This is a genomic window from uncultured Arthrobacter sp. (genome assembly GCF_947495145.1).
Lineage (GTDB): Bacteria > Actinomycetota > Actinomycetes > Actinomycetales > Micrococcaceae > Arthrobacter_D.
In genome coordinates, this window is the sequence record NZ_CANLXP010000028.1 from 1 (window position 1) to 41,328 (window position 41,328).

General features: G+C 62.6%; 44 protein-coding genes. 31 read left to right on the forward strand and 13 right to left on the reverse strand.

The window, feature by feature from the left end; genetic code table 11:
* The first annotated feature begins 66 nt into the window (after positions 1–66).
* From Q0877_RS15575 to Q0877_RS15600, 6 genes are all read left to right on the forward strand, one after another.
* Positions 67–765, forward strand: a complete 699-nt coding sequence (locus Q0877_RS15575) for a Mu transposase domain-containing protein (RefSeq protein WP_299169491.1) — start codon at positions 67–69, stop codon at positions 763–765.
* The gene (gene istB / locus Q0877_RS15580; RefSeq protein WP_299169493.1) at positions 755–1,543 is read left to right on the forward strand and encodes an IS21-like element helper ATPase IstB; all 789 of its coding nucleotides are present in this window, start codon (positions 755–757) and stop codon (positions 1,541–1,543) included. The genes Q0877_RS15575 and istB overlap by 11 nt, the downstream gene beginning before the upstream one ends.
* A gap of 625 nt (positions 1,544–2,168) precedes the next feature.
* Positions 2,169–2,651, forward strand: coding sequence for a GNAT family N-acetyltransferase (locus tag Q0877_RS15585; RefSeq protein ID WP_299169494.1), 483 nt, complete (start codon positions 2,169–2,171; stop codon positions 2,649–2,651).
* Positions 2,648–2,779 carry a hypothetical protein gene (locus Q0877_RS15590; protein WP_299169495.1) on the forward strand — a complete coding sequence of 44 codons (132 nt, stop codon included), beginning with the start codon at positions 2,648–2,650 and terminating at the stop codon, positions 2,777–2,779. Before Q0877_RS15585 ends, Q0877_RS15590 begins: the two co-directional genes overlap by 4 nt.
* Before the next feature lie 104 nt (positions 2,780–2,883).
* Positions 2,884–3,348, forward strand: a complete 465-nt coding sequence (locus Q0877_RS15595; RefSeq protein ID WP_299169498.1) for a hypothetical protein — start codon at positions 2,884–2,886, stop codon at positions 3,346–3,348.
* A gap of 26 nt (positions 3,349–3,374) precedes the next feature.
* Entirely contained in the window at positions 3,375–3,785 is a 411-nt protein-coding gene (locus tag Q0877_RS15600) for a hypothetical protein (protein WP_299169500.1), read from the forward strand.
* 6 nt (positions 3,786–3,791) lie between these two features.
* Here Q0877_RS15600 and Q0877_RS15605 read toward each other — a convergent pair whose 3' ends face one another.
* The gene (locus Q0877_RS15605) at positions 3,792–4,289 is read right to left on the reverse strand and encodes a hypothetical protein (RefSeq protein ID WP_299169503.1); all 498 of its coding nucleotides are present in this window, start codon (positions 4,287–4,289) and stop codon (positions 3,792–3,794) included.
* Between the two features lie 108 nt (positions 4,290–4,397).
* On the opposite strand from Q0877_RS15605, the gene Q0877_RS15610 reads away from it, so the two are divergent.
* Positions 4,398–4,727 (forward strand): hypothetical protein, encoded by a 330-nt coding sequence (locus Q0877_RS15610; RefSeq protein ID WP_299169506.1) that lies wholly within the window; start codon positions 4,398–4,400, stop codon positions 4,725–4,727.
* Positions 4,728–4,789: 62 nt separating this feature from the next.
* On the opposite strand, the gene Q0877_RS15615 is transcribed toward Q0877_RS15610, so the two are convergent.
* A complete protein-coding gene (locus Q0877_RS15615) occupies positions 4,790–5,392 on the reverse strand; it encodes a DUF6318 family protein (protein ID WP_299169509.1) in 603 nt (200 codons plus the stop codon).
* A gap of 183 nt (positions 5,393–5,575) precedes the next feature.
* Between Q0877_RS15615 and Q0877_RS15620 the strand changes: the two genes are divergently transcribed.
* Together Q0877_RS15620 and Q0877_RS15625 are read left to right on the forward strand one after the other, a co-directional pair.
* Positions 5,576–6,877 carry a M20/M25/M40 family metallo-hydrolase gene (locus Q0877_RS15620; protein WP_299169512.1) on the forward strand — a complete coding sequence of 434 codons (1,302 nt, stop codon included), beginning with the start codon at positions 5,576–5,578 and terminating at the stop codon, positions 6,875–6,877.
* The gene (locus Q0877_RS15625) at positions 6,877–8,037 is read left to right on the forward strand and encodes an acyl-CoA dehydrogenase family protein (protein WP_299169515.1); all 1,161 of its coding nucleotides are present in this window, start codon (positions 6,877–6,879) and stop codon (positions 8,035–8,037) included. The genes Q0877_RS15620 and Q0877_RS15625 overlap by 1 nt, the downstream gene beginning before the upstream one ends.
* Positions 8,038–8,045: 8 nt before the next feature.
* Here the strand turns inward: Q0877_RS15625 and Q0877_RS15630 are convergent, their stop codons facing one another.
* Positions 8,046–8,279, reverse strand: coding sequence for a DUF5703 family protein (locus Q0877_RS15630; protein WP_299169518.1), 234 nt, complete (start codon positions 8,277–8,279; stop codon positions 8,046–8,048).
* Between the two features lie 41 nt (positions 8,280–8,320).
* On the opposite strand from Q0877_RS15630, the gene Q0877_RS15635 reads away from it, so the two are divergent.
* A complete protein-coding gene (locus Q0877_RS15635) occupies positions 8,321–8,569 on the forward strand; it encodes a hypothetical protein (protein ID WP_299169520.1) in 249 nt (82 codons plus the stop codon).
* Between the two features lie 50 nt (positions 8,570–8,619).
* Here Q0877_RS15635 and Q0877_RS15640 read toward each other — a convergent pair whose 3' ends face one another.
* Positions 8,620–9,555 carry an aldo/keto reductase gene (locus Q0877_RS15640; RefSeq protein ID WP_299169522.1) on the reverse strand — a complete coding sequence of 312 codons (936 nt, stop codon included), beginning with the start codon at positions 9,553–9,555 and terminating at the stop codon, positions 8,620–8,622.
* A 105-nt stretch (positions 9,556–9,660) separates the two neighbouring features.
* Here Q0877_RS15640 and Q0877_RS15645 point away from each other — a divergent pair, with 105 nt between their 5' ends.
* Both Q0877_RS15645 and mshC read left to right on the forward strand, forming a co-directional pair.
* Positions 9,661–10,485, forward strand: a complete 825-nt coding sequence (locus Q0877_RS15645) for an undecaprenyl-diphosphate phosphatase (protein WP_299169525.1) — start codon at positions 9,661–9,663, stop codon at positions 10,483–10,485.
* 51 nt (positions 10,486–10,536) lie between these two features.
* Positions 10,537–11,820 carry a cysteine--1-D-myo-inosityl 2-amino-2-deoxy-alpha-D-glucopyranoside ligase gene (gene mshC, locus Q0877_RS15650; RefSeq protein WP_299169527.1) on the forward strand — a complete coding sequence of 428 codons (1,284 nt, stop codon included), beginning with the start codon at positions 10,537–10,539 and terminating at the stop codon, positions 11,818–11,820.
* Here the strand turns inward: mshC and Q0877_RS15655 are convergent.
* A complete protein-coding gene (locus tag Q0877_RS15655) occupies positions 11,817–12,659 on the reverse strand; it encodes a proteasome assembly chaperone family protein (RefSeq protein ID WP_299169594.1) in 843 nt (280 codons plus the stop codon). The genes mshC and Q0877_RS15655 overlap by 4 nt on opposite strands.
* Positions 12,660–12,837: 178 nt before the next feature.
* Here Q0877_RS15655 and Q0877_RS15660 point away from each other — a divergent pair, with 178 nt between their 5' ends.
* From Q0877_RS15660 to Q0877_RS15745, 18 genes are all read left to right on the forward strand, one after another.
* A complete protein-coding gene (locus Q0877_RS15660; protein ID WP_299169529.1) occupies positions 12,838–13,608 on the forward strand; it encodes an HAD family phosphatase in 771 nt (256 codons plus the stop codon).
* Positions 13,609–13,625: 17 nt separating this feature from the next.
* Positions 13,626–14,759, forward strand: coding sequence for a site-2 protease family protein (locus Q0877_RS15665; RefSeq protein WP_299169532.1), 1,134 nt, complete (start codon positions 13,626–13,628; stop codon positions 14,757–14,759).
* 55 nt (positions 14,760–14,814) lie between these two features.
* Positions 14,815–15,912, forward strand: coding sequence for a tRNA (adenine-N1)-methyltransferase (locus Q0877_RS15670; protein WP_299169534.1), 1,098 nt, complete (start codon positions 14,815–14,817; stop codon positions 15,910–15,912).
* A 147-nt stretch (positions 15,913–16,059) separates the two neighbouring features.
* On the forward strand, positions 16,060–17,787 hold the full coding sequence (gene arc, locus Q0877_RS15675; protein WP_299169595.1) for a proteasome ATPase: 1,728 nt from the start codon (positions 16,060–16,062) through the stop codon (positions 17,785–17,787).
* A gap of 62 nt (positions 17,788–17,849) precedes the next feature.
* A complete protein-coding gene (gene dop, locus Q0877_RS15680) occupies positions 17,850–19,433 on the forward strand; it encodes a depupylase/deamidase Dop (RefSeq protein WP_299169596.1) in 1,584 nt (527 codons plus the stop codon).
* Positions 19,434–19,471: 38 nt separating this feature from the next.
* Positions 19,472–19,681 carry a ubiquitin-like protein Pup gene (locus Q0877_RS15685; protein WP_299169535.1) on the forward strand — a complete coding sequence of 70 codons (210 nt, stop codon included), beginning with the start codon at positions 19,472–19,474 and terminating at the stop codon, positions 19,679–19,681.
* Positions 19,682–19,684: 3 nt separating this feature from the next.
* Positions 19,685–20,506, forward strand: a complete 822-nt coding sequence (prcB, locus tag Q0877_RS15690; protein ID WP_299169538.1) for a proteasome subunit beta — start codon at positions 19,685–19,687, stop codon at positions 20,504–20,506.
* A 2-nt stretch (positions 20,507–20,508) separates the two neighbouring features.
* A complete protein-coding gene (gene prcA / locus Q0877_RS15695) occupies positions 20,509–21,240 on the forward strand; it encodes a proteasome subunit alpha (RefSeq protein WP_299169540.1) in 732 nt (243 codons plus the stop codon).
* Positions 21,240–22,601, forward strand: coding sequence for a Pup--protein ligase (gene pafA / locus Q0877_RS15700; protein WP_299169543.1), 1,362 nt, complete (start codon positions 21,240–21,242; stop codon positions 22,599–22,601). The genes prcA and pafA overlap by 1 nt, the downstream gene beginning before the upstream one ends.
* A 129-nt stretch (positions 22,602–22,730) precedes the next feature.
* Positions 22,731–23,684: an FKBP-type peptidyl-prolyl cis-trans isomerase gene (locus Q0877_RS15705; RefSeq protein ID WP_299169545.1), complete on the forward strand. Its 954-nt coding sequence runs from the start codon at positions 22,731–22,733 to the stop codon at positions 23,682–23,684.
* Between the two features lie 10 nt (positions 23,685–23,694).
* Positions 23,695–24,090, forward strand: a complete 396-nt coding sequence (locus tag Q0877_RS15710; RefSeq protein WP_299169547.1) for an FKBP-type peptidyl-prolyl cis-trans isomerase — start codon at positions 23,695–23,697, stop codon at positions 24,088–24,090.
* A 92-nt stretch (positions 24,091–24,182) separates the two neighbouring features.
* Positions 24,183–26,159, forward strand: a complete 1,977-nt coding sequence (locus tag Q0877_RS15715) for a YafY family protein (protein ID WP_299169551.1) — start codon at positions 24,183–24,185, stop codon at positions 26,157–26,159.
* Between the two features lie 9 nt (positions 26,160–26,168).
* The gene (locus tag Q0877_RS15720; protein ID WP_299169556.1) at positions 26,169–26,501 is read left to right on the forward strand and encodes a hypothetical protein; all 333 of its coding nucleotides are present in this window, start codon (positions 26,169–26,171) and stop codon (positions 26,499–26,501) included.
* A gap of 38 nt (positions 26,502–26,539) precedes the next feature.
* Positions 26,540–26,830, forward strand: a complete 291-nt coding sequence (tatA, locus tag Q0877_RS15725) for a Sec-independent protein translocase subunit TatA (protein ID WP_299169558.1) — start codon at positions 26,540–26,542, stop codon at positions 26,828–26,830.
* A gap of 5 nt (positions 26,831–26,835) precedes the next feature.
* Positions 26,836–27,663 (forward strand): twin-arginine translocase subunit TatC, encoded by an 828-nt coding sequence (gene tatC, locus Q0877_RS15730; RefSeq protein ID WP_299169560.1) that lies wholly within the window; start codon positions 26,836–26,838, stop codon positions 27,661–27,663.
* 49 nt (positions 27,664–27,712) lie between these two features.
* Positions 27,713–30,529, forward strand: a complete 2,817-nt coding sequence (locus Q0877_RS15735; protein ID WP_299169563.1) for an RNA helicase — start codon at positions 27,713–27,715, stop codon at positions 30,527–30,529.
* 35 nt (positions 30,530–30,564) lie between these two features.
* On the forward strand, positions 30,565–32,199 hold the full coding sequence (locus tag Q0877_RS15740; RefSeq protein WP_299169565.1) for an amidohydrolase: 1,635 nt from the start codon (positions 30,565–30,567) through the stop codon (positions 32,197–32,199).
* Positions 32,200–32,614: 415 nt separating this feature from the next.
* Positions 32,615–33,349, forward strand: coding sequence for a polyprenol monophosphomannose synthase (locus tag Q0877_RS15745; RefSeq protein WP_299169568.1), 735 nt, complete (start codon positions 32,615–32,617; stop codon positions 33,347–33,349).
* A 137-nt stretch (positions 33,350–33,486) separates the two neighbouring features.
* Here the strand turns inward: Q0877_RS15745 and Q0877_RS15750 are convergent, their stop codons facing one another.
* The 4 genes from Q0877_RS15750 to Q0877_RS15765 all read right to left on the reverse strand — a co-directional run bounded on the left by Q0877_RS15750 (position 33,487) and on the right by Q0877_RS15765 (position 36,511).
* Positions 33,487–33,834 (reverse strand): RNA polymerase-binding protein RbpA, encoded by a 348-nt coding sequence (locus Q0877_RS15750; RefSeq protein WP_026543576.1) that lies wholly within the window; start codon positions 33,832–33,834, stop codon positions 33,487–33,489.
* Between the two features lie 223 nt (positions 33,835–34,057).
* On the reverse strand, positions 34,058–35,002 hold the full coding sequence (locus tag Q0877_RS15755) for an SPFH domain-containing protein (RefSeq protein ID WP_299169573.1): 945 nt from the start codon (positions 35,000–35,002) through the stop codon (positions 34,058–34,060).
* 37 nt (positions 35,003–35,039) lie between these two features.
* Positions 35,040–35,519 carry an NfeD family protein gene (locus Q0877_RS15760; RefSeq protein ID WP_299169576.1) on the reverse strand — a complete coding sequence of 160 codons (480 nt, stop codon included), beginning with the start codon at positions 35,517–35,519 and terminating at the stop codon, positions 35,040–35,042.
* Positions 35,520–35,626: 107 nt separating this feature from the next.
* Positions 35,627–36,511: a methyltransferase domain-containing protein gene (locus Q0877_RS15765; protein ID WP_299169579.1), complete on the reverse strand. Its 885-nt coding sequence runs from the start codon at positions 36,509–36,511 to the stop codon at positions 35,627–35,629.
* A gap of 64 nt (positions 36,512–36,575) precedes the next feature.
* Here Q0877_RS15765 and Q0877_RS15770 point away from each other — a divergent pair, with 64 nt between their 5' ends.
* Positions 36,576–38,591 carry a S9 family peptidase gene (locus Q0877_RS15770; RefSeq protein ID WP_299169582.1) on the forward strand — a complete coding sequence of 672 codons (2,016 nt, stop codon included), beginning with the start codon at positions 36,576–36,578 and terminating at the stop codon, positions 38,589–38,591.
* Between the two features lie 25 nt (positions 38,592–38,616).
* Here Q0877_RS15770 and Q0877_RS15775 read toward each other — a convergent pair whose 3' ends face one another.
* From Q0877_RS15775 to Q0877_RS15790, 4 genes are all read right to left on the reverse strand, one after another.
* Positions 38,617–39,246, reverse strand: a complete 630-nt coding sequence (locus Q0877_RS15775) for a peptide deformylase (protein WP_299169584.1) — start codon at positions 39,244–39,246, stop codon at positions 38,617–38,619.
* 9 nt (positions 39,247–39,255) lie between these two features.
* On the reverse strand, positions 39,256–40,431 hold the full coding sequence (locus tag Q0877_RS15780) for an MFS transporter (protein WP_299169586.1): 1,176 nt from the start codon (positions 40,429–40,431) through the stop codon (positions 39,256–39,258).
* 177 nt (positions 40,432–40,608) lie between these two features.
* Positions 40,609–41,028: a VOC family protein gene (locus tag Q0877_RS15785; protein ID WP_299169589.1), complete on the reverse strand. Its 420-nt coding sequence runs from the start codon at positions 41,026–41,028 to the stop codon at positions 40,609–40,611.
* A 41-nt stretch (positions 41,029–41,069) separates the two neighbouring features.
* Positions 41,070–41,328, reverse strand: a 259-nt coding sequence (locus Q0877_RS15790) for a hypothetical protein (protein WP_299169592.1), incomplete at its 5' end; no start/stop codon positions are given.

Below are 41,328 nucleotides of genomic sequence, written 5' to 3' on the forward strand. Positions count from 1 at the left end.
GCCGGCGTCAACGCCGGCCTACTAACTACGATTTCCAACTAAAAATCTCTCCACCAAACCCGGGGCTTGACAATGCTCCGGGTCCTTGAACGTCCCCGGTTGCATCCGGTTCCGGCGACACCGGTGACGGCGAGTTTCGGCCAGACCCGGCAGGTCCCGCCGAACATGCCCATGATCACCTTTCAGCAGTCGCGCTACTCCGTCCCGCACACCCTGATGGGTCAGATGGTCTGGGTGCGCGGCACCGAGACGGAGGTGATCATCGTCCACGTCGGGGACGCCGGCCCGGTCGAGGTCGCCCGGCACAAGCTCACTCGCCCGGGGACCCCGGCGATCATTGACGCCCACTTCCCGCCGGCCCCTGCCGGCGCCCTGGACCGGGTGATCCGCCCGACCAACAAGGCCGAGGAAGAGTTCCTGGCCCTCGGCGCCGGTGCCGCGCTCTGGCTCAAGGAAGCTGCCGCCGCCGGAACCCAAAAGATCAGACACAAAATGGAACGTGCCGTCACCCTCGCCAAGGTCCTCGGCGACGACGAGGTCGACAAGGGCCTGGGAGCGGCCGCGGTGCACCAGCGCTTCACCCACGAGGACCTGCTCTCCATCGTCAACACCGGCGGTGGGACATGCCAGAACACCAGCACCACCCACACCGTCACCAACCAGGGCCAATGGCTGAGCCAAGGCACCAGCGGCTGGGCCAACTTCGGCACCACCCCCGCCACCACCAGTGATGAAGACTTTGAAGGAGTCATCGATGAGCACTAACACCATGACTGCGCCCCTGACCGACACGGCGGTAGAGAACGTGATCACGCTGATGCGCACGACCCGGATGCCGCACGCCCGCGCCGTAGTCGCCGACGTCCTGGCGACCGCGAAAGCCCAACGCTGGGACCCCACCGAAGTCGTCCGCGTCTTGCTCGAAGCCGAAGCCACGGGCAGGAACGCCTCGATGCTGGCCACCCGGCGCAAACGCGCCGGCTTTCCCACAGGGAAGACCTTCGACGTCTGGGACGAAGCGCTCTCCACCCTCCCGGCGGCCACGACCTCGTTCCTGCGCACCCTGGAATGGGTGCGGCGGCGTGAAAACCTGATCGCGTGCGGGCCCTCCGGCACCGGCAAGACCCTGCTCCTGGAAGCACTCGGCCAGCAGGCCATCGATCAGGGCATGTCCGTGTCCTGGCTCAGCATGGAAGACCTCGGCGCCCTCGTGCGCCGGCACCGCATCGATGACAGCGTCAACAAAGCCATCACCCGCGCCACCAACGTGGATCTAATTTGTATTGACGACATAGGCCTGCTGCCGGTCTCCGCCGACGCCGCCGAGGGCTTCTATCGGGTCGTGGAAGCCTCCTACGAGAAACGCTCCCTGGCGATCAGCTCAAACATCCACCCCTCAGGGTTCGATGAGCTCATGCCCAAAACCATCGCCACCGCGACCGTGGACCGGCTCCTCCACCACGCCCACCTCTGCCAAACCAGCGGCGAGTCCGTCCGGCTCATGCAAGCCCAAAATGGGAAAGGAACCCGCCCCATGAGCTAGCCCCAACCCCCCAGTCAGGCGCCTGCCCACCCAGCACGCCCCGGGCGCCTGACCCTGTCCAAAAATACTTGCCGCGACCGGTCAATCACCTGCCGCCAGCGGGCAAACCAACATGCCGCCAATGGTCATTTATAAGTTGCCGTTGACAACTGCGCCATCCGCTACCCTGATGCACATCCGGGGTCGCTACGCGACAGGTGGAACCCCGGCGTCGCCCGATATCGGGACGGGTTGCTTCTCTTCCAGCCGCAGAACTTCCAGGGAGACCCCAACCAGACGCCCATGGGTGAGCCCCGCGATCTGCGAATCGTGAACGTGAAGGGCCTCGTTGAGCCCGACGGAAAACGACCCGTAGAGCTTCGCCGGGGCTGGACAGTACTTGAGCTGGAGGCGGAAGGCGGCACAATGCATTTCGCGGCTGGAGAACCTGGGCGGAGTCTCTTGCAGGACAGGGCGCCCAGCTAGGCTCGCGCACTCGTCGATTCCGCCGATTGGTTGCGCGCTACTTCTGCCAGCAGCGTCTATCGCCTCGGTGCACTTCACCCTGCATCGCGACTCACTCAAAACTTGTTGCACACCGCCAGCACCTCTTGGGAGACACGCCCTAGGCCGGTAGCTTGGGCTGATGAACGAGAGGGAAGTCCGTCGTGCCGAAGCAGAAGACGCTCTGGGAATAGCCAAGGTGCATGTTCAGGCTTGGCAGGAAGCGTACGCGCATCTAGCACCACCTGAAGCTTTGGCCGCCCTGAACATCGAACGGAGGGCGCAACGCTGGGGCGACATCATCCGGGAGGGCAGGACAGCCGTCTGGGTGGCGCTGTATGGCGGTGAGATCGTCGGCTGGATGTCCGTTGGCCATGGGCGCGATGACGGTCCGCGACCAACTGAACTTGAGGGGCTGTATGTCCTCGCGAGCCACCATGGAACGGGAATAGGGCAACGGTTGATGGAAGCCGGTATTGGCACGGAGCCTGCCTATCTATGGATAGCTGCCGACAATCCCCGCGCACGAGCCTTCTACGAACGCAACAGCTTCGTTCCGGACGGCGAATCGGGTACGCACGAAATCGTTGGAACGCCGGTCGAGATAGTTCGCCTGGTTCGTTGAGTTTCTCCCGGGAGCAGCACCGGCGACTGACCACCGAGCAGAAGGAATGCCTGGTCGACGCCATCGACGCTGACCTTCAGGAAAACTACCAAGAAGTCGCATCCGTCGACCGTTGGTGGCGGGACTAGGCCACAATTGTGCAACGAGCCAACCTTCCAACGCTGTTGGGGGTGACATAGCGGCGTCGACGCGTGCAGGGTGGTAGGACACGTCGTTCAGATGGGGGGCTTCAATGACGAAAAACTCGCAGCTTGACGGGAGAGACAGCTCCGCTGTCTCCAACCGCTGGATACGTTTTCTAGGAACAGTCATTGCGATCGGTGTGTTTACCGCGGTCGCGGTCCATCTGGTGTGGCGAAATTTTGGTCGTGATGACTTCGCTCGCACCCCAGAGCTTGGCAGTCTGTTCCTTTACTGGTGGGCGTTCGGAGCGATCATTGGCGTCATTGCTTTCATCTTCGCGTTGAAATCGACAAGACCGACACCGTTGTTGGACTTCATCGGCGTATTCGCGCTCGCATCAACCATTGGTGTTGCTTTCGCCGCCAGTGACTTCTCCGCAGAGCGTCTCGGTCCCGCCACGCTCACAGTTCCGCTGCTGTTTCCTTTGGCACAGTTCCTCGTCTTGAGGCTCACGAAGCGGGCCGCCGAACCAGCGGCGTGGAATCTCAACACACCATCCGGAGGTAAGCGATGAGGGCTACACCATCTTCACTGGCGATAATGCTTCTACTGCCAGCGGCGCTGATGACCGGTTGCTCCCCGGATCAGGAAGCCGAAAGCCTGCCTGCCTTCGACTCGATCGAAGAAGCATTTGACGCCGTTGACGCAGTGCTCAGGTGTGAGGACAATCCCGTGGGAGACCCAATCGTTCCCATGGGCGATGGCGTTCCCCTCACCACCGAGCAAAGGCTCTGCGCGGAGCACGTTCAAGTTGACCTCTACCCGGATGAGGAATCGCTCCAGCAGGGCTTTGAGCTCTGGTCCGACTCAGGCCAAGGCGAAATTCAGCTTGTCCGCGGACGTAACTGGCTGGTGGTTGACGTCACCGACGTCGCAACCGGTGAGCCGAGCACCTGGGACATCGACGGCCTCGCCGCAGACCTTGGCGGCGAGTACACGGTGGCTGGCTGAAGACGCTCAGCCCTTCGGCTGGGCGTTGTCGCGCCTTGTAACGGTCAACATCAGGGTGATGAGGGCGAGCAGGCTGATGCCGTAGAGGATCCTGCTCCACGGGGCATGATCTCCGCCCGATGTTGCAAACGCGTCAGCGATACTCATTCCCGGATTGAAGGATGCGAAAAAGTAGGTGGGCGTGCCGAGTACGAGGATGACAAGAAACCAGCGGGCAATGGTCCAGGGGCGATCCGGGACCTTCAAAACGCCGTAGATGCCAACGGCGAGAGCCAGGGAGAACCCTATCGCTGCCCACACATAGACGTGGGCTTCCGCTAATGGTTCGTTTGCCGCCAACATGGCCGCCTTGATCTCATCAAGCGTCATTCCGGGAACAGCGGCCATCGGATTCCAGACGAGTATCTGCATCGCACCAGCCCATGCATAGGCAGCCGTGACGAGTACGCCGACGAGCACGATCGGCATCACACGGCGCTGCTGTCGATCCAGTAAATCCCCCATGGGAGCATCGTACGCGCGTCGGTTAGCCACACGCCTGCAGCGAACGGGCGTTGTCCGTGCTTATCTGGCAGGATCGTGGTAGCGGACGTCGAGGGGGAGGGTTTCCGAATGACTGAAGAGTGGTACAAGCAATTCGATCAGCGAATGTTTTCTTCAATCTCGAACTCGTGGCGCAAGCACAACCAGGCAGCCGGAAAGCGGCAGCGGCTCGTCGGATCCATTGCCGCCCTGATCGGCGTGTGTCTACTCATCCCGGGTGTCAGCCTGTACGTCGAGGTGGCGTACAAGGACGGCGACGGTGGGCTTGGCACCGCAATTCTCTTTATCGCCGCCGCTGTCGCCCTGCTGATCGCAGGCATGGTGCTCTCCTGCATGGGCTTCCTCAATGGAAGGAAAGCCGGGCGAAGGACCAGGACCTATGAGGACCTCGTCCCCTGAGACAAAAGCACCCGCTCCCTCGCTGACTCGGGGAACGGGTGCTTTTATACAGCGGACAGTTCCTACTCGGCGGCAGGCAGCTCGGCGTCCGGCGTTTCCTCGAGGTAAGTCGCCTTCCAGGCACCGTCGGAGTACACCACGGTGGCCGAGTAGATGGAGCCGGCCGGGTCGAACGGGCGCGTCTCTTCCGCCTCGCCTGCCTCGTTGAAGGCGGTGTAGGCATCCGGGTTGACCGGAATCATCGCATTAACCTCCACGCCCTCTGCGACCTCATCGGCTTCAGTCGTGATCAGGATCTGCTTCACCTTGGGCTGGCCGCCCAGGATCCAGCCGCCGTCGTCGTACCTGGCTTTGATAGCTTCCGCATCGGCGACCGCTGCCTCCGCGCCGTCCAGCGAAGCGAGCAACGGCTCTACATCGCCGGTCTGCTGAGCATAGGACTTCAGCTGAAAGACGTGGTGCAGGAACGCCTTGGCGCCTTCGGCGGTGGGTTCGCTCATCAGATCGTTGACCGCCGGCTCAGCGACGTTCTGTGCCGGTGCGGTCGAGCTTGCAGGAGTGGGCGCCGCATTGGACGGCGTGGCAGCGGACTCGGTGGACTCGCCGCAGCCGGTGAGGACAGCGAGGGCGACGGCGGCGGTGGCCGCAATCTTGATGGTCTTCATGGTCTCCCCAGGAAAGATGTTTGGTTGCGCCTGATTGGCGTCGACGCCCACCAGAATAGCTGTGGCCTGAGGCAACAAGCGCTGAACCGGGGGCTAACGTGCTGGAGATCACAGGAATCGCTGAGGATCGATGGGCGCATCGGTAGGCTGGTCTCACCACCCACTACCCGATGGAGGTCTGCCATGGGCGTCGCCCCCGAAGATGAAGTCGTACGGATCTGCCGCGAACTCATCCAGATTGATACCTCGAACTTCGGAGACAACGAAGGGCCAGGGGAGCGCAAAGCCGCCGAATATACGGCGGGCCTGATTGAAGAAGCCGGCCTGGAAGCGCAACTGTTCGAATCGGCTCCCGGACGGGCATCGGTGATCACCCGCATGTCCGGCAGCGAATCCAACCTTCCTGCTCTGGTGGTTCACGGCCACCTCGATGTCGTTCCTGCACAAAAGGAGGACTGGAGCGTCGATCCGTTCAGCGCCGAGGAACGCGACGGATTGATCTGGGGCAGGGGAGCGGTGGACATGAAGGACATGGACGCCATGATCCTTTCCGTCCTTCGGTCCATGCAGCGCGAGGGTACACAGCCGAAACGCGACCTCATCTTCGCCTTTTTCGCCGATGAGGAGGCCGGTGGAAACTACGGCGCTTCGTGGCTGGTCGACAACAAGCCCGAGTTGTTCGACGGCGCCACCGAAGCTATCTCGGAGGTCGGCGGCTTCTCGGCAACAATCGGCGGCCAGCGCACCTATCTCCTGCAGACGGCGGAGAAAGGTATTTCGTGGCTCCGTCTGGTGGCGCACGGGCGTGCCGGCCACGGTTCGCAAATCAATACCGATAACGCGGTCACCCAACTCGCCCGAGCTGTGGCGCGCATCGGCGGGCATCGGTGGCCAATCGAGCTGACCCCCACCACGCGCCAGTTCCTTGAAGGAGTCACCGAACTCACGGGAGTTGAATTCGACGCCGACAATCCCGACATCCTCCTGAAGGAACTTGGCACGGTTGCCCGGTTCGTTGGTGCAACGCTGCAAAACACTTCCAACCCGACAGTGGTGAAGGGCGGTTATAAGCACAACGTCATTCCGGGCAGTGCCGAGGCGCTTATCGATGTTCGCACTCTGCCCGGGCAGGAGGAGGAGGTTTTCGCCACCATCAAGTCCCTTGCGGGAGAGTCTGTGGACGTGAGCTACGCGCATAAGGATGTTTCCCTGGAAGTTCCGTTCGCCGGCAATCTGGTGGATCAGATGGTGGACTCCCTGCTGGCCGAAGATCCCGGTGCCAAGGTGCTTCCATACACACTCTCCGGGGGCACCGACAACAAGTCCCTCAGCCGTCTGGGTATCACCGGCTTCGGCTTTGCTCCGCTGCGTTTGCCGGACGATCTGGACTTCACCGGAATGTTCCATGGGGTGGATGAGCGCGTGCCGACGGACTCCCTTCGATTCGGTGCCCGTGTGCTCAACCGGTTGCTGACAAACAGCTGATGAGCTCCCTGCCCGAAGAGATTCTTCCTGTCGACCTCCTTGAACGGTTTCGCACACGCGCTGCCGACTACGACGCCCGCAACGTGTTCTGCCAGGAGGACTTCGACGAGCTGGCTTCGCGCGGCTACTTGCGTCTTTTTTGTTCAGAGCACGACGACGGCTCGGCTGTTGGCATGGCAGAAGCTGTTGCGTGCCAGCGCAGGTTGGCAACGGCCGCCCCTGCCACAGCCCTTGCCGTGAACATGCACCTTGTCTGGACCGCGGTGGCCAGGCTGGTCGAGAGGCTCGGCGACGACTCGCTCGGGTTTATCCTCGACGAGGCTGCCGCCGGTGAGGTGTTCGCTTTCGGGCTATCCGAGCCGGGCAACGATGCAGTGCTGTTCGATTCGAGGACAATCGCCGCGCGCCGAACGGATGGAGGCTACGCCTTTACCGGCACCAAGATCTTCACCAGCCTGTCGCCCGTATGGACGCGTCTTGGGATTTTCGGCAAGAGCGTGGATGAGGAGGGCGAAGAGCTGGTTCACGGTTTCGTCACACGTGGCTCGGCCGGCACGGAGATTCTGGAAGACTGGAACACGGTCGGCATGCGGGCAACTCAGTCGCACACAACCCGGTTGAACGGCGTCGTTGTTCCAGCGGAAAGAATTTTCCGGCATCTGCCCGTGGGTCCAAACAGGGACCCTCTTGTCTTCGCCATTTTCGCTGCGTTTGAGATGCTGATCAGCGCCGTCTACACCGGGATCGCGGACCGTGCGCTCGAGCTTGCGGTGCTCGCGGCGCATCAGCGGCCTCCGGGGATGGACGGGATACCCGCTGAATCCCGGCCGGCTGTGCGTTCAGCCGTGGCGGATGCTGCGCTGGGCTGGGACGCACTGGATTCCCACATCCGGCTGCTCGCCGCCGACCTCGATTCCGGCGTTGACCACGGGGACCGGTGGTTTGCCAGGCTGGTAGGAGCGAAAACCCATGCCACCGGGACTGCCCGCAAACTGGTGGACGCAGCTGTCCTCCTGTCCGGCGGAAGAGGATACTCCAACGACAGCGAAATCAGCCGTCTCTCGAGGGACGTGACTGCCGGTGCGTTTCACCCGTCAAACCTTGAGTCAGCACGCCGGACAGTTGCAACAGCCTGGCTCGGTCCGGATCCGCAGGTATGAGGCTTTGATCAAACTGTTCGCTGCACTCGAAGCACCTTGCGTCTGAGCCAGAACCGCCGGTTGCCTCCTATATAGATGCAGCTGCGCTCCAGTTCCCACTTGCCGTACTCGGCATGCTCGGTGAGGAGCTGACGTGCAGAAGAGAGTGGTTCACCGGCACTGACGGTCAGTACGAGATACTCGTACTGACGGCCATAGTCCCGTTTCCGAATGGCGGTTGAGTTCAGAAATTGTTCGCGCATTTCCCTCCAATTTGCTTCACTTTACCGATAACGTCTAGACCATGAGCATCGATCCGCGTGTCGCATTGCAATCGCTGGTTTCCGCACTGGAAGAACATCTCGCCGCTGCAGCATCACGCAGGGGAGACGATGATCCGGCGGTTGAAGCGGCCTACCTTTCGATCGCTGATTCCTTCGAAGCCTACGAGGAATCGCTGTATGACGCCTACGGAGAAGTGACTCCCCTGGTCATTTACGAAGATGACGAGGACGAAGCGGAAGAAGGGCAGGAAGCAGCCAGCGGTTCCTGACCTTTGAGTCGCCGGCCTTCCCTGTACTCGTGATCCAGCCGGTTACAGCGTCAGTGCGGGGTCGATACCTCATCCAGTACCTCGGATATCTGGGCGGGCAGCGGTGCCAACGAGCACCCCAACAGTTCCTTCAGCTGTGCGCCTGTTCGCGCTCCCAGCACGGCGGAAGCTACCGTCGGCCGCTGAAGCAGCCAGCGAAGCGCCACTTCGGCGGGTGTTAGCTCAAGACCCCGGGCTGCAGTGGAGACAGCCTCGGTGATGCGCGCCGCGCGGCCGGACAGGTACGGCTCCAGGTACTTCGCCCATTCATCAGATGCCGCACGTGAGTCGGCCGGCAGTTGTGAGCGGTATTTTCCGGTCAGTGCGCCGCGTCCAAGCGGTGCCCACGCGAGCGTGCCAACCCCAAGCGCCTTCGACGCCGGCAGCACTTCATCTTCGATCCGGCGGCTCAGCAGGGAATACTCTGTCTCATGAACGGACACCGGAAATCCGGCCGTCGCGCACAGCCGGGCGACTTCCCAGCCTGTGTAGTTGGTCACACCGACATAGCGGGCGCGCCCCGAACGGTAAGCGCACTCCAGCGCCGCCAGCGTCTCGTCAACGGGAACAATGCTGTCGGTCGACGGCGCCATCCAGAAATCGACGCTGTCCGTTCCAAGGCGGGCGAGCGAAGCATCGAGCGAATCGAGCAATCCCTTCCGCGAGGCGTCCAGGCAGCCCGCCGACCAGTGCCTCGGAATTCCGCCGGATACCGCCAGAACGACCTCAGAGCGCGCGACCACGTCGCCCAACAGCGATCCGAGCAAGGCCTCTGCCTGTCCGTCAGAGAACCGGGCGGCCGTGCTGACCAGTGTTCCTCCGGCCTCCACGAACAAGCGCAGCTGCTCACGTGCGGCTTCCTCATCGACGTCCATGCCCCAGGTCATCGTCCCCAGGCCGAGCACCGATACAAGCTGTCCGCTACCGCCCACATTTCGCCACTGCATATGCCTAATCGTACTGGCCGGGAACCGGCGCCGAACGTCAGCGAGCGCTGTGGCGTAAGGAGTCGCTAAAGGTCCGGCAGGTATTGGTGACGTAGGGTCTTATCTGTGAATTGGATCGAAGCGGCCGTCCTGGGCCTCGTTCAGGGCCTTACCGAATTCCTGCCAATCTCATCGAGTGCACACCTGCGGATCGTCGGGGAGCTTCTCCCGAGAGCCCAGGACCCGGGGGCAGCCTTCACCGCGATCACCCAACTTGGTACGGAAACCGCAGTGGTTGTCTATTTCTGGAAAGACATCCTGCGGATTATCCGGGCGTGGTTCGGTTCGCTCACCCGCAAGGTCCCGCGAGACGATCCGGATGCACGGATGGGATGGCTGGTGATCATCGGCAGCTTGCCCATCGTCATTCTCGGGTTGCTCTTCCAGGAACAAATCGAGAGCACGTTCCGCAGCATGTGGCTGGTGGCCACCATGTTGGTGGTTTTCGGCGTCATTCTCGCGATCGCCGATGCCGTTGGACGCCAGCGCCTGACCCTCGACCGGCTGACGTACAAGCATGGCATTCTGTACGGCCTGGCACAGGCGCTGGCCCTCATTCCGGGCGTCTCCCGCTCCGGTGGAACCATCACCGCCGGCCTGCTCATGGGTTACACCCGCGAGGCAGCCGCCCGCTACTCCTTCCTGCTGGCCATCCCCGCAGTCTTCGGCAGCGGACTGTATCAGCTCTACAAGAGCGCGGGAACGCCTGGCCCATACGGCGCCGTCGAAACCCTGCTGGCAACCGTCATTGCCTTCGCGGTCGGCTACCTCATCATCGGTTGGTTCCTGAAGTTTGTCTCCACCCGCAGCTATGGCGTTTTTGTCTGGTACCGCATCGCCCTCGGACTGGTGATCTTCCTGCTCCTCGGCTTCGGCGTCATCTCCGCGTAGCAGCGCCCGTCCCGCCGAAACGCCCCCCATCCAACCCCGTAAGGTAGAACAGTGATTTCCTGGAATTCTCGGACTGTTCCGGGCCTGCCCGGCAGCCCTCCGCCACTTCGTCTTTGGGACAGCGCTTCTGAACGCGTCATGGAATTGCCCGCTGAACCACGGCAGGGGCTGTATGTCTGCGGTATCACCCCGTATGACGCCACCCACATGGGCCACGCGGCCACCTACGTGGCGTTCGACCTGCTGAACCGGCTCTGGCGGGACGCGGGTTCCACAGTGGACTACGTCCAGAACGTAACCGATATCGATGACCCACTTCTGGAGCGCGCCAGCGCCACCAACGTCGACTGGATGGACCTCGCCCGGTCGCAGACGGATCTCTTCCGCACCGACATGGAAGCGTTGAATGTCCTGGCCCCCGCACACTACGTGGGAGCAGTTGAATCAATCGCAGCAATCGTTCCGGTAATCGAGGATCTGTTGAAGCGGAATCTCGCCTATCACGTGCCGGGATCTGCTGCCGATCCGGATGGAGACGTGTACTTCTCGGTCGACCGGGCGTCAGACCTTACAAGGGCCTCGGGTGCGGATCAGTGGAAGCCCGGATTTATCTCGCACCTGGGTGAGGATGAGATGGCTCCCATCTTTGCTGAACGCGGCGGAGATCCTGCCCGTCCCGGAAAACACAATCCCCTGGACCCACTGCTATGGCGCGTCGCCCGGCAGGGAGAGCCTTCGTGGGACGGAGCCTCTCTCGGCGCCGGACGGCCCGGGTGGCACATCGAGTGCTCGGTTATCGCGCTTCAGTACCTTCCCGCACCGTTTGCGGTTCAGGGTGGGGGATCGGACCTGACCTTCCCGCACCACGAAATGAGCTCGGGACATGCCCAGGCGATTTCGGGAGTGCCGCTTGCCCGCCACTACGCGCATGCAGGCATGGTGGGACTCGACGGCGAGAAAATGAGCAAGTCGAGGGGAAATCTGGTGCTTGTGTCGGCGCTGCGCGAAGCAGGCACCGACCCGGCGGCCATCCGCCTTGCTATCCTCGCCAACCACTACCGCTCTGACTGGTCATGGACCTCGCAGGGATTGGAGGCCGCGCACTCCCGGCTGGATGCGTGGCGTGCTGCACTCGCCACGGCGACGGTGGAATCCGTCGAGAATCTACTGGTATCAATGCGCGAGGCGCTCGCCGATGACCTCGACGCTCCGGCGGCCCTGCTCGCGGTGGACCGCTGGTGTACCGAGACGGCCCACCGGACGGGAACCGACGACGGAGCTCAACTCGCCGCCGACGCCTTCGATGCCCTGCTGGGTATCCGGCTGAAGGATTAGTCTTTCCGACGTTTCTTGAGGTAGCGCTCGAACTCACGGGCGATGGATTCGCCGCTCGCCTCGGGAAGATCGGCTGTGTCTTTCGCTTCCTCAAGCTGGCGTACGTACGCCGCAACCTCCGGATCCTCCGTGGACAATTCATCCACGCCGCGCTCCCACGCTTCGGCTTCCTCTGACAATGCATGCGTATCCAGGCCAACGTGCAGTAGCTCTTCAAGCCGGTTCAGCAGGGCAAGCTGCGCCTTGGGCGACGGCGATTGGCCGACGTAGTGGGGAACAGCTGCCCACATGGACAGCGTCGGGATGTCGGCGAGCTGGCCCACCTCCGCCAGTACCCCCACTATCCCGATCGGCCCCTCGTAGCTGGAGGATTCAACATTGAGCGACTCACGAATCAGGTCGTCGTCGGAGGAAACAGTGACCGGAATGGGACGGGTGTGCGGTACGTCCGCGAGCAGCGCTCCGACAAGCACAAGACAATCCACCTCCAGTTCCTTCGCCATCCCCACAAGCTCTGCGGTGTACGCACGCCACTTATAGGAGGGTTCAACTCCGTGGACGAGGATCACATCAAGATTGCTCCCCGGAACCGAGGCCCTGCTGATTCGGGTTGTCGGCCACTTAATGCGACGGTGGCCGGAACTGTTGCGCTTGATAACAGGCCGGGTGAACTGGAAGTCGTAGAACTCATCGGCATCAATAGTCGAAATTCTCTCTCCGCCCCACTGCTTGCCGAGAACCTTAAGGGCATCGCTCGCAGCTTCGCCCGCGTCGTTCCATCCCTCGAACGCCGCGAGCATGACCGTCACCCTGCGCCCGGCGTCCCCTGCCGAAAATATCCCGGGAAGGCCGTCAGGAACGCCCTGAGTCTGGTTTTCTTCGAACGTACTCACCGTTTCACCCTAAACCTCCGCCGCTGCGGTGTCAGGCGCACCAATCCCGCTTCGCGCTAAGCGGACCCGACGGGCGCCTGCACGAGACGCCGTCTAAGTGGTTTAGGGCCCGTAGACTTGGGGCATGGTCACCCCTCTCAGCTATACCGCTGTGCCCTCGGAATATGGATATCATCCCGAACCCGACGCGTCTCCGGAACCCGCTCTTCAGGCGGTGTTGTGGGACATGGACGGCACCATCGTGGATACCGAGCCATACTGGATCGAGGCAGAGTACCGGCTGGTAGCCGCGCACGGCGGTTCCTGGTCGGAAGAACAGGCGGAGGGTCTTGTAGGCCAGGCGCTTACGTTCTCAGCCGGCGTACTGCAGGCAGCCGGAGTGGAACTCAGCGTGCGCGAAATTATCGATACCCTCACGGAACAGGTGACCGCGAGAGTGCGGGAGTCAGTGCCGTGGCGGCCCGGTGCGCGCGAACTCCTGCTCGCCCTTCGTGAGCGGGGAATTCCCTGCGCGATGGTCACGATGTCGGAGCAGCAGCTAGCTCTCGAAGTGGCACGCCATCTGCCGGACGGAACCTTCGAGCTACTCGTCACAGGCGATCGCGTAGCCAAGGGAAAGCCTCATCCGGAGGCTTACGAGACGGCTTTCGATGAGCTGTCGAAAACCCGCCCGCTGCGCAAGGAATGCGTCGTCGCTATAGAAGATTCCCTACCCGGCGTGACCTCTGCGAGAGCGTCGGGCGTTGTGACCTTGGGAGTCCCCCACTTTGTTGCCCTGCCTCCTGATTCCTCAGACCACCAGTGGCCCAGCCTCGCCGATCGCAGTGTGCAGGATCTGGAGAACCTGGTCCAATCACACGCCGGTCACCCGGAAGACGGCAGGGTAACTGCGTGAACAGGTCCCGCGGGCCCGTGACCACCCGGCAAGACGGCATACCGCTGGGGCGTATCCTCGGCATCCCCGTCGTTCTGGCGTGGTCCTGGTTCATCATCGCGGCTTTTGTCGTCATTGTCTTTGGACCACAGGTCGCTGACCTGTACCCCGCCCTCGGCCTGGGCGCATACGGTATCGCCCTCGCCTATGCCGTACTACTCGCGGCCTCTGTCCTTATACACGAACTCGCCCATGCGCTCTCCGCCCGCAAATTCGGATGGCCGACGGCGCGCATCGTCCTGAATCTCTGGGGCGGACATACCCAGTTCGAGAATTTCGCCGCAAGCCCCGGCAGATCGCTGATCGTTGCGCTTGCAGGTCCGGCGGCCAACTTTGTCCTTGCCCTCACCGGCTGGGGAGCACTATTACTGATAGATCCGTCAGGGGTAACCAACCTCCTCGCGAATATTCTCATCTGGGCGAACTTCCTCGTCGCAGCGTTCAATGTCCTGCCGGGTCTGCCCCTGGACGGCGGACGCATCGTCGAATCCGCTGTCTGGAGAGCCACCGGCAGCCAGGAGAAGGGCACCGTGGCCGCCGGCTGGACCGGGCGGGTCATCGCTGTTCTCCTCGTCGCAGCCGTCGTGGTCGTGCCGTTCCTGATCGGCACACAACCCAGCGCGGTCACGGTCATTGTCGCCGTCGTCATGGGTGGTTTTCTCTGGCTGGGAGCCAGTTCCGCGATTGCCAACGCGCAGATGCGGCTACGGCTGCCGGAGGTCAGTGCCGGCCGACTGAAGCGGCCCGCTGTGGGCGTGCTCGCTGGAACGTCGGTGCAGCAGGTCAAGCGGCTACTCGCGGACCGGCCGGGAGTCGATATCGTCTTGACCGATCCGAACGGTCTTCCTGAGGCGATCGTGGACCGCGAGGCGCTGACAGCCGTTCCCGATTCGCAGGCCGAGGCAACGCCCGCCAACGCCGTTGCCCGCGCCCTCGCGCCCGGTGCCTATGTTCCGGAATTCGCCGAAGGCCAGGAACTGGTGCAGTACCTCGCCCGGCTCGCCGGCAGCGAGTATGCGGTGACCGACAGGCAGGGCACCGTGACCGGCGTCCTGCACCAGTCCGTAGTCGTCGCGGCTATCACGGGCCGTCCCCAAACAGGCAGCAACTGACCCTTAGGCACGAGGACGCCCGCAGGCTGCCTCAGCAGAACCACCGGAGGACCTTATGAACGGCAGCCAGTTCGAAACCGATACTGAGCACCAGCCGCAGGCGCCCGCTCCTGCGCAGCAGCCGCACGGAGCGGCAGCGCGGCGTGGGCCCCTGCGGCCCGGTGAGCGCGTGCAGCTCACCGACGAAAAGGGCAGGATGAACACGATCACCCTTACTCCCGGTGGTGCCTTCCATACCCACAAGGGATTCCTCAACCATGACCAGGTAATCGGAGTGTCCGAGGGAACGATAGTCACCAACACCACAGGCTCGCAATACCAGGCCCTGCGCCCGCTGCTCTCCGATTTCGTGCTTTCGATGCCGCGGGGAGCGGCCGTCGTGTATCCGAAGGATGCCGGCCAGATCGTCACCATGGCCGATATCTTTCCCGGTGCACGCGTGGTGGAAGCCGGTGTCGGCTCCGGAGCACTGTCAATCTCCCTGTTGCGTGCAGTCGGCGACGACGGTTACCTCCACTCGTTCGAGCGAAGGGAGGAGTTCGCCGACATCGCCAAGGGAAACGTCGAAACGATCTTCGGAGGCCCACACCCCGCATGGCAGATCACGCTGGGGGACTTCCAGGAGCAGGTACTGGAAACCGAGGAAGCAGGAAGCGTAGACCGCGTGGTGCTGGACATGCTTGCACCCTGGGAGTGCCTTGACGCCGTCGCCACCGTGCTCGCAGCGGGTGGGGTCTGGATCAGCTATGTGGCCACGGTGACGCAACTGTCCCGCACGGCCGAGGCGATCCGTGCGGACGGGCGTTTCACCGAGCCGGGTGCCTGGGAGTCGATGGTGCGCGGGTGGCACCTCGAAGGCCTGGCTGTCCGCCCCGACCACCGGATGGTTGCCCATACGGGCTTCCTGCTCACCACCCGCCGCCTCGCGCACGGGGTGACCGGTATCAGCACGAAGCGCAGGCCGTCCAAGACCGGCTTCAGTGAAGAGGACCTCAACGCGTGGACACCGCAAGCGGTAGGGGAGCGGGCTGTGTCTGACAAGCGTTTGCGGCGCGTAGCTCGTGATGCCAGCTCGACGATCCAGCGCGGCGCTCTTTCTCCCGAGGAAGCACAGGCGCGACGCGAATCCGAGGCAGGCGAACACGGCAACTGACAGGAATCGGCCGAAGGTGACGAAGTCATCACTTTCGGCCTAATCCAATGAGCACTGCGCTATGGTCAAAAGGTAACGCAACAGACAACGGTGAAGGTGGCGATCGCGTTGGATACCTCAAATAACGACTCCGGAACGCCCCATCCCGTGCCCGATTCCGCACGGATTCCCGCCGACGGGCAAGTCGCGGTTGCCCAGCGTCAGATCAACGTACTACGCGACAAGCTGCGGCACATCGACCGGCAACTGGCAGCGGCCACGCAGAACAACTCGAAGCTTGTCACCGCGCTGGAGGCTGCCCGCACCGAGATCGTGCGGTTGAAAGCGGCCCTGGAGAAGGAAGGTGCCGCGCCCTTCAGTTTCGCGACGGTCATCGAAGTGAACGGGCGGACTTCCTCCGCAGGTCCAAATGGGGGGCAGGCTGCGCTGCAGGACAGCGCGGATATCTTCCAATCGGGCAGGAAACTCAGGGTTGCCGTCAGCCCGCTCATCAACGTAGACGAACTCCAAGCCGGGCAGGAGGTCCTGCTCAACGAATCCCTGACGATCATTGCGGCGCTCTCCTTTGAGCGTGCCGGTGAACTTGTGACCGTCAAGGAACTCCTGGGCAGCGACAGGGTACTCGTGATCGGCCGGGCTGACGAAGAGCGCGTGGTCCGTCTGAGCGGACCGCTGCAACGGCAGAAGATCCGGGTCGGCGACGCCCTGTCGGTCGACAACCGAACCGGTTATGCCCTGGAAAAGATCGCACGCAGCGAGGTCGAGAACCTCGTTCTCGAGGAGGTTCCGGACATTGCTTACGAGGACATCGGAGGGCTGGGGCCGCAGATCGAGCAGATCCGCGATGCTGTCGAGCTGCCGTTCCTCCATCCTGATCTGTACCGCGAACATGGGCTGAAGGCGCCCAAGGGGATCCTGCTTTACGGGCCGCCGGGGTGCGGTAAGACCCTCATCGCCAAGGCCGTGGCCAACTCGCTGGCCGCGAGGGCGATCGAGCGCACCGGCTCGGAGGAAACCCGCAGTTATTTCCTCAACATCAAGGGTCCGGAGCTGCTGGACAAATATGTTGGTGAAACCGAACGCCATATCCGGCTGATCTTTGCCAGAGCCAGGGAGAAGGCGTCGGACGGCTCGCCCGTGGTCGTGTTCTTCGACGAAATGGATTCGCTGTTTCGAACACGTGGGACGGGAGTTTCTTCAGATGTCGAGACCACCATCGTGCCGCAGCTGCTCAGCGAGATCGACGGTGTTGAGAAGCTTGAGAACGTTATCGTCATCGGTGCGTCCAACCGCGAGGACATGATCGACCCGGCCATCCTCCGGCCGGGGCGTCTGGACGTCAAAATCAAGATTCACCGTCCTGATGCAGAGGGCGCTGCGGAGATCTTCGCGAAGTATGTCACCGGGAATCTGCCGCTGCACCGCGAGGATCTGGCCGAGCACGGCGGTAACGTTGCGGCCACCATCCAGGAGATGATCCGCCGCACGGTGGAGAAGATGTATTCGACGGAGAAGTCCAACGAATACCTCGAAGTCACGTACGCCAACGGTGACACGGAGATGCTCTACTTCAAGGATTTCAACTCCGGCGCCGTCATTCAGAATGTGGTGGACCGGGCGAAGAAGAGCGCCATCAAGGACCTACTGCTGAATGGGCAGAAAGGCCTGCGTATCGACCACCTGCTGCAGGCTGTAGTGGACGAGTTCCGCGAGCATGAGGACATGCCCAACACCACCAATCCGGACGACTGGGCCCGGATTTCGGGCAAGAAGGGTGAGCGGATCACGTACATTCGCACCATCGTCCAGGGCAAGGCGGGGCAGGAGCCGGGCAAAACAATTGAAACCGCGGCCAACACAGGGCAGTATCTGTGACGGAAACTTCCTTCGCTTCCGCACGACCAACCGATCTCCCGCCCCTGACCGTACACCGGGTGATGGGCACGGAAACCGAATACGGCATCATAGCTCCCGGAATTTCAGATGCGAATGCGACGGTGCTTTCGACGCAGGTAGTGAACGCCTACGCAGCCACGCTGCGCGAAGGTCTCGGGAACCTTACCGGCACCCGCTGGGACTATACGGACGAGGCCCCGCTGTCCGACGCGAGAGGCTGGCAGATTGGCCGCGCGGCTGCTGAGCCCTCCCAGCTCACCGATGAACCGCCCGTCCTGACAGCGGAGCAGGTTGCCCTGGTGGACCGCGCAGGTGACGAGCCCGCAGAAGACGCCGCGGTGCTGATGAATCTCGTCCTCGGCAACGGGGCTCGGCTATACGTGGACCATGCACACCCTGAGTACTCCAGTCCCGAGGTGACCAGCCCGCTGGATGCGGTGCGTTGGGACCGCGCCGGAGACGTCGTGGTGCAGCGCGCAATGGCGCGCATCGCAGCCACCCCCGGTTTTTCACCCGTCATTCTTTACAAGAACAACACGGACAATAAAAGCGTCTCCTACGGCTCACATGAGAACTACCTCGTACCCCGAAGCGTTCCGTTCGGCAGGATTGCCGCCGCACTGATTCCCTTCTTTGTGACCCGGCAGGTGATCTGCGGTGCAGGACGGGTGGGGATCGGCGCCTTGAACCAGCAGCCCGGCTTCCAGCTCAGCCAGCGCGCGGACTTCTTCGAGAATGAAGTCGGCCTTGAGACCACCGTCCGCCGGCCAATCATCAACACCCGCGATGAGCCGCACGCGGTCGCGGAGAAGTACCGGCGGCTGCACGTCATCATCGGTGACGCGAACCTGAGCGAGGTATCCAACTACCTGAAGCTGGGCACGACGTCATTGATCCTGTCATTGATCGAGAACGAGCTGATCCCTGTGCCGGAGATCGCTGAGCCGGTTCGGGAGCTGCAAGCCGTCAGCCATGACCCCTCCCTGCGTCACCTTGTAACCCTCACGGACGGGCGGAGGGTCACCGCACTGGAGATTCAGGAAATGTATCTGGAGGCGGCGCGATCGGCAGTGGACGTCCAGGGCGGTGGCGACGCGCAGACAGAAGATGTCCTGGCCCGCTGGGAATCCCTCCTGGTGACGCTGGGCCGGGACCAGCTGGCCGCCGCCCGGCAGGTGGACTGGGTAGCCAAGCTGAAGGTTCTTCAGGCCTACCGCGACCGCGATGCCCTTGAATGGAATGATCCCCGACTGGCGTTGATCGACCTTCAGTATGCAGACATCAGGCCGTCCAAGGGACTCTATTACCGGCTCGCAGCCCGGGGCGAGATGGAACAGCTGGTCAGCGACGACGACGTCGTTGCGGCGGTTGCTGATCCGCCGAGGGACACGCGTGCCTACTTTCGCGGACGCTGTATTTCCTCCTTCCCGAAAGAAGTGGTCGGCGCCAGCTGGGACTCGATCATTTTCGAACTGCCCTCACAGCGGAGGCTCCAGCGGATCCAGACGAGGGAGCCGCTACGCGGCACTGCGGCGCTGACCGAGGAACTGTTCGCCGGTTCGCGGACGGCGGAGGAATTTGTCTCCCGGCTGCAGGGCGGTCCGGAACCCAGCATGGCACCATAGAAGTAGCCGACAACAGGCTGAAGAGAAGGGCTCTCATCATGGCAATACAAGACCAGCGGAACACCGGAGCGCGCCCCGAGGAGCAGGACGAGGTCACTCCCGACCCCACCCCTGCACCGGCCCCCGGCCAGTCGCAGGACAACAGCCAGACCGAAGGGGTCGATGACCTTCTGGATGAGATCGACGGTGTTCTGGAGTCAAACGCGGAAGAGTTCGTCCGGGGATTCGTTCAGAAGGGCGGACAGTAACGCATGCTGCCGGAAGACGCGGCCGCAGCAATAGGCCGGGCCGCATCCACCTCTTTCTCCGACTACATCGCCGCACAGAATCCCGCTGCACTGCCCTCTGCCCGCAATGCGGGAAACCACGCCGTCAGCGGGGCGGACCTTGCCCCGCACGCCACCACAATTGTGTCCCTGACCTATGCAGGCGGCGTATTGATGGCCGGAGACCGGCGGGCAACGATGGGAAACATCATTGCCAGCCGCCACATCGAGAAGGTGTTTCCGGCAGATATGTTCTCGGTGCTCGGCATTGCGGGCAGCGCCGGAATAGCCCTTGATATCACGCGACTGTTCCAGGTCGAGCTGGAACATTACGAGAAAATCGAAGGCACGAGAATGAGCCTGGACGGCAAGGCGAACCGGCTCGCGGCGATGATCAGGGCGAACCTCCCGCTTGCCCTCCAGGGCCTCGCCGTCGTGCCCCTCTTCGCGGGGTTCGACACCACCAGCAGGATTGGGCGCCTCTTTTCCTATGACGTCACCGGCGGCCGGTACGAGGAACAGGAACATCACTCGGTCGGGTCCGGCTCGGTTTTCGCCCGGGGTGCACTGAAAAAGCTGTGGAAGCCCAACCTCGGTGAGGACGACGCGGTGAAGGTTGCCGTGGAAGCCCTGTATGACGCAGCCGATGATGATTCGGCAACGGGCGGTCCCGACGTCGTGCGCCAGCTTTGGCCCGTTGTCTACACCGTCAACGGTGCAGGTGCGCGGCGGATTCCTGAGCGGAGCCTCGCGGACGCGGCCGGGGAGATCATCGCCTCACGGTCGGTATCAGGACGGGAGGCCTGACTATGACTCAGCAGTTCTACGTCTCGCCCGAGCAGCTCATGAAGGACCGCGCTGATTTCGCGCGGAAAGGCATTGCGCGCGGGCGGTCCGTCGTCGTCCTGTCCTGCAGGGAAGGTATTGCGCTGGTGGCCGAGAATCCCTCCCCTTCGCTACACAAGCTAGGGGAGATCTACGACCGGATCGCCTTCGCTGCAGTCGGAAAGTACAACGAGTTTGAAAGCCTGCGGCAGGCCGGGGTCCGGTATGCGGATGTCAGGGGCTACTCCTACGACCGTGAGGATGTCACAGCGCGCGGTCTGGCCAGCGTGTACGCGCAAAGCCTCGGGGCCGTGTTCACCGCCGAGAGCAAGCCGTTCGAGGTTGAACTCGCCGTGGCTGAAGTCGGTGCGTCCATTGCCCAGGATCACATCTACCGATTGACCTTCGACGGCTCCATCGCGGATGAGACCGGATTCATTGTGATGGGAGGCCAGGCGGACGCCGTCGTGAATGCGTTGAAGGGCCGTTGGAGCGCGGAACAGGACTTCGGTGATGCCATCCGTGCAGCAGTGGACTCGCTGCGGTACGACGGCGGCACAACCTCTGAGCCCAAAGCGCATCTGGGTTCCAAAACCCTCGAAGTCGCGGTTCTGGACCGGGACCCGCTGTCGGCTCGCGGTAATGTCCGTGCGTTCCGCCGTGTTGGGGCCCGAGAGGTGGACATCATGCTGGATGCCGATCGGGCGTCGCTGTAGTGGACCGCCGAATCTACGGAATTGAGACGGAGTTCGGAATCGCCTACTCCGGCCCCAACTCGCGGCCGCTCTCTCCGGAGGAAGTGGCCCGCTACCTCTTCCGGAAGGTGGTCAGCTGGGGGCGGTCGTCGAACGTCTTTCTCACCAATGGATCGCGTCTGTACCTGGACGTCGGCTCCCACCCGGAGTATGCCACTGCCGAATGCGACGACGTCGCGCAGCTGATAGCCCATGACCGGGCCGGCGAGCTGATCCTTGAAGACTTGATCGCTGAAGCGCAGCGAAAGCTGGGGCAGGAGGGTTACGACGGGCGGGTCTATCTCTTCAAGAACAACACTGATTCCGCTGGCAACTCCTACGGCTCCCACGAAAACTACCTTATACCGCGCAAGCTGGAGTTTTCCCGGCTGTCCGACATCCTGATCCCGTTCCTCGTTACCCGTCAGCTCCTGGTTGGAGCCGGGAAGGTCCTGAAGACCCAGTCCGGTTCGCTGTATGCCTTTTCCCAGCGGGCAGACCACATCTGGGAAGGTGTGTCCTCCGCGACGACCCGCTCAAGGCCCATAATCAACACCCGCGACGAACCGCACGCCGACGCCGAGTACTACCGGCGCCTGCATGTGATCGCGGGTGACTCGAATATGTCGGAGACGACCACGCTCCTGAAAATTGCATCGGTCGACCTGATTCTGCGCATGATTGAAGCCGGCGTCATCATGCGTGACTTTCGGCTCGAGAACCCCATCCGGAGTATCCGCGAGATCTCCCATGACCTCACCGGGAAGCAACCACTGAAGCTTGCCAATGGCCGGCGCGTGTCGGCCCTGGACATCCAGCGCGAGTATCTCAACCGCGCACGCGCCTTCGTCAAGGCTGAAGGCGCGCATACCCCTCACCTTCCCCGGGTGCTTGAACTATGGGAGCGCACCCTCGAAGCCGTCGAGACCGGCAACCATGCATTGGTGGACCGTGAAATCGACTGGGCAATCAAGAAGAAGCTTGTTGACCGCTACATGGAACGAAACAATCTGGATCTTGACTCCGCACGGGTTGCGCAGCTCGACCTGACTTACCACGACATTTCCCGGTCACGCGGCCTCTTCTTCATGCTGCAAGCGCGCGGGGAGACGGAGCGGGTTGTCGACGACGTCGACATCAAGGCCGCCGTGGATATTCCGCCGCAAACCACCCGCGCCCGGTTACGGGGAGAGTTTGTGCGCAGAGCAAAAGAGGCCAATCGTGATTTCACCGTCGACTGGGTGCACCTCAAACTCAATGACCGTGCGCAGCAAACTATCCTCTGCAAGGATCCGTTCGCTGCTGAGGACGATCGGGTTAGCGCTCTTTTCGACCAGCTGTGAGGGGGTCAGCCTGCACCCGGGAGGGAGAAACTTCACCGCCCAAGCCGTTAGGGTAGATAAGTCCGGTGCCGAGACCACCGCCGGCAGGATCGCGGAACCGCGTTCCTCATCCCACTTGAAAGAAATACCGTGCGCAAAGTATTAGCATTCTTGCTGCCCGCGATGCTGTTCCTGACGGCATGCGGCGGAGCCAGCACACCCGCGGACTTCGACCAGGAAGGCAAAACCGCCGGCGCCGCTGAAATTCTCGAATCAGTCGAGGTGACGGACGCAGGGGAGGACACTGCCCCGGAGGTTGAGTTCGATGCACCGCTGGACATCACTGACACCGCAGTGCGGGCGGTCACCGAAGGCGACGGCGACGTCATCGAGGCCGGCCAGACCCTGCAATTCCACCTGGTCTTCCTTAACGCCGATGACGGCACGGTTCTGCAGGACTCGTACGAGTCCGGCCAGCCGCAGACACTGCAGCTCACAGATCAGCTGAAAGAAGCGGATCCCGAACTGTTCGAGGTGCTCGTCGGCACAAAGGTGGGGTCCCAGATTGCCTACACCGCACCGCTTGAGCTGCCCGAAGGGCAGCAGACCGCGACTCCGAACCAGTTGCTGGTGCTCAAGGTCATCAGCGCCGAGACGCCTCCCGAACCGCCCAAGAAGCTTTCCTCCGAGGAAGTAGCTGAGCTCGAGGAAGCGGGGCAGCTTCCCACCGTGACACTCGATGGGGAGGGTGTTCCCTCGATCGAGTTCCCTGACAACGAAGCGCCGTCGGACCTCGTCGTCAAGGTAATCGAGGAGGGGACCGGTGAGGAGATCACTGAAGCAGACACCATTGCCGCGAACTACACCGGCTGGTCCTGGCAGGGCGAGCAGTTCGACTCGAGCTTCGAACGCGGCGAACCCTCGGAATTTCCGTTGAGCGGAGTCATCCAGGGCTGGACCCAGGGCCTTTCCGGGCTCAAGGAAGGCGCAAAGGTCCTGCTCGTGATCCCGTCAGTGATGGCCTATGGCGACCAGGCTGCGCAGGGTCCGTCAGGACCGCTTGCCTTCTACGTCGAAATCGTCGAAAAAGTACCCGCAGAGTAAGAGGAGTTCCATGTCGTTCGGACAGCGCGAATATGACCGCACCAAACCAGAGGTTGACTTCCCGGGAGTTGACCTGCCGGAGGATCTTGTCATCAAGGATCTGATTGAAGGTACAGGCCGCGAGGCGCAGACGGGGGATACCGTCTCCGCTCACTACGTCGGCGTGGCATTTTCCACTGGCGAGGAATTCGACTCGTCCTGGAACCGGGGTGAACCTCTGGATTTCCGGATCGGTGTTGGTCAGGTCATCCAGGGCTGGGATCAGGGCATTACCGGCATGAAGGTCGGCGGGCGGCGTCGGCTCGAGATTCCGCCGCACCTTGCTTACGGAGACCGGGGTGCCGGCTCCGCCATCGCGCCGGGAGAGTCGCTTATTTTCGTCGTCGATCTGATGGGCGTCCGCTAACAGGAACGGATAGCAGGGCGGGCAGCAACACCGATGGGTGACGCTGCCCGCCCTGCTCCGTTGCAGCTCCTTCAGAAGGTATCCTTGCCACCGTGTCAGCGAAACGTACAGAGCGACTGCTTACCCTGGTGATGCTGCTTCTGTCCAACCGGCAGGGTTGGACCAAGGAGGAGCTTTTCCGTGAAGTCGAACAGTACGAGCAGGCACCAACTCTTGCCGCTCGGGAGAAACTTTTCGACCGGGACAAGGCCACCCTGCGCGAGCAAGGCATTCCGGTTGAGTCCTTCACCGAAGACCCCCTGTTCGAAAATGACAACGCGTCCACCCGCTATCGGATCAACGCCGAGGACTACCGTCTCCGCGGAATGAGCTTCACAGCTGCGGAATCGGCGGCCCTGACCATCGCTGCAGGCATGTGGCAGGAAGCCTCCCTGGGGTCAGCGGCATCACGCGCACTTCGGAAGCTGCAGGGCAGGACAGTAGGCACGGAACCGGCTTCTGCAACACCCATCGAGGCGCGTATCCGGACCAACGAACCGTTCTGGGACGAGCTCTGGCACGCCACAACGGGACGTCAGGTGATCCGGTTCGGTTACCGTGCAGCCAGCACCGGCGAGGAGCGGGTGCGCACGGTGCAGCCGTGGGGCATGGGCAGCCGGTTCGGGCATTGGTACCTTGTCGGCTTCGACACCGACCGTCAGGCGGAGCGCTGGTTCCGCCTCACCCGGATGACGACGCCTCCAAGCATTCAGGCCGGCGCATATGCGGTGCCTCCGAAATTCTCCATGTCCGCTTCCCTTGCGGCCCTGAGTTCGACTGAACCGGGCCGACGTGCAACCGTCGCGATCAGAACGGGAACCTGCCACATTCTCCGCGCGCGGCCCGGCGCAAGAGCCGCCCCGCGCGGTGAAGGCTGGGACACGCTGGAGTTCGGTTACGCCGAAGAGGCCGCAGCGGCAGGTGAAATCGCCTCGTTCGGTGCCAACGCTGTCGCGCTATCTCCGGAACCGCTGGTAGCGGAAGTACGACGCCGGTTGGGGGGAGCGGCGCATGCATTACGCCAGATGGCGCCGTCGTTTTCATTCGAAGGACAGACCGCCAAGCCTGCCGCGAGGTCAGCGAGCACGACGGAAGACCGGCTGTTGCGGTTGCTCGATCTCGTGCCCTATTTCCTGAATCATCCCGGAGTGAAGGTGGCCGACGCAGCCCGCGACTTCGGTGTTTCTCCCACCCAGCTGACCAAGGACGTCGAGTTGCTTTTCGTCAGTGGCCCGCGTTTCTATCCGGACGGCCTGATCGACATCCAGCTCGAGGACGACCGGATCCATATCAGTGACCCGCAGTCTTTGGGTGATCCCATCCGCTTTGGCCTAGATGAGGTATGCACTCTCCTGGTGGGGCTGGACACGCTGATTCATCTCCCGGGAATTGCTGATCATTCAGCGGTGCGGTCGGCACGCGACAAGCTCCGCGCCGGCGCAGGTGACGCTGCCCGGATAAATGACTCAATCGCCACCCGATTGACGGAGGAAGAGGCGGCACCGGTCCTCGCCACAATACGTGCCGGGATTGAGCAGCGCCGGCAGTTGCATCTGCGCTACGTAGTACCTGCCCGTGATGAGGTCACCGAGAGGTTTGTGGAGCCGATCAGTGCATTCCTTCATGAAGACGCTTGGTACCTGGACGCTTGGTGCCACCGCGCCGTCGGACGACGCAATTTCCGGCTGGACCGCGTGCAGCAGGTCGAGTTGACCAACCTGCCCGCTACAACCGATGCGCACACACCCGCCGTGATTTTCGACCGCTCCAGCGCCGACCACGCCGTCGTGCTGCTTCTCAGCCCGAGTGCTCAGTGGATCGCCCGTTCCTATGCCGCCGAGCGTACTGCTCCGACCGATGACGGGAAGCTCGCAGCGGAAATCAGAGTCGGCACCACCGCGTGGCTCCCGGGTCTCGTGGCAAGCCTCGGCGGCGAGTGTAGTGTGGTGGCGCCCGACGCCGAGAGGGATCGGGCGCTGCACTTCCTTGACGCAGGCTTGACCGCCTATGCGGAGTTCAGCGGCAACTAGACTTGGCCCATGGACTGGTGGACGTGGATTATTTTGTGGGTGGCCCTTGCTGCGCTGGCGCTTCTCTTCCTGGGTTTCCTCGCGTGGCGCCTCTTTCGCGGTTTCACTGCCCTCATGGACGAAGCCGGTCGTGCCTCCGAGCTGATAGCGCCCAACTTCGCCGGATCCGAGGGCGAGAATCTGAGGCAGGCATCCCTTGCCGTCCTCAAAGAGCCCGCCGATGTCCGCGCCGAGAACGCCCTGGCAACACGTGCGCGCAAGTGGCGGCGGCTGGAACGCAGGGTTCGGGTGCGCTCACTTCGCGGGCAGCCCCAACTGCTGCGTGACTTACCCCACCTATGACTTAGACTTGAACCTAGACTCACGAGAGGACATTCGTCATGCAGATCCAGGGTTGGCACATCCTTATCATCATCGTTATTGCGATCCTGCTGTTTGGTGCGCCCAAATTACCGGGCCTGGCACGCAGCGTCGGCCAGTCGCTTCGCATCTTCAAGTCAGAAGTCCGGCAGATGAAGGAAGAGAACGGCAGCACTGACGACGATGGGTCCTCACCGGTCGAGGGGCGTGTGATGGACCAGCCGCAGCACACCGAATCCCCACGCACCCAGAATTCCCAGCATGGCACCGGCCGTTCCTCGGGCCCGGGTAGCACTTCCTCGACCAGCTGAGCACTATGCCGCGGGTGAAAGGGCGCAAAGCAAACCCCGAGGGGCGGATGGCGCTCAAGGAACATCTGATTGAGGCGCGTAACCGTGTCTTCAAATCTGCCATTGCTCTAGTGGTAGGTACCGTCATAGGGTTCTTCATCTACAACCCGGTGCTTGAAGCTATGGCAGAACCGGTTCGCAATATCAACGAGATCGACGGCAGGAATGCGGCGCTGAACTTCGACGGCGTCGGATCCCCTTTCGATCTGATGATCCAGATCTCGGTCTTCCTCGGTCTCGTAATCGCCAGCCCGGTCTGGCTCTACCAGCTTTGGGCATTCATCACACCCGGACTGCGCAATAAGGAACGACGCGTTGCTCTCGGCTTCATTGCTGTTGCCGTCCCACTGTTCATCGGAGGCCTCTATCTGGCCTGGCTGATCCTGCCGAGCGCCGTGCGGGTCCTGACGGACTTCACGCCGGAAGGGTTCGCGAACCTCATCTCGGTACCCGTGTACATCACGTTCCTGCTGCGGCTGATGCTCGCCTTTGGTATCGCTTTCCTGCTGCCTGTGGTTCTTTTCGGACTCAACCTCGTCGGCGTCGTCAAGGGCAAGCAGGTACTGAAGTCGTGGCGCATCACCGTGTTCCTCATCTGCCTGTTTGCCGCGATGGCGGCACCGGGCGGCGATGCCATGAGCATGTTCTATCTCGCAGTGCCTCTCCTCCTTTTGTTCTTCGTGGCGATCGCCCTCTGTCTCATCAATGACAAGCGCCGGGAGAAGCGAAACGCTGCCCGGGAAGCCGACGTCGAGGCCAACGCAGATACCGCATCGAGAATCGACGGTCTCTGACGCCTGCCCGGTGCAGGAGCGGAAGCTTTGGAGAGTCTAGGCTTGATCCATGACCTCCCCAGCCGAGCGGTATCAGGCAGCGCAGGCGCGTAACCAGTATGCAAAAACCCGGCTCCACCAGTTCGAGCAAACCCTCGGTTTCGAGCTGGACGTGTTCCAGCGGGACGCGTGCACCTCACTCGAAGCCGGCAGGGGAGTGCTTGTCGCAGCGCCTACCGGCGCAGGGAAGACGGTCGTCGGGGAATTTGCCATCTTTATGGCGCTCAGAGACCAGCTGAAGGCGTTCTACACCACGCCGATCAAGGCACTCAGCAACCAGAAGTACGCCGAACTCGCTGCCTTGCACGGAGCCGACAGAGTGGGCCTGCTGACCGGCGACACGAGCATCAACGCCGAGGCTCCCGTCGTCGTCATGACCACCGAAGTGCTACGGAACATGCTGTATGCGGATTCCGACACGCTCGCCGGCCTTGGATACGTCGTGATGGATGAGGTGCACTACCTGGCTGACAGGTTCCGCGGAGCGGTGTGGGAAGAGGTGATCATCCACCTGCCTACCGAAGTCAAGGTGGTGTCCCTCAGCGCCACCGTGTCCAACGCAGAGGAGTTTGGCTCCTGGCTCCATACCGTACGGGGCGATACCGACGTCGTGGTGTCGGAGCACCGGCCGGTGCCGCTCTGGCAGCACGTGATGGTGGGGCAGCAGTTGCTCGATCTCTTCGCCGGTGACGTGGCTTTCGACGAGGCGGCGGCCGGCGGGTCCTCGAGCGGCGCCGAGGAGAAGTTCGCCGTGAACCCTGAACTGCTGGACCTCGCCACCACTGAAACGCGCATGAATCAACGCGCACGCTGGGGCGCAGGGCCAAAACGCGGTCGCGGCGGGCAGACCCGTTACCAGCAGCCGCAGGCCGCCGTGCGGAGAGCAAGTCGCCCGCAGGTGATTGCTGCGCTTGACCGGGACGGGTTGCTTCCCGCCATCACTTTCATTTTCTCGCGCAATGGCTGCGAGGCGGCAGTCACCCAATGCCTCGACGCCGGCTTATGGCTGACCACCGAGTATGAGCGTGGCGTCATCAGTGACCGCATCGAGGAGGCAACCCTCGATATCCCTGAGGAGGACCTGGAAATACTGGGCTATTGGTCATGGCGTGAAGGATTGATCCGCGGGTTCGCCGCGCACCACGCGGGGATGCTGCCGACCTTCAAGGAGGTGGTCGAGAAACTCTTCGAGGCAGGGCTGGTCAAAGCAGTCTTCGCCACTGAAACTCTTGCGCTCGGGGTCAACATGCCGGCCAGGTCCGTAGTGCTGGAAAAACTCGACAAGTTCAACGGCGAAGCCCACGTGAACATCACCGCGGGGGAGTATACCCAGCTCACCGGCCGGGCAGGCCGGCGGGGCATCGACGTGGAGGGCCACGCCGTCGTCCTCTGGCAGCCGGGAACGGATCCGGGAGCGGTGGCAGGACTTGCCTCGCGCCGGACCTACCCGCTGAACTCCAGCTTCCGGCCCACCTATAACATGAGCATCAATCTCGTCTCCCAATTCGGGCAGTACCGCACACGGGAAATCCTGGAGACCTCCTTCGCCCAGTTTCAGGCGGACCGCTCGGTCGTCGGCCTTGCCCGTCAGGTGCGCGCGCGTGAAGAATCCTTGAAGGGTTATGCGGAGGCGATGACGTGCCACCTCGGCGACTTCTCGGAGTACTCTGCCATCCGGCGTGAACTGTCCGATCTTGAGTCAGCAGCATCGAAAGCGGGTACGCGGAACCGGCGAAGCGCCGCCGCCGCTTCGCTGGAAGCACTCCGCCCCGGCGACGTCGTTGACATACCTGCCGGCCGGATCGCCGGATACGCGGTGGTGCTGACCGCTGACGCGACGCGCGATCCCCGGCCCACCGTCCTCACGCTCGAAAAACACGTACGCCGGCTTTCGGTCCAGGATCTGGACGGTCCGGTGGCCGTCCTGTCGCGGGTGCGGGTTCCGAAACAGTTTGATGCGCGCAAGCCGAAGGACCGACGGGATCTCGCCGCGTCCCTCCGGAACTCGCTCAACGACAGAAGGCCTCCCACCACAAGGGCACCGGTAGAGTTCCCAACTACCGGCACTGAACGCCAGGAAAAGGCGATCGCCGAGTTGCGGCGCCGGCTCAGGGCACATCCCTGCCACGGCTGCAGCGACCGCGAGAACCACGCCCGCTGGGCGGAACGGTGGTGGAAACTGCGGCGGGAGACGGACCGCCTTGCCCAGCAGATCCGCGGGCGTACAAACACCATCGCGAAGATTTTCGACCGGGTTTCCGAAGTCCTTCTGCAATACGGCTACCTGCAGGAACACTCAGATCAGGGCCTGGCCATCACACCGGCCGGGCAGAAGCTTCGCCGGATCTATGGCGAGAAAGATCTGCTGATCGCGTTGTCGCTTGAGCACGGTGCATTTGACGACCTTGACGCGGCCGAACTCGCGGCGCTTGCGTCGGCACTGGTCTACCAGGCCAAACGGGAGGAACGCGGCCTGCGTCCCCGGATGCCGTCAGTTTCGCTGGAAACCTCCATCGACGTCGTTATCCGGCAGTGGTCCCGCCTGACCGACCTGGAGGAGCAGCACCGGCTCTCTGTTACCAGCGAACCGGATTTCGGCCTCGTCTGGCCTATCTACAAATGGGCGCGGGGCAAAGGGCTCCAGAACGCGCTGCAGGGTACTGACCTTGCAGCGGGTGACTTTGTGCGCTGGGCGAAGCAGATCATCGACCTCATTGACCAGCTGGCCAAGGTTCCTGACCTGCCACCGGGATTCCGCCGCCTGTGCATCAACTCGATCGATCTCATCCGGCGCGGGGTCGTTGCCTACTCCGCCGTGTCCGAATAGCGAAAAACTGCTCCCAACCCGAAAGTTGCATCCCTGTGCCTGCGTCTTCCACCCCTCCCAAGCCCATTCTGTACCGTAACGGCTCCGTCTACAGCGCAGCCGATCCGTTCGCCACTGCCATGCTCGTCACCGGGGATACGGTCGCCTGGGTCGGGTCTGAGCACGCGGCAACCTCTCTGGCCGACAGCAGCATGGACGTAGTGGACCTGCACGGTGCCCTCATCGCCCCGGGCTTCGTCGACTCCCACTTCCACACCACCGAGACAGGGCTCGCGCTGACTTCCCTCGACCTCACCGGGGTCAACAGCCTTGATGAGCTGCTGACCCTGGTAGCACAAGCGGCGGGAACTGTGCCCGGAACGATCATGGGTAACGGTTGGGACGAATCCCGCTGGTCGGAGCGCCGTCCGCCGACTGCTGCCGAACTCGACAATGCGTCAGGGGGGCGCGACGTCTATCTCGTCCGGGCAGACGTTCACTCGGCCGTCGTGTCCGCGTCCCTGGCCAGGCGCCTCTCGCTCTCCAGCCGGGAGGGATGGGACAACGGATTCGTGGTGCGCGATGCGCACCTGGCCGCGCGGACGGCGGTACGGAGCCCGGAAAGCAGTGAGCGGGAAGTCCTGCAGCGAACCGCGCTGAACCACGCCGCTGCGCACGGGATTGTCGCCGTCGTCGAAATGGCTGCTCCCCACATCGCGCCCCGGGAAGATCTTCTCTCGCTGCTGTCGCTCGAGGGGCCTCACGCCGAAGTTCTTGCCTACTGGGGCCAGGCAGCGGCCTCCGAGGAGGAGATGCGTTCCATCCTTGATGGCTTCGATGGCCGGGTACTGGGCCTCGGCGGGGACCTGAACGTCGATGGCTCGATAGGCTCGCACACGGCGCGCATGCGTGTCCCCTACGCCGATGCACCGCACTCGTGCGGAAGTACTTTCATGGATGCTGACGGCGTCGCCGTTCACCTCGGTGCGGCGACTGCCGGGGGTATGCAGGCCGGCTTCCACGTTATCGGTGACGAGGGACTGGACACGGTTATCGCAGGGCTGGAGAAGGCTGCCGCTCTTCACGGGATCGAGAAAGTGCGCGCTTCACGGCACCGGCTCGAGCACGTGGAAATGGCCGATGATGAGGCCATCCGGAGCCTGGTCCATTTCGGGACGGTCGTGAGCGCCCAGCCAGGATTTGACGCGCTGTGGGGAGCACCGGGCGGGCTCTACGAACAGCGCTTGGGGACGGACCGTTATCTTCCCATGAACCGCGTGGGCAGCCTGCTGAGTCAGGGAGTGCCTGTGTGTCTGGGCTCCGATTCGCCTGTCACCCGGATGTCACCCTGGCAGTCGGTGCGGGCTTGCATAGCGCACACCAGTCCGCAGGAGCGGATCTCGGCGCGGGCCGCTTTCATTGCCCACACCCGCGCGGGATGGCGCGCTGCGGGAGCCCAGAATCCCCTTCTGGGCCAACTGGTGCCAGGAGCGCCCGCATCCTACGCCGTATGGGAGGTGGACGAACTGATGGTGCAGACTCCGGACAGCAGGGTCCAGTCCTGGAGCACCGACCCGAGAGCAGGCACACCGCTGCTCCCGGCGCTCGACACCGGCCGGGAGCCACGTTGCCTTGAAACCGTGCATCAGGGAGAACAGCTTTTCAGCCGTGGCGAGCTGGCCGGCAGGTGAGCACCGTCCGGCCCAGGGCCAATGCAAATCCACGGCATCAGTGGGCTGACCTGCACAAACGTATGAAACAGCAGGTCAGGGGCCTGTTGACACCTCCTCCACAGGACGTAAGCTTTTAGATCTACGGGGAGGAATCCGGCAGTCCGGATGAGCCCCACCGAGCCACCGCACACTGCGACGCCAAAGGGACGGCAGACGTAATGTCAGTCTCTTTCGCGCGGTGGAAGGCTTGGTACTCACAACGGGTAGGTTTGCACGTCAGTAGAAAACAGCGCCGATCGATCGATCACTGCTGGCCCGAAGGCGTGCGAACCTACCCGTAACCTCACGACCTGACTCCTGCCTATACTGGGAAGTCGATTCGGATTCTCAAGCTGCTGTGCCATGCGCACCTGCCCCGTCGAAAGGTTCATGAGTGCGCGTTGTCACCATCATTCCCACCTACAACGAGCACCAATCCCTCCCTTTGACCCTTGAACGCCTGCGCGCTGCAGTTCCGCACTCGGACGTGCTGGTGGTTGACGACAACAGCCCTGACGGCACCGGAGAACTCGCGGACGCCATCGCGGCCCAAGACACCGCAGTGCACGTCCTGCACCGCCGGGGCAAAGAGGGTCTTGGCGCAGCCTACATAGCGGGTTTCCGCTGGGCACTGGAGCAGGGATACGACGTCCTCGTCGAGATGGACGCGGACGGCTCACACCAGCCCGAACAGCTACCCGCAATGCTGGATGCCATTTCGAGCGCCCATCTGGTGATCGGCTCCCGCTGGGTTCCCGGTGGATCAGTGGTCAACTGGCCCTTTCATCGCAAGTTGCTTTCCCGTGCCGGGAGTCTCTACTCACGGACGATGCTGGGGCTCGGCGTGCGTGACATCACAGCCGGCTACCGTGCTTTCCGTCGCGAAACCCTTGAGAGCATCGACCTGGCCACCGTCGATTCTGTCGGATACGGCTTTCAAGTCGACATGACATTCCGTGTAGCCAAGAACGGCCTTCGCATTGTCGAAGTGCCGATCACGTTCGTGGAGCGTGAATACGGCGACTCCAAAATGAGCGGCGGTATCGTTTTCGAAGCCATCGCGAATGTCACCCGCTGGGGTTTCGCCGCTCGGTTCTTTGCCCTGCGGGGACGGCTCACCGTCCGGTAAGCGTCAACCGTTCACTTCCGGCGACAGGCTGTGACGTGAACCGGATCGCGGTGCGTTGGCCTGGCGGGACGCCAGCAAAGAATGGCGCGAAATAGCCCGGGGCTTCAACGAAGCACCCGGGCTTTCTGCAGAAAGAATCAGGCGGAGCGGCGCTCTCCGCGACGCTCCCGAAGGATATTGAGGCGATCCTCAAGAATCTGCTCCAGCTCTTCCATTGAGCGGCGCTCCAGAAGCATGTCCCAGTGGGTACGAACCGGCTTGTCTCCTGATGTGTCAGGGCGCTCTCCGTCGACGAGCAGTGCTTCCTTGCCGGTCTTGGAAACCCAAACCGGAGGAATTTCCGCTTCTGCGGCAAACGTCACGAAGACACGTTCGCCGTCCTCGCAACGGTACTCAATACGTTGCCGGGGTGCCGGCTCGACGCCGGACTCGGTTTCCATGCTTTGGGCGCCAAGGCGCATGCCCCGCAGGCTACGGTCGCTCATCTTTTCTCCCTAAACTACGTATGGCATCCTGGACTCCCAGGTGCCGCTGGTGCCACCCAACCGGGCGCACGGCACCACGGTGTTATTGCCGCGTCTCACAGATATAACGCCGGCGGTCCGCTGTCTGTTCCCGACAGCGTACTAAACCGGCAAACACCCCACTCTACCGAAGCTCCGGAGATACCCCAACTCTTCCAGAAGCTCCGGCCGGGGACCGCAAAAGTCAGGGGCGCGAGCCGTCATCAGCGGCGACGGGCAATCCCGTTTCCGCGTCCTCGCGGTCTTGGGAGCCAAGCACATTCCCGATACCTTTGAGTGCTTCTCCTACTTCACTGGGGATGATCCACAGTTTGTTCGAGTTGCCTTCAGCGAGCTTGGGCAGCGTCTGCAGGTATTGATAAGCGAGCAGCTTCTGTGTGGGGTTGCCCTTGTGAATGGCATCGAAGACCTTCTGGATGGCTTGCGACTCACCGTCAGCTCTCAGGATGGCGGCCTTCGCGTCGCCTTCAGCAGCAAGGATGGCTGCTTGCCGCTGCCCTTCTGCGGTAAGAATTTGTGACTGCTTGGTGCCTTCTGCGGTGAGGATAGCGGCTCGCCGATCGCGCTCCGCTCGCATCTGCTTCTCCATGGAGTCCTGGATGGAGTGCGGCGGGTCGATCGCCTTGAGTTCAACGCGTGAGACCCGGATGCCCCAGCGACCGGTTGCGTCATCGAGGACACCGCGCAGCTGGCCGTTGATCTGGTCACGCGAGGTCAGTGCTTCCTCAAGATTCAGCCCACCGACAACATTGCGCAGGGTGGTGGTGGTCAGCTGCTCGACCGCCTGGATGTAGTTCGCGATTTCATACGTCGCAGCACGGGCATCCGTAACCTGGAAGTAGACCACCGTATCGATGGACACCACCAGGTTGTCCTCGGTGATCACGGGTTGCGGGGGGAAGGAAACGACCTGTTCGCGAAGGTCGAGGAGCGGCAACAGCCGGTCGACAAAGGGGATCAGGATTGTGAGGCCGGGCTGAAGCGTCCGCTGATACTTCCCGAGCCGTTCGACTACACCGGCGCGCGCCTGCGGAATAATCCGCACGGACTTCACCAGGACGATCAGGACGAAAACGACCAGAACAATCAGAACTATGGTGAGTCCGATTGTGCCTGAATCTGTGAACATGGTTCCCCTTGTGTTGTGAATGGTGCAGGGCGTCGTATCAAGACGAGGTGATCGGACCGCTATCAGCCTGCTGTGTGCCGACCACGACTGCGGTGGCACCGTCGATGCGGGAGACCGTGACCCGGCTCCCTGCGGGGAGCAAGGAACCATCGGCGGTCCGTGCAGTCCAGGTATCGCCCCCAAGCTTGACGGTTCCGCTCTGTCCGGTCACCGGTTCGAGGGTGAGGGCATCTTCGCCGATCAACCGATCGATATTGCTCAACTGTTCGACCGTTCCGCGTTTCAGGTGCTTCAGCGCCACCGGCCGAACCAGCAGAACCATCAGGAGCGAGACTACGCAGAAGATCACGACCTGGATGAAGAAGGTGGTTCCCGCAAGCGCGCCTATGAGTCCGGCAAGGGCGCCTGTTGCAAGCATGAGGAAGAACAGGTCGAGGGTCAGTGTTTCAACGGCGGCCAGACCGAGCATAAGCACCAGCCAGAGTATCCAGGTGTTTTGTACCAGCCAGTCAACCATTGCTTCCTTCCCTCCTGAGGACACCGGTAGACACTGCAATCATCTGCCTGTGCCTGCTTCCATCATGTCAAACGTTGACAACGAAATATAGCCCCGGCGGAATATCCTTATGTCTTCGATACTTCCCTGATGCGGCGGCGGAAGACCTGCAGAGTGAAGGCCGCTGTAACTGACGAAGCAGGAGTGGAGAACCCGGCCTCAGACGGAGCGCTGTGGTGACCAGCTGGTCCCATAGCAGCGACATTCCCGACATCCGCGGGGGAAAGCGCCATCTGAAATTCCACCGTTCGCGATTCGATCGTCTCGAATCCGTCTGCCATGGAGGCTGCGACGTCGTTATCCTTCCCCGGACGGATGTCGAGGAGCCGGGCGCCTTCTGCTATCTCCTGCAGGTGGCGGGGCAGGGGAGTGACAACGAGCAGAGTCGCGCCGTCCCGGCACACGCGTGCGAACTCAGGGGCATTTCGTGGCGCGAAGACGTTGAGCGCCAGGTCTACGCTGGCTTCCCCAAGGGGCAGCGGCCGCCAGACATCCCATACCAGGCAGAGGGCGTCGGGCAGTAACCTGGCTGCCCGACGCAACGCGAATTTCGAAATGTCCAAAGCAACAGCTGCACGTGCGTTCACCCGTTCCCGGACTGCGGCGAGATAGTACCCGGTTCCGGCTCCGACATCCAGGACAACTGGCCGCTCGACCGCAAATTCTGCTGCCGCTGTGGACAGTGCATCCGCCAGCGGCCGAAAGTGGCCGCTGCCAAGAAAGTCGATGCGCGCCTGCACCATTGCTGCCGTATCCGCTGCGAAGGCAGTTCCCCGTCCAGTCAAAAGGTTGAAGTAACCCTGCCTGGCGGCATCGAAGCGGTGTCCGCGCCGACAACGAAGAAAGCGTGCACCGCCGTCGTTCTTGGGAAGTACTGCGCATCGAGCATGTTCCACGTCCAGGGGATCCTCACAGACCGGACAGAGCAGGAGCGGTTCCGGAGTAGACGACACCCGACCATCGTAGGTGGATCTTCGACTTTGAGCGGCAGTGCCTGCGGGGCATAGTCTCGTAGTTGTGAAACCAAACACACTCAATCTGCTGAATTCAGTGAGCGCACCCTCGCTCCACCCGGACGCCGACCGCTGCGTAGTCTCTGTGACCCGGCCTGACTACGACGCCGATGCTTACGTCGGTCAATTGTGGGAGGTGCCGCTGGATAACCGTTCGCCCCGGCGCCTCACCAGGGGTTTCAGGGACACCGCACCCCGATACTCGCCGGACGGAACTGCCCTGGCCTTTCTGCGGGCGGACCAGGGCGGCAAGCCCCAGGTGTTCCTGGCGGAGAGCAGGGGAGGAGAACCGCAGCAGCTGACGGATCAGCCGCTCGGCGTTTCCGGCTTTGAATGGTCTCCGGACTCACGACGCCTGGTGCTAACGGCCCGAGTGCCCGAGGAAGGCCGCTACGGAACTGTGGACGGTGTATCCGCCGGGCAGGAGGATCCGCGGCTCGTCAGCGGCTTCAAGTACCAGATGAACGGTGTCGGTTACATCGGGGACAAAAGGTCGCACCTGTTCCTCCTGGATGTACCGGCGCTGGGGGAGGAGCCCTTCGTGAAGCCAGTGGGACGGGCTGCCCGCTCAACGGAAGAGGACGCAACGTCTGCGTTCCCGGCCCTGAAGCAGCTCACCGATTCGGATGCCGACCATTCAGCCCCAATGTTCGCCGCGGACGGGTCGCGCATCCTCTTCAGCGCCGCACTCGAGCCCGATTCCGCAACAAGCCTCCGCTCGGACATCTATTCCATTGCCCTGGACGGCAGCGACCGGCAGCGCCTGACCAATTTCACCGACGACCTCCTCAGCTGCGGCAATCCGGTCCACAGCGAGGACGGGCAGTGGCTCTACTATCTTGGCAGTTCGCTCTCATCCACCGGCGTCGACTTCGTCGCTCGTAACACGGCTCTGTATGTTGCGCCGGTCAGCGACCCCACCCAGGTACAGGTGCTCACCGACCCCGAGACCCATGACCTCGGGGAGGTTGGCGAGATCGTTCGGGCGGGGAAGGATAGCGTGTTGGTCTTCAACCGCAGCCGCGGTGCCGGAGACCTGCGCCTGGTCGATTCCCGGGGAAACATGCAGACGATCGCGGACGGCGGGTATGTAGTGACCGGCGCTGCAAGCGTAAATGGCGTGGTCGTCGCCGCCTATACGGATCCGGCCACCATGGGCGACGTCGCGCGGATCGAAGGCGGATCGCTGACCAGGCTTACCGACTTTTCTGCGAACCTGCGCAGCGAATCCACGGTGATTGAGCCCCGCGAAGAAACGTTTACTGCGCCGGATGGCTACCCGGTTCACGGTTGGGTGCTCGTTCCCGAGGGGGAGGGCCCACATCCGGTGCTCCTCAACATTCACGGCGGCCCTTACGCGCAGTACGGCTGGGGCTACTTCGATGAAGCGCAAGTCTACGCAGAGGCCGGATACGCGGTTCTGATGTGCAATCCGCGCGGCGCAGCTGGCTACGGCCAGGAACACGGCCGCGTGATCAGGGAAGCCATGGGGACGGTGGACATGCAGGACGTTCTCGCATTCCTCGAGGGTGCGGTGCAGAAGTACGACCAGCTCGACGGCGACAGGCTGGGCGTCATGGGCGGTTCCTACGGCGGTTACCTGACAGCCTGGCTGATTGCCAACGACCACCGGTTCCAGGGAGCCGTCGTTGAACGGGGTTTCCTTGATCCGGAATCGTTCATCGGCTCTTCGGACATCGGGTGGTTCTTCTCGGAGGCCTACACCGGATCGGATCCTGAGAGGGTGCGGGCACAAAGCCCGTATGCGCATGTCGACAAGGTACGTACGCCCACCTTCGTCGTTCACTCGGAGGAGGATCTGCGCTGTCCGCTGGAACAGGCGCAGCGCTACTACACCGCCCTGAAGCGTCATGGAGTCGACGCTGAAATGCTGATTTTTCCGGGGGAGACGCACGAGTTGTCGCGTTCCGGCACCCCCTGGCACCGGCGTCAGCGTTTCGAGCACATTCTGCGATGGTGGGCGGACAAGTTGCCGAGCAAGAAGAACCAGCCGGCGTGATCCGGCGCCTCGGGCAGCGTGGTGTCTAGAAGTTCAGCGAGCGCTGAGCCAGTTCGATACCGGGCTGCGCCCAGCGCTCACTGTAGGCCGTACTGCTCATGAGCGAGCGCGTCTTCGCCTTGTCGATGTAGACGACGCCGTCCAGGTGATCGGTCTCATGCTGGACGATACGGGCAGGCCACCCAGTGAATTGTCGGGTGGCCTGCAATCCGTCAGGAGTCTGGTATTCCAGTTGGACCGTGCGGTGCCGCTCAACTACGGCCTGCCATCCGCTGAAGGACAGGCAGCCCTCGAAGAATGACGCCGTTTCCCGGCCGACCGGTGTGTACGTCGGATTGATCACGGCGAGATAGGGCAGCGGCGGCCGTTCCCGAACTCCGGCAATTTCGTCGGGCTGGGGAAGAACATCCTCGATGACGGCCAGACGCAGGGGAATGCCAAGTTGCGGCGCAGCCAGACCCACGCCGGGTGCATCGTGCATCGCTTTTCTCATGACCGCGAGAAGTTCGGCGAGCTCGGCATCATCCACCTGGCCGTCAAACGGCGCCGCGGGATTCCGCAGAACCGGATCGCCGAGCTGGACGATAGGCGGCCGCTCCTGATCAATAATTCCGCGCACCAGTGACCGAATATCCGCCCGAGGGTAGGTTTCCATCATCCCATCCTAGATTCGCTGTGCAGCGTCGGGTGCCTTCCGCGGCACGCTGTAGAACGCCAGCGCAATAGCCAGGCCATTAATCCCCGCAAGCACCAGGAACGCCCTTGAGTAGCTTCCGAGAAGGACAGCCAGTCCTGCACCCGCCCAGGGACCCAACGCAGTGGCCAGCGTAATCGGTGAAGCAACGAGCGCGGTCAGGCGGCCGTAGTGCGCGGAGCCCCAGCGATCCGTCACGGCGGTCGCATGCAGCAGGGTGAAGATTCCCCTGGCCACACCTGCCGCCAGCGCGATCAGTACCGCGGCGGCGAAGGTTTCCGTGAGTCCAAGCAGCGCCGTCGTGAGCGTTGTTGCAAACAGCACGAGCGCAGTCCTCAGCCGGAGCGGCAGCCGTTCAAACAGGCCGTAGCCCAACCGGCCGAGAACCTGCCCGATGCCGCCGATTCCCAGCGCCGTGGCTGCCAGGGTGGTGTTGATCCCGCGTTCGGTCAGCAGCGGGACCAGGTTGATGACGGCGGCAAACGACGCCAGCGCGGCGAGGCTGACGGCTGCGACGAGAGCCAGAAAGGGCAGGCTCCTGATGATGTCAGTCGGGGGGCTGGGTGAGAACACCGCACCGTCCGCATCCTCCCTGTGCGGCTCCCAGTGCCTTCGGAGTCCGAAGAAGTGCGCGGGGACAGTGACGACGAAAAGCGCGCCGGCAAGGATCAGATAGGTGATGCGCCAGCCGACGCCGGCGGTGATCAGGGCTGTCAGTGGAGCGAAAATGGTGCTGGCCAACCCGCCGACAATGGTGAGGATCGTGAGCGCCCGCGTGCGCCCGAGGCCCCACCAGCGTGTCACGGCGGCGAACGCCGGCGGATACAGCACCATACCCATGGCGACGCCGGCAAGCACCCAGCCGGTGAAAAACAGCGGCAGGCTGCCGGCCAGAGCGACGAGGCACAGCGCGGGTGCGGCAAGAAGGGATCCGATTGTCATAACCGCCCGTGGGCCGTTGCGGTCCAGAATCCGCCCGACGACCAGTCCAGTGAGCGCCGAGCAGACCAGGCCGATCGAAAACGCGCCGTTGACGACCGGCAAAGACCAACCGGTGGTTACGCTGATCTCGCCCGCGAGAACCGGGAACGCGTAGAACAGAATGCCCCAACTGGTGATTTCCGTCAGGCACAGGACAATCAGCACGTTCCGCCGCGAAACGTCCCGACTGCCCCTTCCGAACGTGCTCCATAAAGTGCCGATAATCGACATTATGTCAAGTAACCGATCCAGAGACACCCGGAAGAGGCGCGCCCATGTACGCCCCCCTTCCGCCTTGGATGTTCAAGGAACACTTTCGGTCGACGGATGTCAGGCGTCCTGCTACTGCTGCGGAGTACCGGCGATGTTGATCAGCCACGCCACACCAAACTTGTCGGTGCACATACCGAAATGATCGCCCCACGGTGCAACTTCGAGCGGCACAGTTACCGTTCCGTCGCCTGAGAGCCGGTCCCAGTAACCACGCAGCTCGCCCTCATTTTCACCGCTCAGGGATATCGAGTACGTGTTGCCCGGCGTGTAATCCATGCTGTTCGGCGTGTCAGCCGCCATCAAAACCATTCCGCTATCGGTGGTAAGCATGCCGTGCATGATTTTGTCCAGCTCGCTCTCGTCCTCACTGGCGTGAAAGTCGCGGAACGTGCTGAGGGCGATTTCACCACCGAAGACGGACTGGTAGTAAGTCATTGCCTCCCTGGCGGTATCACGGAAGCCAAGGTAAGGATTAAGGCGTGTGCTCATATCGGTCTCCTCGTGTCGCACTTGCGAAGCGCCGGTCCCTCTCATCCGAGGCACGCTTGCAGCACTCCGTCACCATAGTGCACCACGAAGGGCTTGACGCACAGTGCCGCCGCCAACCCGAGCCACGCCATCTCCACGCCGGGATACACGACGCAGCGAGTTAGCCATCCGGAGTAAGTACCTGCCGCTAGGGGCGATACAGCTAAGCCTTGATCCACCGATCGGCTGTTGATTGTGATTGGTTTCCGGGACGCGACGGAGTTCTGGTTCTTGGGCAGGGCTGATCGTGCGGCCTTGCTG

Coding starts and splice junctions, on each gene's coding strand:
- istB (WP_299169493.1), top strand. CDS start 755: ATGAGCACTAACACCATGACTGCGCCCCTGACCGACACGGCGGTAGAG.
- Q0877_RS15585 (WP_299169494.1), top strand. CDS start 2,169: ATGAACGAGAGGGAAGTCCGTCGTGCCGAAGCAGAAGACGCTCTGGGA.
- Q0877_RS15595 (WP_299169498.1), top strand. CDS start 2,884: ATGACGAAAAACTCGCAGCTTGACGGGAGAGACAGCTCCGCTGTCTCC.
- Q0877_RS15600 (WP_299169500.1), top strand. CDS start 3,375: ATGCTTCTACTGCCAGCGGCGCTGATGACCGGTTGCTCCCCGGATCAG.
- Q0877_RS15605 (WP_299169503.1), bottom strand. CDS start 4,289: ATGGGGGATTTACTGGATCGACAGCAGCGCCGTGTGATGCCGATCGTG.
- Q0877_RS15610 (WP_299169506.1), top strand. CDS start 4,398: ATGACTGAAGAGTGGTACAAGCAATTCGATCAGCGAATGTTTTCTTCA.
- Q0877_RS15615 (WP_299169509.1), bottom strand. CDS start 5,392: ATGAAGACCATCAAGATTGCGGCCACCGCCGCCGTCGCCCTCGCTGTC.
- Q0877_RS15620 (WP_299169512.1), top strand. CDS start 5,576: ATGGGCGTCGCCCCCGAAGATGAAGTCGTACGGATCTGCCGCGAACTC.
- Q0877_RS15625 (WP_299169515.1), top strand. CDS start 6,877: ATGAGCTCCCTGCCCGAAGAGATTCTTCCTGTCGACCTCCTTGAACGG.
- Q0877_RS15630 (WP_299169518.1), bottom strand. CDS start 8,279: ATGCGCGAACAATTTCTGAACTCAACCGCCATTCGGAAACGGGACTAT.
- Q0877_RS15635 (WP_299169520.1), top strand. CDS start 8,321: ATGAGCATCGATCCGCGTGTCGCATTGCAATCGCTGGTTTCCGCACTG.
- Q0877_RS15640 (WP_299169522.1), bottom strand. CDS start 9,555: ATGCAGTGGCGAAATGTGGGCGGTAGCGGACAGCTTGTATCGGTGCTC.
- Q0877_RS15660 (WP_299169529.1), top strand. CDS start 12,838: ATGGTCACCCCTCTCAGCTATACCGCTGTGCCCTCGGAATATGGATAT.
- Q0877_RS15670 (WP_299169534.1), top strand. CDS start 14,815: ATGAACGGCAGCCAGTTCGAAACCGATACTGAGCACCAGCCGCAGGCG.
- dop (WP_299169596.1), top strand. CDS start 17,850: ATGGGCACGGAAACCGAATACGGCATCATAGCTCCCGGAATTTCAGAT.
- Q0877_RS15685 (WP_299169535.1), top strand. CDS start 19,472: ATGGCAATACAAGACCAGCGGAACACCGGAGCGCGCCCCGAGGAGCAG.
- prcB (WP_299169538.1), top strand. CDS start 19,685: ATGCTGCCGGAAGACGCGGCCGCAGCAATAGGCCGGGCCGCATCCACC.
- prcA (WP_299169540.1), top strand. CDS start 20,509: ATGACTCAGCAGTTCTACGTCTCGCCCGAGCAGCTCATGAAGGACCGC.
- Q0877_RS15710 (WP_299169547.1), top strand. CDS start 23,695: ATGTCGTTCGGACAGCGCGAATATGACCGCACCAAACCAGAGGTTGAC.
- Q0877_RS15720 (WP_299169556.1), top strand. CDS start 26,169: ATGGACTGGTGGACGTGGATTATTTTGTGGGTGGCCCTTGCTGCGCTG.
- tatA (WP_299169558.1), top strand. CDS start 26,540: ATGCAGATCCAGGGTTGGCACATCCTTATCATCATCGTTATTGCGATC.
- tatC (WP_299169560.1), top strand. CDS start 26,836: ATGCCGCGGGTGAAAGGGCGCAAAGCAAACCCCGAGGGGCGGATGGCG.
- Q0877_RS15735 (WP_299169563.1), top strand. CDS start 27,713: ATGACCTCCCCAGCCGAGCGGTATCAGGCAGCGCAGGCGCGTAACCAG.
- Q0877_RS15750 (WP_026543576.1), bottom strand. CDS start 33,834: ATGAGCGACCGTAGCCTGCGGGGCATGCGCCTTGGCGCCCAAAGCATG.
- Q0877_RS15755 (WP_299169573.1), bottom strand. CDS start 35,002: ATGTTCACAGATTCAGGCACAATCGGACTCACCATAGTTCTGATTGTT.
- Q0877_RS15760 (WP_299169576.1), bottom strand. CDS start 35,519: ATGGTTGACTGGCTGGTACAAAACACCTGGATACTCTGGCTGGTGCTT.
- Q0877_RS15775 (WP_299169584.1), bottom strand. CDS start 39,246: ATGGAAACCTACCCTCGGGCGGATATTCGGTCACTGGTGCGCGGAATT.
- Q0877_RS15785 (WP_299169589.1), bottom strand. CDS start 41,028: ATGAGCACACGCCTTAATCCTTACCTTGGCTTCCGTGATACCGCCAGG.